The organism is Candidatus Zixiibacteriota bacterium, from assembly GCA_034003725.1.
Taxonomy (GTDB): Bacteria; Zixibacteria; MSB-5A5; order GN15; family FEB-12; genus WJMS01.
This window is the reverse complement of record JAVEYB010000010.1, coordinates 1-57,671: the sequence shown is the minus strand read 5'-3', so window position 1 is coordinate 57,671 and position 57,671 is coordinate 1. Positions and strand designations below refer to the sequence as shown.

Sequence of the window (57,671 nt, the reverse complement as noted above, 5' to 3'; positions counted from 1 at the left end):
GCGGCGGTCCGGGATACGACGTTCCATCTCGCGCAACACCTCCACCGACATGTCATGCCGTCCCGTCCGCTCGTAGTGAGTCGACAGGATTATCCAGCCATTCCAGTTATGGTCGGTCATCAGGGACCTGAATCGCGTCTCTGAACATTCTGTGCAAAATGCGATCCCGAGAAACGCGCCGGTAGTCAACACAAGTAAAACAAGATTGGCCAGTACCAGGCGAGCTCCCGGACGAATATGATGGACGCTCATTCGATTGAACCCGAGCAGAACTGGGCTAAGGAGGCTCAATGACATCACATCCCAATCGCGACCCATCGTGGTCGCCCCGGCAAACAGGAAGAAGAACGATAGCGCTCCGGTCGATGCCGCCGCCAGGAAGAACCCTTCGCGGTTCCATCGCCGTCTCGCGGAGGTGTGGACCCACAATGCCATCACCAAAAACGCTCCCGGAGCAATCAGCAGAATCTCGTTCACCACATCCAGAAAGTGCGCGGCTGAGAATACAGTGTAGCCCGGATACTCCGGCCGAGAGTGGAAAAAAGGCAGAATCATCACTTCAAACTCCACCCGATTCAGATAGAGCCACACAAACGTCGCAATGGCGGCAGCCGTCACCGCGAAGGCCAGCCCCGTGTATATCCGTCTCAGATGTGCAGACTCTGCTTTCGCGACCAATAAATAGACCAATGCAGGTGTGAAATAGACCGCCTCAACATGCATCGCCACGGCTATGGAGAATGCCAATAACGGCGCCCAGAGACGCCCCTTGTTTCGCACGTATCGGATACCCGTAGCCAGGAACATCGCAGTCGCCGCCCACACCGGCGCATAAAACTCGACATAGCCGAAAAACAGCAATGCACTGCCGCCGAAAAGAACCGTCGTCAACGCAAACAAGCGAAGCGTTGCTTCGCGAGTCAGGTCGCCAAGCAAGATCAGAACACCCAACACGAACACCCCGCCCGATGTGATCGAGAGAGATTGGAATGCGAGAAGGGCCGTTTCCCGCGTGAATCCACCGAACGAGGCCTGGAGTTGACGTATGAGCCAGATCGAGCCGGGCTCAGCCCACTTGTGAACGTACCCCTCGCCGCTCCCGAAAATGGCAAGACAGGTATAGCCGTCCCCCAAAAGATGGGTAGGAACACGACATGATGCAAAAACGATTAGAGCAACGACCGCCATCATCAATCGGCGCCAGGCGCCACCCGACCAAATCCAGGTGTCCGCAAGGCCCGCGACCACTGTACATCGTTTTGCAGAAAAGCCACCAAAAAGCAGGAAGGCAAGCGCACCCCCACCAAGTGCATACAGTGCGATCCACGATGGGGGGAGATACCCCAGGTGATTGAAACCCCACATGCGGCCGATATGGGCGAATGATAATACACCGTATACCGTGTAAGTCACGATGACTGCCGTACGCATTATCGCGGACGTTGCGAGGTCGTGTGCAGCGGTGACTGACTGCCGTGATAGTGGCATTGGATCTCCCCTCGGATTCTCCGAATAGACCTAGTTCCGGTCAATCAGAAACGAATAGTACTCCACCATCGCCTCATAATCCGACCGCCCTTTTCCATATTCCTCGAACAGCCGGAAGTTGGCACGCGCGGTCGATATGTCCCCCCGATTGACTGCGACCGTCGTCCTGATCAAATACGCGCCGGGTGAGTGCGGGGACATCATCAGCAGCGTGTCGGCCAGCGCCAGTGCGCTGTCGTAATCTTCCATCCTGATGTACGCCAGCGCCACACCTTCAGCGACATAGGACAACTGCGGGTTGAAATCACGAAGTTCTTTCAATACCGCCAGCCCCTCTTCCAGCTTGCCATAGGTGATATAGAGCTGGCCGAACTCGTTTCGAATACCCACATTGTACGGTTTGAGCGCCACCGCATCCCCATACAGGCGCTCTGCCGACGCGAGATCTCCAAGCTTCCCCTCAATGTTGCCAAGTATCTGCAGGAAATCAGCATTATACGGATTTGCTTCCGCCAGCCGCCGGGCCATCGGCAGCGCCTCCTGATACCGATGGGTATTGACCAGCCGATACGCTTCTTCGAGATCGTCATACTCGGGAAAGCGCTCCTTCATCTGCGCAATCGCTTCCGAAGCCTGCCGTGACCGACCCGACTCGCGGTAGTAGTCCGCAAGTATCGACCATCCGCTCCTGTCCTTGCGTTCATAAAAACCGAGGAGTGATTCGAATCGCTCGGATGCCGGACGGGCGTCCACGTTGGCCGCCACATACGACACCGAGCTGACCAGCGTCAGTGTCGTATATACGGCAAGCTGCCGCGAGTTGACTGCGGCGCTTGATACCGCAACTCGTCTCAGCAACCACAACACGCCCGGCAGCAACGCAAAGGAAAGCAGGTCCCAGTCCCTCCCGGCGCCGAACACCGGATCGACCAGAATCGGAAACGCCAGCGCTCCAACCGACGAAATCGCCAGAAACGTACTCACGCTGTCCTGTGTCTCCGCCTTTCCGGCGGACCATCGGAGCGCCAGAAGCATGAGTAGTCCGGGCCAAATAAGCAGCACGAGATTAGCGAGATCGATCGCATGCTTCAGGCTGAACAAGGCATAATCCGGAGACTGCGGACGACCCGTAAACGGCGGCAGAAACATCACCTCAAAAGCCAGTTTGTGCGTGTAGAGCCAGACGAATGCCGCCAGCCCCAGCACCGCCAAACCGCCCGCGATCATCCAATGTGTCCGGGTAAACCGCTTTGCGCCGGTTGACTTGTCTGTCTCGGCGAACGTCAGCCACAGAAGCGCCGGAATCAGCATCGCCGCCTGCAGGTGCATCGCTACGGTTGCTGCCAGTGCCATCCAGCACCAGAGCAGACCCATTCCCGACCGCGCAAACCGCACAGCGACCCAGAAGAACAGCGCACCGCACGCCCACAGTGGCGGATAAAACTCGGCATACCCAAAAGACAAGAGCATAGATCCGCTAAGAAGGAGTGTGACGGCAGAGAGCGCCTTGCCTGACACTCTGCCGCCGATGAGCGTTGATACCCTCAGCGAGCCAAAAACGGCGATACCCCCTGAAATCACCGATACGATCTGAAACGCCTGTTCAGCGGTCTGTCTGTCGAGCGATCCCAACATCCGCTGGACCGATCGCACAACCAGCATCGAGCCATACGAGGTCCACTTATACAAATCCCCCTCGCCCTGGCCGAACACGGCGATATTGGTGTAGCCATCACCGAGGAAATGGACTTCAGACCGGCAGAGCCAGAATACTACCATGGCCCCCAGCGCAATCAATGCGTGCGCTCCGGCCGACTCACATACCCTCTCGGACCATATGCTTTGCCTCTCGACCCGCCCCACCGCCAGTCCGACCAGCAGCGCGCTGAGCAGTACCAGCCCAACCGCGAAAGGACTGAGAAACATGAGGTGATTGATTCCCCACGCGCCGGGTATCCCCACCACCAGCGGCGCCACCAGCAGTATGACCGTGGCTGCGGCTGCAATTACGAAGGATTGTTTCCCCACAAGTTCAAGGATATGCCTTTCACCCGACCCTGTCAATCACCGGCCCCCGACACTTTTGATAGCTTTCCGTTGGTAAAAATTCCCCGCCCCCTCTAGTAGGCTGGCCCCGTTATCGACCCGAAGCCCGTTGCCCGAGCCGCCCGCCGGAAGGGGAAATCAAAAATGAGGGTCCCATAAAAAATGACAAAACAAACCCATTTCCCCGTAACGCACTGTGTGTCTGGCTTGTACGACGACTTTTTTCGGTTTCGAGGGTACATCACACCCGGCGTTTCCCGTACCATTCCGCACTATTCTGTATATCACGGACTTGTCGGGGAGGTCCGTCTTCGGACCTGCCGGCAGACGAGTCGCCCACCCGTCTCGGGTGGGAAAGACATGTCTGAACCCGGCACCCCACCCTTTGCCTGCCCTCCGGGGCCGATAGGTCCGCCTGTGGCGGGTCGGGGCGGGCTCACGACCAGGGGAGGTCCGTCTTCGGACCTGCCGGCAGACGAGTCGCCCACCCGTCTCGAGTGGGAAAGACATGTCTGAACCCGGTGCCCCACCTTTTGCCAGCCCACCGGGGCCGATAGGTCCGCCTGTGGCGGGTCGGGGCGGGCTCGCGAGCCGTGGCCGGGGGAATCCGCCACTGCCGACTGCCGCTGCCAAAAAAAAGGCGGGCCGGAAAACCGACCCGCCTGAAATACCAAATCCCTGCCGGCTTATCGCGGCGCCGCCGGACCGGGGTGATCCGGCAGACGAAGCGGCTGGTCCTTGAGCCGCTGCATGATATTCGCGATCGCCGCATCGAGCTGATCGTCATGCCCAGCGGCCCGACGAGTCGGCGTGTTGACCACCTCGATATCGGGCACGACCCCCTCGTTCTCGACCACCCACTCGCCGTCGAGATTGAACATGCCGAACTCGGGGATCGTCGTGTACCCGCCGTCGATCAGACCCTTGCCTCCGCGGATGCCGACCACGCCGCCCCAGGTGCGCGTGCCCATCAGCGGGCCGAGCTTGTACTCGCGGAACATGTACGGGAAGATGTCGCCGTCGGAACACGAAAATTCATTCTGCAGCGTCACCATATGGGCCAGTATGCCCGCACCCGGTGACCGGTCGAAGCCCATGTTGCGCGAGTTGCCCATCGCGACTACCGTGCGGCGCAACCGCTCGAGCACGAGATCGGAAACGAACCCGCCGCCGTTGTAGCGAACGTCGATAATGATGCCGGGCTTGCGCATCTGGTGATAAAACATCTTGGTGAACCGGACCAGACCGTCACCGCCCATGTCCGGGATGTGGATGTAGCCGATCGCGCCGTCCGACTTCGCGTCGACATACGCTTTGTTGGCCTGGACCCAGTCATGGTACCGAAGCCGCGTTTCGGAGCCGATCGCCTTGATCGTCACCTCGCGCGCCCCGTCCATCGTGGGACGGGCGTTCACCGTCAGCGTGACCAGCTTGCCGGCTTTTTCCTCGGTCAGCGAGTACGGGTTGACCGCCGCCGTCACCTCTTGACCGTCGATCGCCAACAGGTAGTCGCCCTCGCGGACGTCAATGCCCGGCTCGGTAAGCGGCGAGCGAAGCTCGTCGTCCCAGTTCTCGCCCGTCAGGAGGCGCGATATCTTTATGCGGTTGCTGCCCCGGTCGACTTCGAAATCGCAGCCGAACAGGCCGACATCGCTGGACCCCGTCCTCGGCATGTCGCCGCCGCCCGTGTACGTGTGCGAGCAGCACAGCTCGCCGATCATCTCGGCGAGCACGTAGGTCAAATCGAACCGGTTGGCGCAATGGTCGACCAGCGGCGAATACAGCTCCCGCATGCCGGCCCAGTCGACTCCGTGCATGTCCGGGTCGTAGAAGAAGTCTCGCATCATCCGCCATGTCTGGTCGAACATGTTGCGGTATTCCTGGCGACGGTCCACTTTGACCTGCATCTGCGACGTGTTGACCGACGCGTCCTCGAACGACGCTTTCGGGCCCGACGTTCCGATGATGAAATAGCCGTTGCCTTTGCGGACGATCATCTTCTCGCCGTTCGCCGACAACGCGTACCCGCCGACACCCTCGGCGAACACGTTGTCCTTCTTGTCCTTCATGTCGTACTTGTGCAGCGTCGTCTCGTCCTGAGTGACCTTGCCCTGAAGTCCGAACAGGGGGAAACTGGAGTAGAAGACCGCACCCGACACCGCCGCCAGCCCGCCGTAGTTGCCGGTCGGCAGATCGAACGCCACCTCGCGGTCGTAGATCCCGTCGAAATCGATCTTCACCGGCGGCTTCGCGTCATCCTTCTTCGACTCCGTGTCACCCTTCTTGTCGCCCTTGTCGGCCTTCTCGTCGCCGTCGCCTTTCGCCGTATCGATACTGACCTCATCGCTCTCCGGCGCAAACGGCGATTTCCCGTCGGCCTGCAGCAAAATGAGATACAGGTTGGTCATCGCCTGGTTGACGAACTGGAACTCGTAGTTGGATAGGATCGGATTGAACTCTCGGCGCGACATGAAATACAGGTACTTGCCGTCGGGATCAAACACCGGCGAAAAGTCATCCGTCAATCCCGGCGTAACCTGATGGACTTTCCGATCCTCGTACGAGTAGACGAAAATTGCGGTGATCTGGTTCTCGAGGTTCTTGCTGTAGGCGATGAAACGGCTGTCGGGGGAGAAGGAAAACCCGCGAATCTCGTTTCGCTCGCCGCGGTCGATCTCAGTCACCGCCTTCGATTCAACGTCAAGCGAATACACCGCCAGGTTTTTATCGGAGAAGACAATCTTCTTGCTGTCCGGCGACCACGTCGGAGAGTACCGCCAGCAGGAACCGTTTGTGGTGAGGCGAATCTTATCGCTGCCGTCGTGCGCGTACAGATACAATTCGTCCTCGCCGGTCTCATCGGAGATGGCAACTACCCACTTGCCGTCGGGTGACCACTGAATCTCTCGCTCGTTGGCATTTGAGGAGTTGGTTAGATTCCGGGTATTGCCGTGTTTGGCCGGGACCGTAAACAGATCGCCGCGGGCTCGGAATAACGCACGGTTCCCGTCGGGCGAAACATCAAATTCATTGATATCATCGGAGACCGTGACGAATTCCGGGCGCATCCAGGTTTGATCCGAGGTCAACTGAATCTCGATGCGGTGGATTTGCTCGGTGGGCAGATCCATAACGAACAGATAGCCGCCCTTCTCGAAGACGATGGCGTCGGGACCAAGTGACGGCCAGCGAACGTCATAGTCAGTGTAGCTGGTGACGGCCCGGGTTTCTTTGGTGTCGAGATCATAGCAATACAGATTGAGACGCCCGGTGCGGTCGGAGTTGAAGTAGATTCGATTCTGATACCACATCGGCATGTTGTCGGTGCCAATCCAATCGGTAATCTTTTCCGATTCATTGGTTTTCAGATCATATATCCAGACATCCTGGGCCATGCCGCCTTTATAGCGTTTCCACTGGCGGAAGTCGCGGAAAGTCGGACAGTAGGCCGCTTTTGATTCATCGGGAGACAATGACGTGAAGCCCGCAGTCGGCATCGGCAGCGGTTGTGGAAGCCCGCCGCTCAGGACTGCGCCGTAGATGCGGCCTTCCCAGCCGTCCATTGCGTGCTTGCGCGACCGGTACCACACCGTGGAGCCGTCGTTCGACCATCCCATCACGATGTTCTCGGGTCCGTGCCGTTCGGCAAGGTTGCGATGGCCGGGGTGCCAGGTCAGCCGAACCGGGTTTCCGCCGGCGATGTCAATCCAATACACCGCAGACTCTCCGTCATACTGACCGGTGAAAGCGATCCGGGAACCATCGGGAGAGAATTTCGGAAACAACTCGAGGCCTTCGTGTGATGTCAAGCGTACGGCCTGACCGCCGGCCCGCGGGGCCGTATATAAGTCCCCGGCGTACACGAACGTTACACGGTCCTGATGGACGTCGGGGAAGCGCAGCAAGCGGGCTTCGTCCGCCGCCGCAAACGAACACATGACGAGCACGGCAATCGGAATCAGGAATCTGGACATGCTACCTCCAAGCGATGAATATAGATGCTGGAAAAGACTAAAGAAATTGGCGCGACACTCTCGCGTCAAAGGGAAATTGCGAGCAGTCCGGTGCATTAAGCAAGATACGATCACGGACGGATCGGGGTTGCGAGCGAGTGCAAACAAAGTGGATTACGCCCGGATGTTTTTCTGCAGAGCATCTCGATAATCCTTCTAACTCAATACAGCACAATGCGAAAGATGGTTCGCACGGCACCAGTGTCCCGTTTGCGCCGTCCCAGCTTGTCGGGGCATTTTGGCGTGCGACAGCACCGCTGCCGGTATGTCACCGCCTATGCGACCGTGGCCGCATTGTTCGCCGGCCCCGTTAAGGGAGCGCTGTGTGGCGCCGATACCGGTAGAAGACGCCCGGTCACACGCTCGTAATGTCGCGTGCGACCAATCACACATCGGAAGACGGGAGCGTTTTACATGGATAGTGTTCTGACGAAAGGCGAAACCTTGCTGGCCGAGGGCCGGGTAGAGGAGGCGGCCGACTGTTTCCGCCGGTTACTCGATCGTGAGCCGACCAATTGCCGGGTTCTGAATAACCTCGGCGTCATTGCCTATCACCAGCGCGATGGACGCGGCGCGGCCGATTACTTCATGCGTTCGATTCAGGCGGATTCTTCTTTTACCGACCCTGTAGCCAATCTCTGCACGCTGCTTCGAGCCTCAGGCCACCTGCGCGAGGCGCTGCCGATTCTCGAGCCCCTCGCCGCGAAGTATCCCGATAACGAAGAGGTCGCCGACCTTCTGGCGGAGGCTCGGGGGACCGCCGCGACGTGCCTGAGCGGCGCGCGCCTTGCGATCATCAACCCCTGGGACAACAAGTTCACCGACCTCTACACGGCCTATTTTGCACGTTCAAACGAGGTGCGCCGAGTCAAACCGCAGACCGAAGCGGATCTCAAGGACATTCTGTCGTGGGCCGACATCATCTGGTCGCAGTGGTGCAATGAACCGCTGGTATATCTGTCGAGGCAGACCACGGACGCCGCCCTGGTCACGCACATCCACAGCTTTGAGATCCTAACGCCGCAACTGATGCAGGGGGTCAATTGGAAGCGTATCGACGGGGCAATCTTCGTTGCCGATCACATGCGCGCCAATGCCAACCGCCTCTGGAGTAACCAACTCGACGGCGTGCCGCAGGCAACGATCTACAATTCGGTGGATTTGCGGCAGTATCCCAAGTATGACGGTCATCCGGGCCATAACATCGGCTACGTCGGCTACCTCAACCACAAGAAGGGGGTCGGTCTGTTGCTGCAATGCGTCAAGGCGGCGGTGGACCTCGATCCGTCATATCGCCTGCATGTAGCCGGCACGTTCCAGGAAACACGGTTTGAAGTCTATATGACCCATCTTATCGAGCAGATGGGGTTGACCGACCACGTCGTAATGCACGGATGGGTCAAAGATGTGCCGTTATGGCTGAAGTCGATGAACTATGTCATCTCCACCAGCCCGTGGGAGGGTTGTCCGCTCAATATCATCGAAGCCATGGCATGCGGCATTAAGCCGCTCATTCATAACTGGCAGGGCGCGGCCACGTTGTTTCCGAAAGAACTGGTCTTCAATACGGTCGGCGACTTCGTCAAACTTCTGACGCCGAAAGAATACGATTCCGACTCCTATCGGCAGCACGTAGAACGGCATTTCAATGCCGACATCAACGTCCCTGCAATAGACCGGTATCTCCTCGAGCGTGTGGAATCCCGGCGCAGTCGCCCTGCCCACAAGGTCAGCAGGGCCCGCTCTGCGGAAGTCAGAGCGCCGATGCAGTCGGCTGCGGAGGCTACGATGCCTGAACCTTCCGGTACCATAGACTTCCATCAGCCACTGGCACGTACCGTAGAGGTATCGAGCAATCGCAAGTCGTTCACCGTTGACTTCTGCCGGGGCAAACGTGTGTTGCACGTTGGATGCGTCGACGCCGGTATCATGGAATCCCGCATCAAATCCGACAACTTCCTTCACTATCACATCAGCCAGGTTGCCGACCAGCTGATCGGCGTAGACATTGAGACGGCAGGGCTGGAGCGATTAAAGGAGGAAGGCTACGAAGTCTATCGGCTTGATCTCGAATCCGATGACGAATTGCTGCGCGATCTGGCACGACGAGTCGACGTTATCGTCATCCCGGAAGTAATCGAGCACCTGAATAACGTCGGCGATGCGCTCGACAATCTCCGCGCCAGCGGGTTCACGGGTGACATCCTCCTGAGTACTCCCAATGCGTTTTCGCTTCGCACCATACGCCTTCTGGGCAGCGGTGTAGAGCTCGTCCACCCTGACCATAATTACTACTATTCACCGACGACGCTGAAGACGCTATTGCGGAAGCATGGATTCGACATCCGGCGGCTTGTCATGTATTACTGGCCAACCGACGACGAAGTCGGTCGGGAACTGCAGAAAATGGTGACGACGTCCTGTCCGTACTATGCCGAAGGGATGATTGCCATCATTGGGATGTCGACAGAGGCGGCCGGACGCCGGGAGGCTCGCCGGTAAGGTGGCGCCTCGTGAAAGCAAAAGACTGGTGATCGCCCGCGGGCACAGCCGACAGCAGGTGAGCGGGCGTCCGTCGGCACGGTCTCCCCGTGACGGCGCCCGAGGTGCGCTGCAAACCCAGCGCCTCCGACGCCTCGAGCCGACATTTGAGGGTGTCATGCTCCATGACGGTGAGCGCATGCTCGAAGTCAACCGGGTCCTGGCCGATATGTTCGGCTACCAGCCTGAGGAGCTGGTCGGTCGCCATCTCAAACTTGTGCTTGGTCCTTCATGGGACGAGTCCGTACATCCACGAATCCAGGCACACGACGTAGGGCCCTACGAGGCGATCGGACTTCATCGCGACGGTCGACGCCTCTCCGTCGAGATCGTAGCCTCGGAGATAGCTGTCGACGGCAGACGGGTTCGGGTCGCGGCATTTCGGGACCTGACTGAGCGTCGCACTATAGAAGAACAGCTTCGCACGACCAATATCACTCTGCTGGCGGAACAGAGCCGTCTGCACCGCAAGAATGCGGCGCTGTCCGAGTTGCTCGAGCGGCTTCAGGAAGAGCGAGATCAGATGGCTGCCGAAATTCACGCCAACCTGGAGCGATTGGCCTTTCCCATCGTGCACCAGTTGATTGCCCGGCTCGATACGCCGGATCGTCGCCTGCTGCAGCAGTTGAGCGTTACGCTCAAGGAGATCACGGCGCCGTACATCTATCGATTGGAATCGGCGTACAGTTCCCTTTCACCCCGGGAAGTGGAAATCTGCAGCTATATCAAAGCCGGCCTTTCCTGCAAGGACATTGCGTCCACCCTGAATGTTTCGGTGAATACGGTCCTCAAACAACGGCAGCGTATCCGTCGGAAACTCGGCATCAACAGCGAGCCCATCAATCTGGCCACCTATCTCCGAACGATCTGATATGCCCCCGTACAGAGGGGGGGGAGCACAGCGGCCCGGCCCTGTCCCGATACCAAGTACGCTCAGTACTCGATTTGTCCTCGCTCAAGTACCGTCAACCATCCCGCCATTTTTCCGACAATTCCAGTGTTCAGCAGCATTGACAGCCTGGGCCTGACAGCGGAATGACTGACATGGACGGAGCGCTGCCGGACCTCCGGCAGCTGCTCCATCCCGAGGGGATGGTGCGAGGGAGAGCGGATCGGGGCCGGCCCGATTGGAAGGCCGGCTCCGATCAATCAAACTACGGAACAGGTGGACACAAGGCGGCTTTGGGACGGCGGATGTAAACGGGTTGATTACCGGCATGATTTGTGAATAGAGGTAGTATTATGAGTTGGAAGAATTTGAAGGTCGCACGGAAGCTGTATATCGGATTCGGCATCGTGCTCGGGCTTGCTGTGGCAGTCGGTTACGCGGGATGGAACGGGCTGAACACGGTGGCCGTGAAGGTGGCGGTCGCCAACCGCGCGGCGGATCTTATTGTTGTCTCCAAAGAACTGGGCAACAACCGCGTGGCGTTCCGAACGGACACGAATCAGGAACACTATGAGACCGCGATGGCCAAGACCGATGAAATGTTTGTCATGTTTGATGAAATCCGGACATTGTTGAATGATGACGCCGGCATCGCCATGGTGGAAAGAGCCCGCCAGTTCGGTACGCAGTACCGGGAGACGTGGACCGCCTGGGCATCGGTTACCGCCGAACAGGTGCGCGCCATGGACGACATCACGGCCGACGCCAACGAGGCCAGACTTCAATACGACGCGCTCAAGAGCCGTGCGGACCGACAGTGGGGAAGCGCCCTGTCGACCGGCGGATCATCCGTGAGCCGGGCCGCGCAGCTGAAGATGGCGGTCGATGAGATGCTTCGTCAGTACGTTGAACTTCGCGTCTCATACCGTAACTACCGCCTGACCGATGAACGCCGCTACGCCGAGGAGATGTGGGCATTCGTCGACGGTATCGTCGAGGTCGGAACGAAAGCGAAAGCTTCCCTTGCCGACGCCGAGGCAGCCGTACAGATCGACGGCATCATGAAGGCGACGCGCGGAATAGGCGAATCGATGAGGACAGTCGTCGACCGGCGTGAACAAGCCAATGCTCAGTATGATCAGTTGACCACTGACGCGAAATCGCTGGTGAGTGCGCTTGAGGAGATTTTCGAAGATCAGAGCCGGGCGATGCAGGATGCACAGTCCTCAGCCATCACCATGACCGGTATCTTCATCGTCGGCGCGATCCTGTTCGGGATGGGGATCGCCTTTTTCATAGCTCGCGGGATATCGCGACCCGTGTCCGATATGGCGCGCATTGCAGAGCAGATAGCGACGGGCGATGTCGAACATGAAATCCGGTATGCGGCTCGCGATGAGATCGGGACGCTTGCGGACTCGTTCCGCCGCCTGATTGAGTACATGCGGGGACTTGCGGTGGTCGCTGAACGGATCGCAGAGAACGATCTCACGTCCACGGTCGAGCCGAAGTCGGACAAAGATGTTCTCGGGTTGTCGTTCAAGACCATGATCCGGAATCTCACCGGCATTCTGCGGCAATTGAAGGACAACGCGTCCCAGCTCGTATCGGCCGCGACAGAGATCTCCTCATCTTCGGAGCAAATGGCACGCGGGGCGCAGGATCAATCGCAACAGGTCGCCCAGGTGTCGACTGCTGTCGAAGAGATGACGGCAACGATCGTGGAGTCATCGCGCAACGCCGGTGACGCCACCGACGCCTCGCGCGGTGCGGCGGAGACCGCTACCAAGGGAGGCCGCATTGTCGGAGACACCATTCAGGGAATGCAGAAGATCGCGGAAGTCGTCCGCGGGTCGGCCGAATCGATCGGGAAGCTCGCTCACTCCGCCGACCAGATCGGCGAGATCATCGGCGTGATCGACGACATTGCCGACCAGACCAACCTGCTGGCCCTCAACGCGGCGATTGAGGCCGCCCGGGCCGGTGAGCAGGGCCGAGGCTTTGCGGTCGTAGCCGATGAAGTTCGTAAGCTTGCGGAACGTACCGGCAAAGCGACGGGCGAGATCACCGAAATGATCAAGGGGATACAGACCGAAACGCAGGAAGCCGTGCAGTCCATGGAGTCCGGTATTCAGGAAGTGAACCGGGGACGTGAATTAGCCGATCAGGCAGGCACGAGTCTGAATGAAATCGTGGCGATGTCGCAGCGGGTGATGGACATGATCCAGCAGATCGCCACGGCATCGGAAGAGCAGTCTACGGCAGCCGAACAGATTTCGAAGAACATCGAGCAGGTTTCGTCTATCACCAAGGAGACCGCTACCGGCGCGGAGCAGTCGGCGGCGGCGGCCGAAGAGCTGAATAGGCAGGCCGAAGGATTGCAGGCCATGGTGGCCAGATTTACACTGAGTGAATCGGTTGAGTGAGGTGAGTGGCTTAACCGAGCGTGTAGCCCCCGTGCAGATCGAGACGCACTGAGCGTCGGTAGACTGCATCCGTACAGCGCGTGGATCGCCCCCCGTCGGTCCACGCGCTTTCTTGTGCGCTTCCATTGGTTGGGCGTTCGCGGAGCGAACGCGGTGAACCGGGTTGTTTGATATGCAAACGTGATGTTCGGCTGAGCATGAGCCTGTCGGGCCGCTATGACATCGGAGTTTATTGACAAGATTGCCCAAAGTAGGTATCTACTATCCGTCCGGACGACCCGGCACCGGTTCGCGCCCGGCGGCGGCGGAGGCACTTCGGAGTTCGTCGCCGGTTCCGGGCAGAGTTCTACTCGAACGAGGAGTGATGGATGGCTACCAAACGGGCTGGGGACATCATGATCCCGCTGGATCAGTACCCGCATATTCCCTATTGGTTTACGTTGCGCCAGGCGATTGCCGAAATCGAGTTGTCGACGATCGAATACGACGGTCGGAAGTCTTTGCCCCGCGCCCTGCTGGTGTTTGATGAGAAATACGAATTGGTGGGGGTTCTTCGACGACGTGATATTCTCGGCGGACTGGAGCCGCGCTTCGCGCAAAGGCGATCATCGACACCGGAAGGTCAGCGTCACTGGTTCGATATCGACGTTGATCCCAACCTCCTCGACCTGTCGAACGGCGCCTCGACCGAAATGATGCAGAAGCAGTCGGAACTGCAGGTGGAGGAATTCATGCAGCCGATCGGCGATACGGTCGATGTGAATGATCCTCTCGCAAAAGTCGTCTACAAGATGCTCAATACCGATGTTGCGCTGTTGCCGGTGCTGCGCGACCAGAAAGTCGTGGGTGTGGTGCGCTCCGTGGATGTGTTCCACGAGGTTGCCGGTCAACTGCTGTGAGACCAGGTCCCGACTGAGTCTTCGTTCGCTTCTCGCTGGGAGTAGAGATGGTCAGACCGTTCAAGAAGAAAGACCGGCCGGTGTCCGACCGCCCCGCTGGACTTCCGCCGATGCCCGAGGAAGTTCGGGTCGCCCGCGCCGTGAGGGCGGTCGATTGGAAGCGGGTCTCGCTCATCGTCCTTGGCCTGCTGTTTTTTGCCGTCATCTACCTGTCACCTCCATGGAGCGATGCGGTTGATCCCAAAGGCGAGCATTTCGTGCTCACCCGCGAAGGCAAGGCTGCGCTCGGGCTGTTCTTTCTCGCGGCCATCTGGTGGGTGTTTGAGGTCGTGCCTATTGGTGTGACATCGATTGCTATCGGCGTCGTCCAGGCCCTGTTTCTCATTCGCCCCGCCAAAACCGCATTCACTGACTTCATGGATCCGTCCGTGTGGTTCATTGTTGGTTCGGTGGTGATCGGTATGGCCTTCACCAGATCGGGGCTCACCAAACGAATGGCTTACAAGATGCTGCTGATTGTCGGCGAGAAGACGTCCATGATCTATCTCGGCAGCTTCCTGATGACCGCGGCGTTAACCTTGATCATGGCGCACACCGCCGTCGCCGCCGCCGTCTTTCCATTACTCATGGCAATCTACGCTCTGTACGAAAAGGACAGCAGACCCACGCGGTTCGGAAAGGGGCTGTTTATCGGCATGGCATTTGTCGCAGGGGCCGGCAGCATTATCACGCTGCTTGGCGCGGCCCGAGGCGCTGTTGCCATCGGGTTCTTCCGCGATATGACGGGTACCGAGATAGGTTTCTTCGAGTTGTCCTACTACATGGCGCCGGTCGGTATCGTCATGGTGCTGTTGTTGTGGCTGCTGATGATGGTGTTATTCAAGCCGGAGCAGAAGTCTATCCCGGGCCTTCGGCAGCGCGCCCGGCAGTTGAATGCGGGGCTCGGCCCGATGTCGCGAACCGAGATCGTGACGCTTGTAATCGTATTCTCAACGATCGCCACCATGTCGCTTCGTTCGTTCGTTCCCGGTCTGGATCAACTCGACAAAAGCGCCATCATCCTCTGCTCCACGATTTGCTTTTTCGTGTTTAATATTCTGACGATCAAGGATCTCGAAGAGATTCCCTGGAATATCGTGCTGTTGTTCGGGGGCGCAATGAGCATCGGGTTCTGTCTGTGGCAGACCGGCGCGGCGAGCTGGATGGCCGTCCTGTGGCTGGGGATTCTGGAACACGCCCACTGGTTCATATTCGTCATGGGAATATCGGTGTTCGTGTTATGTATCACTAACCTGATCATGAACGTTGCGGCTATCGCCATCACTCTCCCGGTGGCTCTCGTTATCGCCCCGTATCTGGGCGTATCTCCCGAGGTGGTTTTCTATTCGTCGCTGGTGGTTGCGGGTATGCCGTTTGTCCTGTTGGTCGGCGCCGCGCCAAACGCCATCGCCTATGAGAGCCGGCAATTTACCAGCGGGCAATTCCTGGCCGCCGGCATCCCCGCCAGTATCGTTCTGCTGCTGGTCCTGGCCGCGTTCGTGAGCTTCATATGGCCGATGATGGGTATGCCCGTGACCACGGGATGACCGGTTCGCGATCTCCATCGCAGTGAAAAACAAGCGGGCCGGTCATCATGACCGGCCCGCCTTTTTGCGTGTGTAGAGTAGCGTCGAGAAAGATACGCGAATCGGGATTCGTGTGTGTGCTCTGCTTGAGCAGCATCATCCTGCCCAAGCACGTTGTATATGCTGAGCATGACGTCAGACGCGGTCGGCAGCAGCTCAGTGCCCTTCAGCGCAGCCGTTGACCCACACGTCGACGGTATCGGCCGCGGGATCAGCAGCGTTGTGAATAATCTGAATGTTCGCGCTCTGCGCGAGTCCGACGGTGGCGAAACCTGCTACGATCGCAGCCCGCCCAGGATTCTTCTGAGCCACTTCCTACGGCGCATTTTAGTGCCCTTTGAGTTCAGAAGTACATGATTCTTTCGATTCGCGTGTTTGAGTGGATCGTCTGTCGGTGAACCTTCCGAGTCGGTACTCATATGCGCTTGAGTGCCCACCGACAGACGCCCACCCGGTCGCGCCGCCCGCCCAGCCCCCTGCGGGCGGACGGCGGTGACGGATGTTATTTCTCGTCCTCAATCACCGGAAGAATCACGGCGTCGATGACGTGAATCACGCCGTTAGAGGTCGCTATATCGGCCTTGACGACTCTTGCGTTGTCGATCATGACGGTGCTGTCGGTCGTCTTGATAGACACGCTCTGACCGTTCGCGGTCTCTGCTTTGTCAAGTTTGACGACGTCCTTGGACATCACCAGACCGGGCACGACATGATAAGTCAATATTGCAGTCAGGGTCTCTTTGTCCTGCAGCAGACCTTCCACGGTGCCTTCCGGCAGCATGGCGAACGCCTCGTCTGTCGGCGCGAAGACCGTGAAGGGACCTTCACCGCTCAGTGTTTCAACCAGCCCGGCGGCCTTAACCGCGGCCACGAGGGTATTGAAGTTGCCGGCGGCAACCGCCGTCTCGACGACGTTCATTTTCATTTCGGCCTTGGCCTGAGTAGCCGTGGCGCCGTGCTCGGCGCCGCAGTCGGCGTTGACGGCAGGGGTCACCACGCCCAGTGTCAGGGTTGCTGCAATGATGGTAAGTTTGCTCTTCACGTCTCTCTCCTTTGATTGTATTGCTGTACGATTTGCCAATGTGATCCGTTTCCTCAGCGGTCTCCTAGCCCCGCTGAACGCCCCAGCGGCGCTGGATGCCCTTGAGGGACAGTACCTGGTACAACGCCGACAGACCGACGAGGACATACACGATTGTGGCTACCAGACTCGTTCCGAATAGAGTCGCGACCAGGTTGAAATCGAACAAGCCGACCAAGCCCCAGTTGAGACCGCCAACCACGAGCAGGACAGCTACGATGATGTCGAGTGTTTTCATTTCATTCTCCTTGCTGATTTGGTGTTCAACTTTCGAAACATACAACGCCCCGGCGTACATCTTTTGTTCCATATTTGTAGCATTTATGACGAATAATTTGTTGCGATGGGCACCTCGCCACTAAATATTGAAGGGCCACAAAGGGGTTGTGGTTATTGTTAATATATTGGATAATAATAACTTATGAAATTTATTCGAATGTTAGAACATTTTTAGACAAAAGTTAGTTATAGTGGTCGGCAATGAGACAATATCTTTAGCTGGAGATAAAGTGACCCAGAAATACCCAATAAAAGTGGCCGCCGCACGAAGCGGGCTCTCAACCCATCTCATCCGCATTTGGGAGCGTCGCTATAGCGCGGTCAGTCCTAACCGAACCCCGTCCAATCGACGTCTGTACTCCGACGACGATATCCGTCGACTGATACTGCTGCGGCAGGCGACCTCGGCCGGCATGAGCATTGGGCAGATTGCGAATCTGGACAACGAAGAGCTTCGGGGCATCATAGACTCCAACCGCGGCGTGCTTGTGTCGGCGCCGGGCAACGGCAACCGTTCAACTCCGCGAGTCGGCGCCGCCTCCGCTGAATCGCATCTGGCGGCCTGCCTTGAGGCGGTTATGTCGCTGGAAATATCGGCCCTCGAATCGGCGCTGCTGAGCGCCTCGATGGATCTCGGGCAGATGGCGCTGTTTGAGGATGTCATTACCCCGATGTTCGAGCGTGTCGGCGACATGTGGCGGGACGGCGGGATGAAGGTCTCGCACGAGCATATGGCATCGGCGGCCGTGCGCACTTTTCTCGGGACGATGTTGTCGAGTGCGCGTGTTGCCGACTCTGCGCCGGTCGTTGTCGTGACGACACCATCACGCCATGCACACGAAGCCGGCGCTCTGATGGCGGCGATTACCGCCGTATCCCAGGGATGGCGGTCCATCTACCTTGGACCGGATACGCCGACTGAAGATGTCGCCGGCGCCGCGACCCAGTCCAGGGCGAAAGCGATCGCAGTGAGTATCGTGTATCCGCCCGACGATCCCCACATGGACCAGGATCTGCTCAGGCTGCGGGCGATGGTCGGCCGTGAAACCGCGATCATCGTCGGTGGCCGCTCTCATCCGGCCTATCGGGAGACGCTGGACGAAATCGGAGCGATCACTCTGGAGAGTTTGCGTGATTTGGGCGACCACCTGGACCGAATCCGATCTACCGCAGTGTCCACAGCGGATCGGAAATAGCATTGCCGGGTGAATGCCTGTGCGTTCAACCGGAGCGATTGAAGTGCAACATTACAGCGGGCGAGTTGACCAGCGACGGGTGACCACGTTGGCGTCGGGAACGCCGGGACGGGGACCAGTCGTGTACTGGATGGACCGCGACCGGCGCGTCGCGGACAACTGGGCGTTGTTGTATGCCCAGGATATCGCGTTGGGCGCGCATACGCCGCTTGTGATTGTTACGTCGATCGACAATCGCGAACACGTGCGGACCGCCCGCCGGCTCGATTTCCTTCTCTCAGGGTTGAGAGAAGTCGAAGCGGAGTGCAGGGCTCTTGGGATCGCTTTCGTTGTCGCCATGGAACCCACTGCCGGGGAAATCGTGCGGTTCGCCAGGGACTCGTCTGCCTGTGCGCTTGTTACAGACTTTACGCCGCTTCGCGACGGTCGCGCCGACCGTTCCCGGGTCGCTGAACATATAGAGATCCCGATGTACGAGGTTGACGCGCACAATATCGTGCCGGCACGGTTCGCGAGTACGAAACAGGAGTGGGCTGCCTATACCTTCCGGCCGAAGGTAAACCGAGTTCTTGGAACCTTCCTGAGCGATATTCCCTCGCTCCAACCGCATCCCTTCGGCGACACCCTTCACCTGTCGGACAACAACTGGTCGTCAATCGCACAGAGACTCGCACCGGACCTGTCTGTGCCACCGGTCGACTGGGCTGTCGGCGGCACTGCTGCCGGCATGCGTGTCCTGAATCAGTTCGCATCATCTCGGCTCGCCGCATATCGCGACTGGCGCAACGATCCGACCAAAATCGTCCAGTCCGATCTGTCGCCGTGGCTCAATTTCGGTTTTGTCTCCGCGCAGCGGGTGGCTCTGGAGATTCAACGCAGAGACGACCAGATCAAGTCTCAGGAGGCGTTTTTCGAGGAGCTTATCGTCAGACGCGAACTCGCCGAGAATTTCTGCCTTTACAACAGCGCGTATGACTCGATCGACGGCGCTCCCGCCTGGGCGCTTGAATCACTGGCTCTGCACCAGGCTGATCCCCGCGAATACCTGTACTCGGAAGAAGAACTCGCGCGGGGAGAGACCCACGACGCGCTCTGGAATGCCGCCAAGTGGGAAATGGTATGCCTCGGGAAGATGCATGGGTACTTGCGTATGTACTGGGCGAAAAAGATCCTTGAGTGGAGCCCAACCCCGGCCGAGGCCTATCGAAGGGCCCTCTACCTCAACGACCGGTACGAACTGGACGGGATCGATCCCAACGGCTACGCCGGCGTTGCCTGGAGTATCGCCGGCGTCCACGATCGCCCGTGGTTTGAGCGCGAAATATTCGGCAAGATCCGCTACATGAGTTACAGCGGATGCCGTCGCAAGTTTGATGTCGATACCTATGTCGAGACGATGCAGGGCATGCGTGACGGGGTGATGCTGTGAGTGTGTACACGTTGATTCGGACGCAGCTCATTCGACGGCCACTGCGCGAGGTATTCGCATTCTTCGAGAACCCGCAGAACCTGGAGCGTATCACGCCCGATACGGTCGGTTTCAGGATATTGACCCCGCTGCCTGTAACCATGAAGACGGGCGCCGTTATCGATTATACGATCAGGGTGTTCGGCCTCCGCCGCTTCTGGACGACATTGATCACCGACTACGAACCACCTCACCGGTTTGTCGATGTGCAGCTCAAGGGACCGTACGCCTTCTGGCACCACACCCACGCCTTCGAGGAAACCGTCGAAGGAACCCTGATGCATGACACCGTACGGTATCTGGTTCCCTTTGGTGTGGTCGGGCGCCTTATACACGGTTTACTGGTGAGCCGTCAATTGCGGAAGATCTTTGACTATCGCGCTGCCGTAATCGCAGACCACTTCGAGCCGTACCGCGCCGTTGCGGGCGAGCGGCATCGCTGACCGCACAGCCGATACTCGGTGAGGGCGCCGCCTGAGAGTGGTTTTTGTCAGCGGCACACCAATCACGTATACCGCGCTCTCAACGGTGGTGTCATCAACTTGTCCGATTCGATAAACACGCCGGCGGTGCGGCTTGTCAAGGGATGAGACCGTCGCCTGCTCGACATACAGCCAGCAGGCGTCGGTACGGTTCGTCCACATACGAGTCATGTTGAATAAAAGGTCATGTGCTCAGGCGGACGTCGACACTGTCCGGAATTTTCCCTTGTGAACTCTCTCCGAGCCTGCGTACACTCAGGTAAACCGCCGGTCAGGCACGATCTCGGAGGCGACCCGTGAACATCAGCAAACATGTAAGTCTCAATCTCGATGTGCGTGGTCTCGAGCAGTCGGCCACGATAGCGATTAACGACCGCAGCCGGCGGCTGCAGAGCGAGGGGCACACCGTCTACAGACTCGGCCTGGGTCAGTCGCCCTTTCCGGTGCCGCTGCCGGTCGTCGAATCGCTCAAGCTGCATGCTCACCTGAAAGACTATCTGCCGGCGTACGGCCATCCCGAATTGCGCGAGGCCGTTGCGGAGTTCCATCGCCGCCACGACGGCGCTGACGCAAGCGCCGCCAATGTCCTCGTCGGCCCGGGATCGAAGGAGTTGATGTTTCTATTGCAGCTGGTCTACTACGGGGAACTGATAGTCCCGAGCCCGTGCTGGGTGTCGTATCTCCCCCAGGCCCGCATCCTCGGGAGAAAGACCTCGCTGGTCCATACCCGCTACGCGGAGATGTGGCGAGTCGATGCCGCTCATCTCGAGCGCGTCTGTCAGAAGGAGAAAGACACGTACCGTCCGCGCATTCTCATTCTCAACTATCCCAGCAATCCCGACGGGGGCTCGTATAGCGCCGATGAGCTTCGTGAAATCGCCGACGTGGCCCGACGCTATCAGTTAGTTTTGTTGTCCGACGAGATTTACGGGCAGTTGCATCACGACGGCACGCACGTTTCGGTCGCACGCTACTACCCCGAAGGCACAATCATAAGCTCGGGGCTGTCAAAGTGGTGTGGCGCCGGCGGATGGCGGCTGGGGACGTTTACGTTTCCGCCCGACCTGGACTGGCTGTTGGAATCGATGGCGGCGGTCGCAAGTGAAACCTACACGTCGGTCAGCGCCCCTATACAATGCGCGGCCATCCGGGCGTTTCGCGGCGGCACGCTGATCGAGCGCTACTTGTGGCACGCGCGCCGCATTCTGAAAGCGCTCGGACAGGAATGCGCGCGCAAACTAAACGAGAACGACATCCGCGTCCATTCACCAATCGGCGCGTTTTACCTGTTCCTTGATTTCTCACCATTGACGGCGAAACTCGAGGCCCGAGGTATTGTCGACGGCGCGACCCTCTGCGAGCGACTCCTCGCAGATACGGGAGTCGCGCTGCTGCCCGGAGAGTCATTCGCCCGCCCGGTCGAAGAACTCACCGCGCGACTTGCGTACGTCGATTTCGACGGCGCCCGGGCACTCACCGCGAGCGAGGCCATTCCGCCCGATCAGCCGCTTCCCGATGACTTCACCGGGCACTGGTGCTACAACGTGATCCACGCGGTGGACCTCGTCGTCGAGTGGGCAAACAGGTGAACCTGCGGTCCGACTCGGTTCATGGCCGTTTTTACGAGACCTCGCCCCCTGCAGCTTTCGATACAACGCCGATATGAGTTGGAGTGCGATAATGGCAAGGATAGTGGATAGATCCGCGGCCGCGCGTACCAGAGCCTTCACTGAGGGATAACCGCGGACCTTCCACAGTTGACCAAGAATCTCGAATGCAACACCAAGCACCGGTACCGCGACCGGGACCGCCAGCCACCACCACGACCATGGACAAGATCCCGCAGATCGACAGCACCCAAATGCTACAGCACCGACAACACACGCGAGACCAATTGCGACTGCGATGATATCAGCACGCTCCCCCCTGAACATCTGTACACGACCTCCTCAACAAGTCGGCAAACCAAACGAAGTTCACCGAGTCCAATCATACGATTGTACAGCGTCATGACATGTCGTGTCAGAAAAAAATAACTGACGTCCGCGGCCTCAGTAGCTGCCTTCGTGCAGGTGCACTTTCCCCCGGAAAATCCAGTAAATGCTTGCCGTATAAGCCACCACCATGGGCATTCCGAGCAGCGCGATGGTGAGCATGATTTTGAGCGTCTTTTCCGACGAGGCAGAATTATAGACAGTCAGGCTGTTCGCCGGATTCGGATTGGAGAATATCAAATCGGGATACATCCCGACTCCAAACAGGGCCAGCAAAGCTGCCACCGAAGCACAGGACGAGAGAAACGCGCGAAACTCCCGTTTGTGGTGAATCTCCCGCGGAACATTGGCGATTGCCAGCATATTCAGCAGCGGGAGCACAAACAGCACGGGGTGGTCGCGGAAATTGTCCGTCATATGCGGGACGTACAAGAGGGTCGCCATCGTCGTCGCCGCATAGCAGATGATAAAGAATATGATGGTGTTGTTTATCCAGCTGCGAATCCGATCCTGCAATTCCCCTTCGGTCTTCATCACCACGTAGATGGCGCCGTGCATCATGAACAGCGCAACCGTGGTCACACCGACCATCAAGGCGTACGGGTGTAGCAGGGCAAGAAACGTCCCGGCAAATTCACCGTGCTCGTCGATCGGTACACCCCAGGCGATGTTCCCGAGTGCGACGCCTATCAACAGCGAGGAGACGATACTGGATATGGAGAAACTCACATCCCACATCTGACGCCACCATCGCATTGGTTGCTTGCTACGGAAATCGATAGCAACCGCCCGGAATATCAATCCGACCAGCAACAGCATCATCGCAAGGTAGAAGCCGGAGAACGACGTTGCGTACACGTCGGGGAAAGCCGCAAACAAGGCTCCCCCGCCGGTTACCAGCCAGACCTCATTGCCGTCCCACACGGGCCCAATCGAATTGATCATGATTCGACGGTCGGTGTCGGCTTTGGTGAACAGGTGCAGTGCGCCCACTCCGAGATCGAAGCCGTCGAGTATGGCGTAGCCGGTGAAGAGGACCCCGATCAAGAGGAACCAGATCGTGTTAAGATCAAAGGTGAAGTTCATGCGCGGTGACCCTCCACCACGGGAGGTTCATCGGGTCCATGCTGAATCTTCTCGTTGAGCAGGTAAATGAACAGCAGAAAGAGCAGCAGATAGATGAAACCAAAAAGGAGCAGTGAAATCAGTACGTCGCCCGCATCGACCGACCGCGACAAGGCATCTTCCGTGCGGAGCAGCCCGTACACGATCCACGGTTGCCGTCCGACCTCGGCCGAAAACCACCCCAACTGGTTGGCTGCCTGGGGAAGGATGACGGAAAAGACCAAGATCCACAAAAACCATCGTTTGTCCGGCAACGTCCTGCGCACCCATAGAAAGAGTGACACAAGCGACAACGCGATCAACAGCATCCCGATGGCCACCATAGCGTGATAGCTTTGAAAGACCGGATTCACCGGTGGCCGGTCTTCTTTGTCGAATGCGCCCAGTCCGGTGACCGGAGCCTCGCTGTCGCCATGGACGAGGTAGCTGAGCATACCGGGTATCTGGAAACCGTATGTGCGTTCCGCCTCTTCATCTACCCAGCCGAACAAATACAGGCCCGCGGGAGCCTCGGCCGGGAAGTGACCTTCGAATGCCGCAAGCTTTGCGGGCTGCGTTTCGGCAACGGTCGCGGCGCTCGAATGCCCGGTGACCAATTGGAGGATTGAGGCAACCACGGCAATTACGATCGCGATTTTCATCGAGCCGACGGCGAATGCGCGATGTTTGCGACGAAGCAGATAGAAAGCGCTGACGCTCAGGATGAAAAATGCGGCGGCCTGCCAGCAGCCCATATAGGTGTGACTGATCCGGTCGAGAAACGAGGGATTGAATACGACCTGCCAGAAATCCACGATTTCCGCACGCGCGTCGGCCCCCACTCCGACAATATGATGTCCGGTCGGTGTCTGCTGCCAGGAGTTGGCGACGACAATCCATATGGCCGAAAAATGCGCCCCAAAACAGACCAGGATGGTCGAGATGAAATGCGTGGTCGGCTTGACTTTGTCCCAGCCAAACAACAGGATCGCCAGGAACCCGGATTCGAGGAAAAAGGCAAATACGCCTTCGGCAGCCAGCGCGCTGCCGAACACGTCGCCGACATACCGCGAATACGTGGCCCAGTTCGTACCAAACTGAAACTCCATGACGATCCCGGTAGCGACACCCAGCGCGAAAATGAGCCCGAATACCCTAACCCAGAATCGGGTCATGCGATGGTACAACTGGTCCTTGGTCTTCAGGTACAACCCTTCCGATATGACCAGGAACAGACCGAGGCCTATGCTGAGGGGAGGGAAGAGGTAATGGAATCCAATCGTAAAGCCAAATTGAATTCGAGACAGCAGCTCGTAGTCCATCGTCTCAGTCTCCGTGCCCCGGCCCAGTCGAGACGGGTCGGGTGTCGAGTCGATCGTGAGACCATAGTGTATCTAATCGAGCGTATCGTCAAGCACAAAAGCACCCTGAGACGGGAGCGCCGCTCGAGCGAATATCGAGATTGTCCGTGCCGTGACTTCCGTGTGCGCTTTCGGCACCCACGCGTCGCTGACACGTCGGCACCGAGCTCGGGTAGTACCGCAAGAGACGTCAGGGAAGGGTAAACGCAGAGGCGCCACATATGCGAGCATGAGTACTTGGGTACTTCGGACTCTCCAAAGGAATCCGGTCGCCAGAGACCGGCGGCAGTTGTACGCTGTGAACGGTGATTTCAGGCGGTCTTGATTTCTGACAGCGCGGCGGTGGAGAATGCCACATAATCGGGGCGTTCACCGGCGGTGCGGTGCACGAATCGCCGCACGACCTGTCCCTCGCTGATCAGAACCAGCCCCGGCATCTGGAAGCCGTCACCTTCGAGTTCGCCGACCCCATGCCCCCCGCGAATCATGGCCTGGAGCGCACGCCACCAGACAGATGGGCCGAGCACCTGCCCGAGAGAGCCGCGGGTGAAACCGAAGGCACGATACAGGCGGCGCGATCGATCACTGACATGATCGATACCGTACAGCCCGTAGGATCGAACTACTTCCGTGGCGCGCTCGTTGCTGCTCATATGAATCAGGACAATGCGGGTTCCGCCGGCTTGGATGCGCTCGCGGTCGCGCGCCAGGTCGGACAGCGCCTCCATACAGAAAGTGCAACCAAAATGCCTGAGGAACACCAGCAGCACGGGTGACTGGTGCGACAGGTCGTTCAGAGACAGGCAGCATGTCGTGCGGGCTTTCTGCAGTGCGGCATCTACTGACTCGAATTCGGGCGCGCCATCAGCGATCTCGGATTGCGCGTTTTGCAGAGCACCATACACGATCAATCCAAACGGCACCCACCAGACGACATCGCTCACAATCAGGGTCAGGGCAAACGCGGTGGTCGGCCCGGTATTCCCGATGGTCAAGAGCAATCCGACCGGGCCAAAAAGCTTGCCCAAAAGCCCCAGCAGCACAATCAGCCAGTGTCGGAATGGATTGGTGGCAGCGATGACATATCCCAGGCCGAAGACGCCTACTATCATGCCGATGCCTTGCCAGAGAAAGGGATATCTCGGCAGATCCATACCGGCTATCGAAAACATGCTCGACGGCCAGAAAACGGTCCAGATCGCCCATGCAATGTTATAGAGCGCGGCGGCGAGCAACACCAACCGCATCCAGCGTGGAGTCTTTCCGGCCATCGCGGCAGTCGAATTCACGAGTCAAATTCCTCTATTGTGATGAATGTTCTGCTATCCTGGTTCCGATTGTAAAACGGGCCTTCAATTGTCCTGTTCCCGCCCAAGTCTAGAAAATGCATGCTTCCGCGCGTGCTTCTCTGTTCAATCCCTGCACAGCGTGCCGGCCCCAGACAGCATTTGGCATGGACCTAAACCATTTCTGCCCGATTCCGATACCTGATGTACATACAGGGGCCGGCCTTGCATATGCCATCTATCCGAACCAGTACACCCTACCGGCCACCAAATCGGGCATCCGCGGGAGAGACACCGCCGACGAACGGATCACCCGCCAAGGGGAAGAGTAACTGGGCATGTTTACACCAGGGAAACATACATTGGAGACAATCGACAGCCGGCTGTCGGCATGGGATGACCCTGAGCGCTGCCGGTTGCTCATAAAGAGCTTTCCGGGGCTATTCCTCCTCACCGACACCAACTGCGATATCGTGATGAGCAATCAACCGATCGATGATCCCCCACTGTCGACTGCGATCGGCCACCGTCTCGAATCCATAGTCTCGCCGGCGCACCGCGACGCCATAGTCGACGCATCGCAAGCCGCGCTTGAACGCGGCGAGATATGTCAGTTAGATGTTCAGATCGGAACCTCCGCCCACGCTCCGTGGTATCGCACCGTTTTGTTTGCCGTGTCGGAGAACGGCGTGGTGGGAGGCGTCGCCGTGGCAGGAGTCGATATAACGTCCTTGAAGACGGCTGAGGAACAACGACGGGCGAGCGAGAACCGCTATCGGATGCTGGCGGAGTGCTCGTCCGATGTCATCGTACGATGCGGCGTGGAGAGCACGATTCACTACGCCTCACCGGTCTGTGCCTCGGTCATGGGCTATTCACAAGCGGAGATGGCCGGCCGGGGGCTTCTGGATTTCGTGCACTCCGAAGACCTCGCGATTGCCCAGGAAGTGTTTAACGGATTGCACGACGGCGACAAGGCCTGCCGATCCGAGTTCCGCCTTCGGCATCGCGACGGACATTCGGTCTTTATCGAGTTGACCGGCCGGCGAATCCAGCCGGGTGGATCGCGGCCACCCGAATATATCTGTTCCCTGCGCGACATTTCCCGGCGTCTTGCGACTGTTCTGGCACACCGGCAATCCGAAGAACGATACCGGTCCATGATCCAGTCGTCGCCGATGGGTATGCATCTGTACGAAGTTGACGATCAGGACCGTCTGATTCTGATCGATGCCAATCCGGCGGCCGATTCGATACTCGGCATCTGCCACCGCGAACTGGTCGGCAGGACGCTCGAAGAGGCTTTTCCTCCCCTGAAAGACACCGAGATTCCGGATCGATACCGGCGCGCTGCACTCCACGGCGAGCGATTCGACTCCGACCGGGTGGAGTACGCGGAGTCACAGGTCAGGGGAGTGTTTGACGTCCATGCATTTCAGTCCGGGCCGCGAAGGGTGACCGTCTTGTTTCTCGACGTAACGGACCGTTACCTGGCAGGAGAGGCAATCCGGGAAAGTGAGTGCAAGTTCCGCGAGATCGCGGAGCTGTTGCCAATCGGTGTTTACGAGTGTGACGCCTCGGGGCAATTAGTTTACGTCAACAAACGGCTTATGGACTACTTCGGGGTGACCGCCGAGGATTTGAACGTCGGCATGGGCATACTCGACATTTTTTCGGCCGAAGACCGCTCCCGCGCCGGAACGAACCTCCGCCGTCTGCTTGCGGGAGGCCGAATCGGGCGTAACGAGTATCTGGTTCAGCGGAAGGACGGAACCAAATTCCCCGCGCGATTCCATTCTACCCCGATTATTCGCAATGACACGGTATGCGGCGTGCGGGGAGTGCTGCAGGATATCACCCTGGATAAGCAGCGCGAGCAGGAATCCCTGAGGGCTCAGAAGCTCGAATCCGTTGGATTGCTCGCAGGGGGGATCGCTCACGATTTCAACAACCTGCTCACCGGCATTCTCGGCAATGTGGTGCTCGCCGCTCAGGATTTTCCCGACCATGACGAACGGGCGAAGCTGTTGAAGTGCGCAGAACAGGCCATTGAACGTGCTCGAACTCTTACCTCACAACTGCTCACGTTTTCGGCGGGAGGCGAACCTATCCGCCGACAGACGGATGTGCGATCACTTCTGAACAACGCGATTTCTCACGCCGCTCGCGGAACGGGTATCCATGTCGAGGTCGGCGCGCTGCCCGAGACGATTCCACGTATCGCCGTCGACCCCGTCCAGATAGGCCAGGTGATCCACAACCTCGTGCGCAACGCCCGCGATGCGATGCCCGACGGTGGCTCCGTCAAGGTCTCCGTTGGCACTGAGACAAACGCCTCCGGAACGCCGGTCGTCACCATCGCCATTCGCGACAGCGGGCCGGGAATCGACTCGGAGGTGCTTCCGCACATCTTCGATCCCTACTTCACCACGCGCGATGGGCAGCTCGGGCTCGGTCTGGCGGCCGCCTACTCGATAGTGAAAAAACACGATGGGTCCATATCGGTGACGTCGGACCCCGGAGCCGGCACGGTCTTCACGATCGAACTGCCCGCCGAATCGCCGGTTTCCCCAGGCGTGCGCGCCACTCCATCACGGACCGCAGACCAAATCGCTCGACGGGTCCTGGTAATGGATGACGAGGATATCATTCGAGATCTTGCGAGACGAATCCTGAGCAGGCACGGATGGCAGGTCGTGTGCGTATCCGACGGTCAGGCCGCAATCAACAGATTCATCGAAGCACGAGACGGCCAGGAGCCCTTCGACGTCGTCGTCCTCGATCTTACCGTTCCGGGCGGGATGGGGGGCAAAGACACTATCGTACGGCTGCGGGAACTGGATCCCGGCGTCAGGGCTATCGTGTGCAGCGGTTACTCAAACGACCCCGTTCTCGCCAGTTACGATCGCCACGGATTTGTGGGGATTGTTGCCAAACCATATCGTCCCGATGAGTTGGTGCGCGCCGTGCACAATGCGCTCGAGCTCGGTCCTGAAACACCTGCGACACGAAAAGTAGATTAGTCCTGCCAACATAGTTCTGCTTGTCAACTATTCGGTTTTCTGCAGTTGACACCACCGCCCAATCAGGCGAGTTTTCAAAAAGAGTCTCTGACCGCGATCGGGCTCGTGTGACTCCAAGTGACCACGGCTTGACTTAAGTCAAGTTTCCAGCCGCCCTGCGAACCGATCTTCTGCCCGGAGACCTGCGGCTCCAAAGCCGCAAAGGGCAACTTGAGTTGGAGGAGTGTATGAGGACAGCAACCGCCGCCGGAGTGGTTCTGGTGATAGTCTGTTCGTTGGCAGCCTCACCCGCAAAATCCAGCACCGACCTGACGGTATCGGGTCAGGTACGCGCTCGTGCAGAATTCGACGATAAGGCCTTCGGCGCCACGGTCCGGTCGCAGTCGTATACCGATCTTCGCAGCAGGCTCGGAGTCAGGGCTGTGGTCGACAGCAACACAATCGCATTTGTCCAGATCCAGGACAGCCGCCGTCTGGGAGGCCGCGATCCGTTCGGGAATAACACGTCCGGGACGCTCACAAACGGCGTAAACGTCGATGTGCACCAGGCGTATGTGCAGATCAATCACCTCTGGCGCGACGGTCCCGGACTGAAGGCCGGTCGATTCGAAGTGAATCTCGCCAATCAGCGACTGTTCGGTTCCGTCGGCTGGAGCAATGTCGGCCGTTCATGGGAGGGCGTGACCGTCTGGTATGAGCGGGCACATTCACGGGTCGAAGGCCTGGCGCTCAAGGCACGCGAAGACAACAGCAATGAGGGCAATACCGACTCTGATATTTACGGAGTAACGGCGTCCCTCCCCAAGCTGGGTATTACCGGTTTTGGCTTCTACGAATATGATGCGAAGCCGGCGGCGACTGTGCTGCCCGCGCCGCCCACTACAGCCACTAACCTGTTGGATCGGTTCTCCGCCGGATTCTACTTAAAGCGTACGGTCGGTCGGAGCGACGTGGAACTGACCGCAGTGTACCAGCTTGGCAGTCAGGCAGGTGTGTCGGCAGGTGAGCCGCCGACATACGATATCGCGGCTTTTATGATCGCCGGCGAGGTCGGGTATACCTTTGACGCCTCAACGGCGCCGCGCCTTGCGGCCGGGATTGACTATGCTTCCGGCGACGACGATCCCTCCGATGACAGGATAGAATCCTACAACAATCTGTATTACACGGCTCACGCTTTCCGCGGGTACATGGATTATTTCGTTTCCTCGGCCTCTCAGGGGCTGCTCGACGGCGTGCTGCGTGGCAGTCTGAACCCGACCGCCGGCTGGTCGGTCAAAGCAGACCTGCACTATTTCCGGACGGCCGTCGACTATGTGGACTTTCAAGACAGGATTACAAACGAGGTTGGGATGGAACTCGATTTGACCGTATCCACCTCGCGCGTGGCGGGTGTCACCATCACCGGCGGCGGGTCGGCGTTTTTCCCGGGAGAGTCGTTCGCCGGAATTGCCGACCCCGAAACGGGCCTGTGGGGCTATTTGATGGTGTCCGCTGATTTTTAAGACAAGGCAGAATGTCGTTATCATAAGGAGTGTGCATATGCGTTTGGTTATCGTACTCGGTCTCGCCCTGTCAATCGGTACTGGTCTGGGACTATCGGTATCGGCGCAGACATCGGCCGATGTCGCCGGAAAGTGCATGACCTGCCACAAGGAAAAGTCCCCCGGCCTGTACAAGCAGTGGTTTATGAGCAAGCACGGCGAGCACAAGGTGACCTGTATCGACTGCCACGGCGCCGATAAGGGCGACGCTGATGCCTTCACGCACTACGACGCGTTGATAGCCACACTGGTTACGCCCAAAGACTGCGCGACCTGTCATGAGAAAGAAGCCGCCGAAGTGCAGGCGTCGTATCACGCAACGGCGGGTCAGATCCTCGAGTCCAACGACGCCTATCTGGCTCATGTCACTGCCGGATCGCCGGCCGCAATCATGGGTTGCGAGAGCTGCCACGGCGGCAAAGTGAGAATCGATCCCAATTCACCGAACAAGCTCGACCAAAAAAGCTGGCCGAATTCCGGCATCGGACGGATCAATCCGGACGGGTCTCTGGGCTCGTGCAATGCATGCCACACCCGCCACAGTTTCTCGAAAGCGCAGGCGCGCCAGCCGGAGGCCTGTTCGAAGTGTCACCTCGGTCCCGACCATCCGCAGAAGGAGGTCTACGAGGAATCCAAACACGGCAACGCCTATTATACCAACATAGAGCACATGAATCTCGCATCAGACTCCTGGGTAGTTGGCGTCGATTATTTCGAGGCTCCCACCTGCGCCACCTGCCATATGTCGGCGACGGTAGATCAAAAAGCAACACACGACGTCGGCAGGCGCATCAGTTGGACGTTGCGGCCGGAGATTTCGGTCAAAAAAGACAACTGGCAGACGAAGCGCGCCAACATGAAAAACGTGTGCACCTCGTGTCACGGACAGGCCTTCGCCGACGGACACTACTACCAGTTCGATGCGCTGGTGGAACTGTACAACGAGAAGTTTGCCCGCCCGGCCGGGGAGATCATGAAGCTGGTGTACGCCAACAACGTCCTGGAGAACAAAGCCAGTTTCTCGAATGATATCGAGTGGACGTACTGGGAATTGTGGCATCACGAGGGGCGCCGGGCGCGGCATGGCGCAGCCATGATGGGACCGGACTACACCTGGTGGCACGGTATGTACGAAGTCGTCATGCACTTCTACTTCAAGTTGATTCCGCAGGCCCGGGAGTTCAACAATCCGGCGATCAACGCCTACATCGACAAACTTCTGACCGAAGACCCCATGCACGCGTGGATGAACAAAGAAACGGCAGGTCTGAAGAAGTCAATTCGCGACGGCCAGATGCAGCAGATGTACGAGACCTTCTTTGAGAAACGGTAGGCTGATTCGTGCTCCAGAAGTATATGAGATTCGTCCGGGGCGTCGCAGTCAACCGGATCGGACTGGTGGGGGTCGTGCTGACGACCTCCTCCTTCATAACGTTCGTGATCCTGGAACTCGCCCGCCTTGCCGGACTGCTCACCAACGCATATGTCGGCCTGGTGACCTACCTGCTGTTTCCCGCTTTATTCGTGGTCGGCCTGATCCTGATACCGATCGGCTGGCGGCAGCGCAAGCGCGAAACCGGTCGCACGACCACGGAGTTGCTGTCCCAGCAGTTTGAGCCTGATGATACGAGGGCGGGGCTGTTCGGGTCGCGCATCGTGATGACCATTGGCCTGTTTACGCTGGCCAACGTCATCTTTCTCGGAGCGGCCAGCAGTCGCATGCTGGGATTCATGGACGAGCCCGAGTTCTGCGGCACCGCCTGCCACAGTGTGATGAATCCGGAGTGGGTGACCTATCAGGACTCGCCGCACGCCCGGGTCAAGTGCGTCGAGTGTCATGTCGGCGAGGGGGTCGGCGCCCTGGTCGACAGCAAGCTCAACGGCACCTGGCAGATGATATCGGTGACCTTCGATCTGCTGCAGCGCCCGATTCCCACCCCCGTGCACCAGCTTCGTCCTGCCCGGGAGACCTGCGAGAAGTGCCACTGGCCCGATAAGTTTTACGGAAGCCGTCTGGCGACCTTCGTCAGTTACGGCGACGACAGCCTGTCAACACCGAAGTACACGACGCTCAATCTCAAGGTTGACGCGGGTCGAAGCGGGACGAAGAGCGGCATTCATTGGCACGTCGCCGCTGAAAACGAGGTCCGCTATGTGTCGGTCGACGACGAGCGTGAGCAGATGGTGTGGGTGGAAGCCCGGCAGGCCGACGGCACGTACAAGCGGTTCACGAACCGATCGCTGGTATCAGCAGCCGACACCGATACGCTGACCGATCCCCGGACAGTTGATTGTATCGACTGCCACAACCGGGCTACCCACATCTACGAGCGCCCGGACCGGGCGCTTGACAAACGTATCCGACTCGGTCAGCTGGAGCGGAATCTTCCCTTTCTTCGCCGCGAGGCCATGTCGGCACTGACAAACACGTATGCCGACTCGCTGGCGGCATACGAGGGAATCGCTAATCACCTGTACGGTTTCTACTCGAGGAAACATCCCCAGGCGGCGGCCCGACAGTCGGCTGCGATCGACAGCGCCATCGACGTGTTGCGATCGGTCTACTACCGCAATGTTCACCACGGCATGAACATCACCTGGGGAGACTACCGAAGTCACATCGGGCATCAGGGCAACAACGACGGCTGCTTCCGCTGCCACAATCCAAATCTGACCGCCGAGGACGGCTCTTCTATCAGCAGCGATTGCACCATGTGCCATTCCATCCTCGCCCAGGACGAGTCGAGACCGTTCGCGTATCTCAACCCGCCCGATACGGCCGACACCGAATACAAACTGCATCAGTATTTGCAGGACGAGTTTCTTCGGTTTATGGAAACTCAGGCTGAGTAGGAGCTTGTAATCAATGACGTAATTGCTTATTCATGCGGCATGGACGCCGCCGGCCGACTCAAATCCTGCCCTCTCTTCGTCGAACTCGACGAGCAGGAAATCGCCGCGCTGACTTCGATCGTCAGCTATCGGACTCTCCCGAGAAACGCCGTGCTTTTTCTGGAGGGCGATCCGGCCACGGGCTTTTTCGTGTTGATCAGCGGAGGTGTGAGGATATACAAGGCGTCGCCCGACGGCAAGGAGTACACTCTGCACCACGTGCGACCCGGCCAAATGTTTGCCGAGGCGGCGATTTTTCGAGGGCGGGGCTTCCCGGCTAATTGCATCGCTACCGAAAACTCCGAGGTCGCCTACTTCCCGAAGGGAGGATTCGTTGACCTGCTCGCCCAGTCACCGGGCATCGCCCTGAAAATCATCGGCAGCCTGTCCAACTGGCTGCGTGAATTCACGAAGAAACTCGAAGAACTGTCGCTTCGGGAAGTGCCGGCTCGCGTGGCGTTTTATCTGCTGCGACGCGCTGAAACCGCACAAGCCGACACCATCAACCTCGACACCAGCAAGACCGAGCTGGCAGCCCAGCTCGGCACCATCCTCGAAACCCTCTCCCGAACCTTCCGACGCTTTCGCGATGCCGGCATTATCACTATGAACGGCAAGCAGATAACAATACTCGACCGGAACCGTCTGCAGGCTGTCGCAGAAGGCGAAAAATTCTGACGGCCTTGACCTAAGTCAAGGGATATCGTAGACCAGTTTCCGACACTTTAGGCAGGCAAAAGAAAGCTGCCGAGTGAAGGAGACTTGATGCCCGTCCGCGATATTGTCAGGATCGATGAAGACAAATGCGATGGCTGCGGCGACTGCGTCACGGCCTGTGCCGAGGGCGCAATCCAGATCATCGATGGCAAAGCGCGCCTTGTCAGCGAAGTCTACTGCGACGGACTTGGCGCCTGTATCGGTAACTGCCCGCAGGGGGCGATCACGATTGAGCGACGGGAAGCCGCCGAGTTCAGCGAGGCCGCCGTCGAGGCACATCTGACCGGCCGCGGCCGGCCACAACCGGAACCAATCTCGCTCGGGGCCACGCGCGGATGCCCCGGGACGATGGTGCGGACGTTTGCACCTCCCGCAGCGTCAACCCGGTCCTCCTCAGCCACGGCTTCCGGACCGTCGGCGCTGCGTCAGTGGCCGGTGCAGTTGATGCTGGTCCCGCCACATGCACCCTATCTCAAGGACGCCGACATTTTGATCTGCGCGGACTGCTGTCCGTTCGCCATCCCGGATTTTCACAGCCGCTTTCTGGCCGGACGAGCGCTGTTGGTCGGTTGTCCAAAGCTTGATGATCTGCAGTTCTACTTACAGAAACTGACCGACATTTTTGCGCTCGCGGCCCCGCGCCGCATCACGGTTGTCAGAATGGAAGTACCCTGCTGCAACGGGCTGGCACAGATCGCCAAAATGGCGCGGGACACGGCAGCTCCGAGCGTCCCTATCGATGTGTACACGGTCGGCGTTCGCGGCGACATCAGTACTCATCACGATCCTGCGTCCGGGCAAGGGGAGGGCATGTGACGCACATGACGGAGACCCGCATGGATTCGGCCGTTTTGCAGACCGCTCGACAAGGCAATCGACCAAAAGCGATTCGCAATCGCGAGAAGTCCATCCAGAAGATACGTTTCGCGAGTCAGACGTCGTTTGCCGCCCTGTGCGTCTGGATCGGCGTCGAAATGCATTTCTTCGTCAAGTACCTTGAATCAGACGGCCAGGCGGCTTTCGTCGCGAGACCTCCGGGTGTCGATGGTTTCCTGCCGATCAGTTCGTTGATGAATCTCTACTACTGGTTTCACTCCGGGGAGATTCACCCGTACCATCCCGCCGGGCTGTTTATTCTGCTGGCGATTGTCCTCATGTCGCTGGTGTTCGGCAAGTCGTTTTGTTCGTGGCTATGCCCTGTGGGACTGATTTCCGAGATGGTTGGCGATCTTGGAAGAAGGCTGTTCGGACGTACGCTTCGCATTCCGCGATGGCTCGATTATCCGCTCAGGAGCCTGAAGTATCTGCTGCTGGCGTTTTTCGCCTACTCGATTTTCTTCCTGATGAACGAAACGGCCCTGCGCCTGTTTCTGGACAGCCCGTACAATCTTGTGTCCGACATCAAGATGTATTACTTCTTCGCCGACATTTCGCGATTCGCGCTCATCGTCATCGGCGTGTTGCTTCTGGCGTCGGTCCTCATCCGCAATTTCTGGTGCAGGTACTTGTGCCCATATGGTGCGCTGCTCGGGTTGACCTCGCTGCTGAGCCCTCTCAAAATCACCCGTAACCCGATCTCCTGTATTGACTGTGCGAAGTGTGCGAAGGCCTGTCCTTCGAGCATCAAAGTCGACAAAGTCAAGACTGTCGTCTCCGATGAATGCACCGCCTGTATGAATTGCGTCGACGTTTGCCCGGTTGCTGACACCCTGTACCTGCAAACGGTGGTCTCGCGCAGGCGAATCAACAAGCGAACGGTGGCAATCGGCGTGGTCGGTATCTTCCTCGTCGTGACAGGAATCGGCATAGGTACCGGCAACTGGCAAAACGACGTGACCCATCAGGAATATCTCCAGCACCAGCAGTTCCTGCACAGTTACGGGCATCCGACTCGCACCGAAGACATCTCCCGGCTGCGAGAATCGGGCAATAGCGGTGACGCATTTCACAAACAGGCCGGGCCCTGATTCGCCGATCGACACGGCCGCATTGACCGGCCGAGAATAAATGTTGACAGCCGCCTGATTATGGATATTATGTGGCCATGTTTGCGACGCAACGTTTACCTGCGGTCACGGCCATTCTGACTCCTCCTCCACTTCAATCGACAGGCTCTGCCCGGCCTGTGCCGGGGTCATGGCGATTCTCCTGTGGTTCGGGAGATGGTCGGTAGGCCGTCGTACTGCCTGCCGAACCGTGCCGCATTCAGTCATTTCCCCTTTTTCTCTCGAGCATGGACGCCACCCGCTCTCACCGATGAGGAGATCTCATGTCATCACGCAGCACGCTGATTCTCGAAGATGGTACCATGATACCCGGAGAGGCCTTTGGCGCCGCTCAGGACACGGCCGGGGAAGTCGTGTTCAACACCGGGATGGTGGGCTATCCCGAGACGCTCACCGACCCGTCATATCGCGGGCAAATACTGGTCCTCACGTACCCGCTCATCGGCAATTACGGTGTTCCCCGGCCACAGACCGATTGCTACGGGCTGCCGGTCGGATTCGAGTCGAACTCAATCCAGGTTGCCGGGCTGGTAGTGTCCGAGTACTCGACACGGTACAGCCATCACGACGCCGTACGCAGCCTGTCCTCCTGGCTTGAGCAGGAAGGTGTTCCCGGGCTGTGCGGAGTTGATACCCGCGCCCTTACGCGTCACCTGCGCGACCGTGGCAGCATGCTCGGCAAGATCGTGATGTCGTCGGCCGGTTGTGAGTTCGTCGACCCCAACACCACGGATCTCGCAGCGCAGGTGAGCGTGAACGACGTCGTGCGGATCGAATGCGGCCGCGAAAATGCGCCATCAGTTGTTCTGGTCGACTGCGGCTGCAAGGCGAATATTGTCCGTAGCCTGCTGTCGCGCGGCCTGAATGTGGTGCGCGTACCGCACGACCACTACTTCCTTACCGTGGATTTCGACGGCCTGGTCATCTCCAACGGGCCCGGCGACCCCAGGATGTACTCGGAGACCACGCGAAACGTAGAGCGGGCGCTGGCAATCGGCAAACCCATTCTCGGCATTTGTCTCGGAAACCAGATACTCGCACGCGCTGTCGGCGCCGAGACATACAAACTGAAGTTCGGCCATCGGTCGCACAACCAACCCTGCATCGAGCAGCGCCCAAACACCGGCGGATCTTCCGGTTCACGGTCCCCCAACGCCGGCCGCTGCGTCATCACGTCGCAGAACCACGGGTATGCGGTGCGCCGCGAAGGCCTGCCGTCCGACTGGCGCGTGTGGTTTACCAACGCCAACGATGGTACGGTGGAAGGAATCCGTCATGTCAGCAGACCGTTCGCTTCCGTCCAGTTCCACCCCGAGGCAAAGCCGGGTCCGGTCGATACCGCCTGGATATTCGATGACTTCGCGCGCGAGGTTTCGCGATGAGCGAGTCCCACGGCGACGGTCGCTCACTGCCGAACTCCGTTCTTGTACTGGGTAGTTCGGCCCTCAAGATCGGCGAGGCCGGGGAGTTCGATTACTCGGGCAGCCAGGCGATCAAAGCCCTGAAAGAAGAAGGTGTTCGCACCATCCTCATCAATCCCAACGTCGCAACGATCCAGACATCGGAGGACTTCGCCGACGAGGTCTATTTTACGCCGGTTACGCCGGAATTCGTCGAAAAGGTCATCGCACAGGAACGACCCGACGCAGTTCTGCTCGGCTTTGGCGGTCAGACGGCGCTCAATTGCGGTGTCGAATTGTATCGTCGGGGCGTTTTCAGGCAATACGGTGTCGAAATCCTTGGCGCCCCGGTTGAATCGATAATCGATACGGAAGACAGAGAACGATTTGTCACTCGGCTGCAGGAGATCGATGTCACGACGGCTCGGAGCATTTCGACAACATCAGTTGACGAGGCGGCCGTGGCGGCGGAATCGATCGGGTATCCGGTGATGGCACGGGTCGCGTACGCTCTCGGCGGTCTGGGTTCAGGAATCTGTCGTAATGAAGATCAGGTGCGAGAACTGGCGCGACGTGCATTCGCACACACCGAACAGGTACTCATCGAGGAGTATCTGGAGGGGTGGAAGGAGATCGAGTACGAGGTTGTCCGCGACCGGTTCGACAACTGCATTACCGTTTGCAGCATGGAGAACCTCGACCCGATGGGCATTCACACGGGGGAGAGCATCGTGGTTGCGCCAAGCCAGACCCTGTCCGACGACGAATATCAGATGCTCCGGGAAATTGCCATTCGCGTCGTGCGGCACCTCGGTATCGTAGGCGAATGCAACATTCAGTACGCTTTGTCTCCGCTTGAACGAGCGTACCGGGTGATCGAAATCAACGCCCGCCTGTCGCGAAGTTCGGCGCTGGCATCCAAAGCCACCGGCTATCCGCTCGCGTTTGTGGCGGCAAAACTGGCCCTGGGACGGCCGCTGACAGAGATCCACAACTCGGTTACTCAGGTAACCAGCGCGTGTTTCGAACCGGCTCTTGACTATGTCGTGGTAAAAGCCCCGCGCTGGGATCTGAAAAAGTTCGCAGGTGTCTCCCAGCGGATCGGATCGGCGATGAAATCGGTCGGTGAGGTCATGGCAATCGGCCGCAAGTTCGAAGAAGCGCTGCAGAAGGCCCTGCGGATGCTCGAAACCGGGGCACGGGGAGTGGTACTGAACGAGGGTATGACGTTTGACGACGTGCGGAAATCGCTCGCCGAGCCCACCGACCGGCGCATTTTTGCAGTCGCTGAAGCAATGAAGTCAGGCTTGAGCGTCGATGAAATCCACGCCATAACGCACATCAATGTCTGGTTCCTCGATAAGGTCGCCGGACTTGTTGCGCTCGAACGAGAATTGCGGGCGGCCGGTCCTGGCGGTCTGAGTCGAGCGTTACTCCTGCGAGCGAAACAGCACGGCTTTTCCGATGCACAAATCGGAGCCGCCGTCGACAAAGACGAGTTATCGATCCGCGAATTGCGCCGGACATTCGGTATCCGGCCGTCGGTCAAACAGATCGATACGCTGGCTGCCGAGTACCCGGCACAAACCAACTACCTGTATCTGACCTACAACGGTACGGACGACGACGTCACGTTTGGTCAGGAGGGGAGCGTGATGATTCTCGGCCCCGGCGCTTACCGGATTGGCAGCTCAGTCGAGTTTGACTGGTGCTGCGTGAATGCCGCCCGCACCCTCCGGCAGCTCGGGTACAAAACGCTCATGGTCAATTACAACCCGGAGACGGTCAGTACCGATTACGACGAGTGCGATCGACTCTACTTCGACGAGCTCTCATTTGAGACGGTCTCGGAAATCTATGACCTCGAGCAGCCCATGGGCATGATACTGTCCGTCGGTGGGCAGATTCCCAACAGCCTTGCGATGCGTTGCCACCGGGCAGGAATGCGTGTGCTGGGCACGTCGCCGCGCGATATCGACCGCGCCGAAAACCGCCACACCTTTTCCCGCCTGCTCGAGGAGTTGAGCCTTCCGCAACCCGATTGGCGGGAACTCACGTCGCTCGACGACATTTATGGATTCGCACGCAACGTTGGATATCCGGTTATCATCCGGCCGTCGTATGTGCTGTCAGGGGCGGCGATGGCGGTCGCAGGCACGGACGACGAGTTGCGAACCTATTTGAGCAAAGCCGCCGAGGTTTCGCGCGATCAGCCGGTCGTCGTCAGCAAGTTCATCGAAGATGCAAAAGAAATCGACATCGATGCAGTCGCCCGCGACGGTGAGCTGGTCTGCTGGGCGGTGTCGGAGCACGTCGAAAATGCCGGCGTTCACTCCGGCGACGCCACCCTCGTGCTTCCTCCGCAGCGCACCTACCTTGAGACCATGCGACGAATTCGCCGTGTGACAACCCAGGTGGCGCGGTCGCTGTCGATCAACGGTCCGTTCAATATTCAGTTTCTCGCCAAGCTCAACCAGGTCATGGTGATCGAGTGCAACCTGCGGGCCTCGCGGTCGTTTCCCTTTGTCTCCAAAGTGCTTAAGAGGAATTTTATCGATACCGCGACCCGGGTTATAATGGGACGACCCGTCGAACCGGCCGACCAGTCATTTCTCGACCTCGATTATGTCGGGGTGAAGGCGCCGCATTTTTCCTTCAGTCGGCTCGACGGCGCCGATCCGACTTTGGGCGTCGAGATGGCGTCTACCGGCGAAGTCGCCTGCCTCGGCTGGGATTTCGATGAGGCGTTTCTTAAAGCCCTCGTCGCGGTCGGGTTCCGGTTCCCGATCCGGCGCGTCCTGCTGTCAACCGGGCCCCTCGAAAGCAAGGCGGCCTTCATGCGCGGCGCCCGCCAACTCGAAGAAATGGGTGTGACTTTTTTCGCTACCCAGGGCACCGCGGACTTCATGCGTGCGGCCGGACTGACTCCTGAGATACTCCGCTGGCCTCTCGAAGGCGGTTCCCCCAACGCTCTTGATTTCGTGCGAGAGCGGAGGGTCGATCTGGTTATTAACATCCCCAAAGACTACCGAAAGGAAGAGCTCACCAACGACTACATAATTCGCCGTGCGGCCGTCGACTTTGGCGTGCCGCTGATCACCAACCTCCAACTTGCCCAGCGGCTCGCCGAGGCTTTGTATCGGGTCCCGATCGATCAACTGGCGGTGCGAAGCTGGTCGACATACGGTCGCTGAAGCGTCTTCCTGCCGCTTTCGCAACCGGTGACCGGGCGATACCGGAGACAAATACTCCTCGATTTGGGCGAACTCCATTATCCCGCACTGCTCCGCTTAATGTTGCGGACGGCGATGACCGATGATACTTTAAAGAGGGATTCGGTCACACGGCAGCCGTGTTGCCCGATGGAAACCCTGGAGTTATCACACGGTTATACAGATGAATGTCGCCCGAATTCGCGGGCACAACGATTTCACGCCAAGTGGAGGAAGCACGTGCCGAAACAAGCTCTCAATCGGACTGAAAAAGTAACCAAGCATACGAATGCGAAACCGCCGGAAAAACCGAGAGTGGTATACGGTAAGGGCACGTTGACCGACTTCGACGTTCATCTGTTCCGCGAAGGCAATTACTATCGGATATACGAGAAGATGGGGGCTCGGCTGGCGACCGTCGATGGTCTGGCCGGGGTGCACTTCGCCGTGTGGGCGCCCAACGCAGAGCATGTATCGGTCGTCGGTGATTTCAACGGCTGGGATCCCCGACTGCATCCTCTCGGCGTCCGATGGGACGGTTCCGGCATCTGGGAGGGGTTTGTGCCGGGTATCGGCAAGGGCGAGATCTACAAGTATCATATCGTTTCAAAGCATGACGGCTACCGAGCGGACAAGGGGGACCCGTTCGCGCTGTACTGGGAAGTGTCTCCCCGAACGGCGTCGCGCGTGTGGGATCTTGATTACACCTGGAACGACGGTGAATGGATGGCCTCCCGCCACAAGTACAATGACCTCAGGGCCCCATTCTCCATTTACGAAGTGCATCTCGGATCGTGGCGGCGCAAGCCGGAAGACGGCAACCGCTTCCTCACGTATCGCGAGATCGCGCCGCAACTGGCCGACTATGTTTGCGATATGGGATTCACGCATGTCGAGTTTCTGCCGGTCATGGAACATCCGTTCTACGGTTCATGGGGCTATCAGACGGGAGGCTACTACGCGCCGACCAGTCGCTTCGGGACGCCTCAGGATTTCATGTATCTTGTCGACCTTCTCCATCAGCGAGGTATCGGCGTCATCCTCGACTGGGTTCCCTCACACTTTCCGTCCGACCTGCACGGGCTGAGTTATTTCGACGGCACTCACCTGTTCGAACATGCCGACCCCCGACAGGGATTTCACCCCGACTGGAAGAGCTTCATTTTCAATTTTGGACGGAACGAAATCAGAAACTTCCTGATCGGCAACGCCCTGTTTTGGCTGGAGAAATACCACGTCGACGGCCTGCGTGTTGATGCGGTCGCCTCGATGCTCTATCTCGACTATTCCCGCACGGAAGGCGAATGGATCGCCAATCGGTACGGCGGCCGCGAGAATATCGACGCTATCGAATTTCTCAAGCGCTTCAACGAGATGGTGTACAAGGAGTATCCCGACGTTCAGACGGTGGCCGAGGAATCGACCGCGTGGCCGATGGTCTCGCGGCCGATCCATCTCGGCGGACTCGGCTTCGGACAGAAATGGAATATGGGCTGGATGCACGATTCGCTCAAGTACTTCTCCCACGACCCGGTCCACCGGAGCTATCATCACAACCAGTTGACCTTCAGCATCTGGTACGCCTTCTACGAGAATTTCGTTCTGCCGTTGTCGCATGACGAAGTGGTCCACGGAAAAGGCTCTTTGATGAACAAGATGCCGGGCGATGAGTGGCAGCAGGCTGCCAACCTGCGCCTGTTGTACGGATATATGTTTACCCACCCCGGGAAGAAACTGCTGTTCATGGGAGGCGAATTCGGTCAGCGGTCGGAATGGTCGCACGACCACTCCCTGGACTGGCACGTCCTGCAGTACCCGGTGCATCGGGGGATTCAGGACTTCGTTCGCGATCTGAACCGGCTGTACCGGAGTGAGCCGGCGCTGTACCGGCGCGACTACGAATTGGAAGGCTTCCAGTGGGTCGACTGCAACGACTGGCAGCAGAGTGTGATTTCGTATCTGCGCCGGGGCGATTACGACGATGACACGCTTCTGATAGTCTGTAACATGACGCCGGTGCCGCGCCACGGCTACAACGTGGGGGTGCCGCGAGGCGGCTATTGGAAAGAGATACTCAACAGCGACGCCGAACACTACTGGGGGTCAGGGCAGGGGAATATGGGGGGTGTGTATGCCTCCTCGAACAAGCTGCACGGGCAGGAGTATTCGCTCTCTCTGGTGTTGCCGCCGCTGGGTGTTGTCGTGCTGAAACCGAACAGGGAGAGATAACGACGCCCGCGACCTCCGCACAGGTTCCGAGTGCGCACCACGGGCCGACGGCCGCAGAAAACGTGAAAGTACATCGTGGCAGTTCACCCGCGAAAGAGTGGCAGCCACGGCACATAACCGCATAGATTGAGAGCAGGATGCTATGAAAGATGCAATCGGGATGACTGCCGGAAAGATCTGGCAGGTGCTTGCCAAGAAGGATAAGGCGACCCTGTCGCAAATCCCCAAGCTGGTCAACGAAAAGGATTCGTTGGCCTACCAGGCGCTGGGATGGCTGGCCCGCGAAGGCAAGGTCTCCTACGACACCCAGGGCAATAAGACCTTTGTGAGTGCCGTCAAGGACTGATCGGGCTGAACGCGCATCGCGCCATCTCCAGAGCCCACCGACCCGGTCGCGACGACATCGGGATGATCCCGTATGTCACGGTGACGGCCCGCTCTGGACGGATATGACGGGATTGCCGGAGCTTTATGACTGACCAGCGCACCAGCGGGATTCTGCTTCACATTACATCGCTGCCATCGGCTTTTGGCATCGGCGATCTCGGCCCGGCGGCCTATGCGTTTGTCGACCTGCTGGCCGCGTCGGGACAGCGATACTGGCAGGTGCTGCCGCTTAACCCGACCGATCCCGCCTTCGGCAATTCGCCGTACAGCAGCGCCTCTGCTTTTGCCATGGAGCCCCTGCTCATCAGCCCCGATCGGTTGGTGGAGTGCGGCTATCTGCACGAGGAAGACATCGCGGGGTATCCATCGCTTGCCGGTACGCATATTGATTACTCGACCGTCGGCGCCGCCAAGCGCGCGATCCTCGAACTTGCCTGGATGCGGTTTCAACAGTCGGCTCATGACTCCCGCTTCCATGACTTCTGCCGCGAACACGCCGTCTGGCTCAACCCGTATGTTCTCTTCGTTGCCCTGAAACGTGAGTCCACGGGCCGCGTGTGGAACCAGTGGGAGAACGGCCTCCGAACTCGGGACTCAGAAGCCCTGAAAGCCGCGCGCGATCGCCACGCCGACGCACTGGAGAGGGAGAGGTTCTTTCAATTTCTCGTATTCCAGCAGTGGTTTGATCTGAAACGATACGCCAATGAACGAGGCGTGTTGCTGGTGGGCGATGTCCCCATTTACGTAAACTATGACAGTGTCGACGTCTGGTCCAACCCGTCGCTTTTCAAACTGGATGAGCAGTACCGCCCCCGCGTCGTGGCCGGTGTTCCCCCGGACTACTTCAGCAAAACAGGTCAGTTGTGGGGAAACCCGGTGTATGACTGGGCCGCGCTGCAGGCAAGTGGATTTGAGTGGTGGATGGGACGGCTCGGCCACACCCTTCACCTGTTCGATAAGGTGCGTATCGATCATTTCCGCGGCCTGGTGGCATACTGGGAAGTGCCGTTCGGCGAAAAGACGGCCGTCAACGGTGTGTGGCGGGCAGTGCCGTCCGAGGACTTTTTCAACGTCCTGCGCGGCCGCTTCCCCGGGCTGCCTATTATCGCCGAGGATCTCGGAGTTATCACCGAGGATGTGGTTGCGGTCCGCGAACGTTTCGGATTCCCGGGAATGAAGCTGGTGGTATTCGCGTTCGATGAAGACAACCCGGACCATCCCTACCTCCCTCACAACATCGAGTCGAACTCCGTCGCCTACACCGGTACGCACGACAACAATACGGCCCGCGGTTGGTATGAACGCGAGGCCGACGAGGCAACCCGTGAGCGACTGCAGGCGTATGTCGGCCACCGTGTGACGCCGGAGTCGGTCCACCGCGACCTCGCGCGGCTTGTCATGATGACGGTATCCCGCACGGCAATAATCCCGATGCAGGACGTGCTTGGTCTTGGGGCCGAGGCGCGCATGAACGTGCCGTCAACGCCCAGCGGCAACTGGACCTGGCGCCTTCATCCCGGTCAGGCAACGCCTGAGGCAGTTGAGTGGTTCGCGGATTGCACGCGACGCTTTGGACGGTACTGGTCTCGAAAGTAAAACCGAGCCGCTCGGACTGATTCCGGCGGGAGGCTCATTAATCGCCTGCGACTATTGCCCCAATAAAGAAGTGCCTGTCCGGTTAGGGGCTTCGACGGTCTCAGGGGGCAACAAGCCGTCAACGGGGGGCAAGGCCGGAACAGGCACCTTTATCACGTAACTCTGTACTAATATCCAATATCGGGCGCAGAATATCAAGTGCAATAGGGTATAACTATCCATGCAATAGGTATTCACGGTACCTATTACATCGCCCTGCGACCCTATGCCTTGGCGAGTATTCTTACAAATACGATCACGGAACTAATGTAACGGAATATTCAACAACGACTTAATAGTGATCTTAATAGGTCGATTCTATGAGCCTTCAAGCCGACGTAAGTACGCCACAAGGTTCACCTTCTGATTAGCGATCCCCAGTTTCCGGCGTATGTGATTCCGCTGCTTATTCACCGTCAGCAGGGAGATGTTCAGCGATTCGGCGATTTGTTTCGACGACAGCCCGCCTCTGATCATATTGCAGATTTGCAGTTCGCGCGGGGAGAGGCTCACCGGGTGGTGGTCCAGACGACTGATAAACGGAGCGGCAATATCGGTCAGGCACTCGCGAAGCAGTTTCACATGATGTTCAGAGCCGCTGTCAGACTTGCGCGCGAGCGACTCGACGATCGGCAATGCGATTCGATTGATATTCGCCTGAATCTGCGCCGCCATGGCCCGTTTGCCGTCCTCGATCTGACCCAGCACTTCCTGCAGCGTGATGTTCTTCTGCTGGAGCATTTCCTGCTCGATACGCAGTTCCTCGTTGGCAGCGGCGAGCTGTCCGGTGCGCTCCGCCACGCGTCGTTCCAACAAGTCGTACGATTCCTTCAGCTTCGCTTCCGCTTCTTTCGCATCCGATATGTTGCTCGTAATCGTGATGGCCGCTCTGACCGTGCCGTCGTTGTTGCGAAGCGGATGAATGTTCACGTCGAGCCAGCTTTCTCCATCTAACAGCGCTGTTCTCACCTGGCCGGAAAAGCCGGTCTGCGTATCGATGACTCTCCGGATCGTCTGCATTTGCACCTGCACCGTTTCTTGCGGGAAGAATTCCCGCAGGTGCCGCCCGACCATCGCCGACGGAGCCGAACCATGTTCCGCGGCGGCACGCTCGTTGGCGAACAAGCACACTCCTTCATAATCGAACAAGGCGATCGATGCCGGCGCGTTGTGCAGCAGCAGCCGGGTCATTTCTTCGCTCTGCCTCAGAGCATCGTCGGCCTGCCGGTGCCGAGTGATGTCTTCCGTCAGAATAACCACTCGTTCCACTTCTCCGGAGTCGTCGTGCAGTGCATAAAAGTGTTGTGACAGCCACAGCGGCCGAGGCTTGCGCGCCTCACGCGCGTCCAGTTCCGGGATATGCAGATAGCCGCCGTGTTCGTAGACATCGCGTACGCGATCCTGCCACGCGCCAAGATACGAATCACGCTCGTCGAATGTGAGCGACGTGCGCGACCGGTTCGTGTAGTCCAGCAGGTCCTCGGGCCAGATGTCCCAGATTTTGAGCCAGGTGTCGTTGTACAACAGCAGCCGGCCGTTGCGGTCACGCACGGAAATACCAATCGGCGCATGTTCGATGATCGCTCGTGTCAGCCCTTCGCTTTCCCGTAACTCATCTTCGATCCGTTTGCGTTCAGTAACGTCCTGATCGATTCCCTCAAAGTACTCCATCCGGCCGTGTTGATCGAAGGTCGCGTACATGTTTGACAGTACCCAGATCTCCCGCCCGTCGCGGCGGCGATGTTTGCTCTCAAACCCGATCACGGCCCCGTCTTCAAAGAGTCGCTTCATCAGCACGTTGCGCACTGCCGGATCACAGTAGGTCGTTCCGGCCTGGACGGCTTTCATCTCCTCTTCAGATTCGTACCCCAGCATTCGGACCATAGCGGGGTTCGCCGACAGAAGCGTCCCCTCGGGGGTAGACCGAAACACGCCTGCCGGGATGTTTTCAACCAGACGGCGATAGCGCTTCTCGGCCGACGTAAGGGCGTCTTCCGTGAGCTGTTCGTGGGTGATGTTACGCAAGGCGAGCAGTACGAAGGCGATCTCGCCTTCGACGCGGATCGGGGACATCCTGGACTCGATCCATATGGAGCCGGCAGGCACGGGAACATGTCGTTTGCTTACTATACACCTGCCGCTGCCGAATACCTCTAGATACTCCTTCTCCATTTCATCGACGAGCCACGGATAGACGTCACGAGTGCGCTTGCCGAGCATTTTCTCCGGCTCCAATCCCACCGACAAGCCCAGCGTTATGGCCATGGTATTGAAAAACACGACACGCAAGTCGCGGTCCAGGATGACCAGCGCATCGTCTGCCGCGTCCGCCATGCCGGTGAGCAAAACAGCAAGGTATCTCCGTACATCGGACCTGACTCGACCCGCAGGCATGTCATCATCCATTGGACTACTCCTCGAACGGCATTGTCGGTCGAATTGTCGATATAGACAATATAGGCGCCTGACTTCCCGGAGGTCAACACCGAGAACGTCCATGCGAGATGGCCAACCCGGATTAAACTCGATGCCGGAACTGCACGGCGATATGGTTGTTGAATATCAAAAGGCGCGCTTCACCTCTCGCATCGACATCTCCCGTCACGAATCCGCTCAGGGAAGGGAAGGAGAATCCCATGAAAGTCCTCCTGTTTGCACTCTGTCTTTCCGGTCTCATGCTTCCGGCAACGGCCCCTGCTCAATCAAACCAGACGACTGCTCCCGACGATACGGCGCAAGCCGACGTGATGATTTCCTCGCTGACCGCCACAGCCGTCGTCGCGTCGGGAGTCGTGGAACGGGAACCTGTCGGCGAGGCCGCCGAGTTTCCGGTCACCACGGAACGCATCTATCTGTGGACATTGGTAACGGGGGCGACCGACAGCACCGAGATCACCCATGTCTGGTTCATGGATACGTCGTTGGTTCAGACGATCAACCTGCCGGTCAAATCCAGTCCGTGGCGCACATGGAGCTACAAGACTCTTGCGCCGGAGATGGTCGGTAACTGGCGAGTGGAAGTCCGCGGACCGGCCGGCGAGCCGCTGGCCGAAAAGACGTTTACGGTAACGTCCCAAACGGCCGCCGACTCCACGACCGTTCAATAGCTTTTCAGGCTGGCCGTGCTTGCAGTTTGGGCCGCCGTTGCGCATCTTACCACAGGCAAGGTTCTCGGTCAGAGCGAAAGGAGCATGGATGGTTATGCGGTGGAATCGTACCGTCTCGGATCGCGGCGTGATGATGCGCCTTCGATTCTCGTCCTGGGCAGCCCGACTCGGCGTCCTCGCACTGGCGTTGACAGCGGTGGGCTGTGTCGTATTCGGCTGTTATGTCAATCCCGCGACCGGCAAGGAGCAGTTCAGCCTCTATAGCGAGTCGCAGGAGGTATCGATGGGGCGCGACGCCGATCCCCAGATAGTCGCCTCGATGGGCGCCTACCAGGATTCATCGGTGCAGGCGTATGTCGCCCGAGTCGGCCGCGAACTCGCCGCCGTCTCCGAAAGACCGGGGCTCCCGTGGACGTTTCGGGTAATCGACGATCCGGTCGTGAATGCCTTTGCCGTACCCGGCGGTTACATATATATAACCCGCGGAATCATGGCCCATCTTACCAGTGAAGCGCAGTTGGCCGGTGTGGTCGGCCACGAAATCGGCCACGTGACCGCCCGCCACTCCGTGACGCAGATGACCAAACAGCAATTGCTGCAAATCGGCGTCGGGGTCGGCGTCATGCTCGAACCAAAACTCCAGAAATACTCCGGCCTGATCGGGTCCGGAATGCAGTTGCTCTTTTTGAAGTTCAGCCGCGACGACGAAAAGCAGGCCGATGATCTCGGCTTGCGCTACATGATCCGCGACGGCAACGACCCGCGTGAGATGGACGACATATTCGCCATGCTGCAGCGAGTCAGCGGCGGTTCGGGCGGCGGCCGCATTCCCGAGTGGATGTCGACCCACCCGGACCCCGAGAACCGGGTCGGACGCATCCAGCGCGCGCTGGATACCATGTCGATCAATTACAGCGCCACCACTGTCGGCCGGGATCAGTACCTTCGGACAATCGACGGCCTCATGTATGGACAAAATCCGAGGGAGGGCTTCTTCGAGGGCACGGCCTTCTACCATCCCGACATGGCGTTCCAGTTCCTGTTTCCCGAGGGCTGGCAGACCTACAACGACAAGCAGGGTGTGATTGCCGCCAGTCCCGAGCAGGATGCGTTGGTTCAGATCACGCTTGCCTCCGGTAGCTCACCGCAGGCCGCCGCCAACGGGTTTTTCTCCCAACAGGGTATTTCCGCCGGCGCGGTGCAGTCGACCACGATCAACGGGTTATCGGCCGTAGGCGGTGATTTTCAGGCCGCGACCGACCAGGGGACGCTGGCCGGAAACGCCACGTTTATCGCACACAGCGGCCTCGTGTTCCAGATTCTCGGATATACCGCGCTGGAAGGCTGGTCGAACTACAGCTCAACCGTTCGGTCATCCATTCGGAGTTTCGCCCGATTGTCGGACCAGAGCAAGCTTTCGATGCAACCGATGCGGCTCAAGATTGAAGCCGCGCCGCAGGCGATGACGCTGAATGAGTTCCACCGCCGTTATCCGTCGGTCGTCTCACTGGACGAGGTCGCACTGATTAATCAATTGGAACCGACCACCCGGCTTGCCTCCGGTCAGCTGGTGAAGCGGGTAGTGCGCTGAGTCGGCCCGATTGACCGACCGCTGGACCTCAGCAGCAGCGATCACACTGCGTGAGCGTCTGACGTTCATCGAAGCTCAATAGCGCTTTAGGAGGTCAGTACCGGTATGCGTTTCGGGCTGTGGTGTCTGGTTGTGTGTGCGCTTGTGACACACTCAGCGGCGCACGCCTCGAGTTCCGGCCCCCGACCGCCCGGGTCTGCGCTGCTGCAGACCGACGCCGATTCCCCCGTGCCGTCATTCCATCTGGACACAATCCGAATCGGTTTCGACTGGCTGGACGCGATGAAACGCTCGCTGGTCCGGACAATTCCGCCCGCACCGTCTCTGCTGACCCGCCTGGGTGATTTTCGTCCCCTCGACATCGACAGCGCCGCGCGGGCCCCGATCGACGATTCGCTTTCCCGGGCGCTCCGGTTGCACTCCCGATGGCGACAGTACTGGCGTGATTATTGTGCGGAGATTCGGTTGGTGCCCGATGGTCGCGAGTACTACGAGCAGTTTCGCCGCACCAGTCCTGCCTATGTCAGGGGATCAGTCGCCTTCAATGCGCTGCGATGAGGTCCTCTTCACCGATACCGGATCTTCAGCAGCAGAATGACAATGGCGATGACCAACGTGATGGCATTCGCTGCGATTACCGGCAGGGAAGCCAGGAATATGCCGTATACCAGCCAAAGGAAGACGCCCAATACGAAGACCACATACATTGCCAGCGAAATATCCCCGGTAGAACGGGTCCGCCAGGCTTTGACGAGCTGCGGAAGAAACGATACCGTGGTCAGCGTCCCGGCAAGGAAGCCGATGATTGTCATGGTGTCCATTGGCCAGAGATGATAGCGGCATGGGCTCGGGTTTCACAAGCGGTTTTTCTGGGCTGAAAAGGGAGCGTCGTTGAATACGACCGGGCGCCGCCCCGGGTGGTCCCCGCCGGCGGCGCACGATCCCGTGGGCGCTATTGCCCTGCGTCGTCAGAGTCCGGCGCGGGGGCGGGAGCTATCCCTTCGTTCAACGCGAACACCAGCGTCGGAATATGCAGGTCACTATGTTGACCGGCTATGTCGAGGAACTCGGCGTACGCTTCTTTCGGTCTTCGTATCCGGTTCAAGTGTACGTGCTGGTCCACAGAGAGAAATCCGGACTCCCGGGCGAATTGTCCGCTCACGGAGCCGAACTCGTTCGATTTCTGGATATCCGCCGGGACAGTGGAAAGCGACCACGACGAGGGGTGGTGAATACGGATCAGTTTTCTGTGATCCGCTGCAAACAGTACCGCAACATCGTTCACACGCTGCGCCGGATCATCCACCAACCGGGCGCCGGAAATCGGCGCAAATAGGCCGGCCGTCTGGAAGACAACCTCGTCGGGCGTGACGGTCACGAGGTTATCGATAGTGTATCGGAACGTCAGGCGGAGTGGTTCAGTCGGTTCATGCAAACCGTCGACATCGAATGACTCCAATCGCACACTTCCATCACTGTACGTTAACATCCGCGAAGCCGCCTCCTGCATCTCGGGCGGTGTGAGGGTAGAAAGGCTGTCTCGCATAAGAAACGCGTCGGCTCCGGTCAGCACCCGCTCTTCATCAACGGTGATAAGACCCGTCTCATCGATCGTCAGGTCGTACTGTTCTGTGACTCCGCCGGGCACCAGGCTGCTGTCCGGCAAGTCAATCATCGTGACGCCGCCCTTTTTGATTGCCAGTGCTTTTTGATCAAGGAACCACGGTGGGACTAAACCCGGCGGCAGACCTTCTATATATGGGAACAGAACATAGTAGTCGCCGTCTATACGGCATCCCGTCGCGGGGTAGTAGAACTGCTCGATCGAGACATACTCCGGATCGCAATAGCCGCTGAGCGCTGAGTGAGCAAGGAGAAAGTCGGAGGGAATGCCCAGCTCGGAGAGCATGACACAGGTCAACGCGTTGACGTCAAACACGTCCCCTTTGCGGTCTTTGAGTATCTTGCCGGGATTCCCCCGACGATTCTTGCCGTCGATGTCGACGCTGTCGCGTACGAACGCAAGGACGCGGTTTACTTTGTCGAGCGGCAGTTCGACCGGTCCGACCGCAAGCTGAATCTGCTGCCGGATGTCCATCGTGACCTCGTCCATGTCCTTCATCGCGCCATCGTAGATTCGGTCACCGAGTTCGGTCCAGTTGCCGGCGGCCTCGTACTTGGCTCCGGCCATCTCGAGCTTGGTCACCTGAAACTCGAGGTAATCCGCAACGTCACGAAAGTACGGCGCATATCGCTCGGATTTTACCGCCGGGACGTTTCGTCGCACCGCCTTCAACAGGGCCTTCTTCGTCTGCGGGTCAAACGTGATGTCCAGCTCCGGCACCCGGTTGTCGCCGTTCTTCTTCACCTGATAGGTCCACCATTCAGGACATGCATACGTGAAACTGACCTGCTCCGCGGGTACCCCGAGTTGCAGCAGCACATCATGCCTCAATGGCGGCGGAACGAGTCCCACATCGAATTCGATCGCGTACCCCGTTTCGATTATCGAACCCCGTTGCACGTCCGGAAAAATGAAGCGGTGACTCTTTCTGCCGAATTCGTCATCCTCCGGGCGAAGGTCGGCGAGCCCGTATTCTCGGCGGCTGCCGTCTGGATTGGTGATGCGAAGGAACAGATCCTTCGGTTGTGCCCACAGTGAAAACGTCGTCAACCAGTCCACCCTGGGATTGAACACGATATAGCGCGTTCGCGTGATCTCCTGGTAGAGCCAGGTCGATGGCACGGGGAAAAATAGCGATGCTGCGCTTTGCTCTTTCCCTCCGGCATGTTCAACGATCTGATCGTACGACAAAAAGACGCCGTCGTACTCGCCGTACCTCGCTTCGTACGCGGCAAGATCCACGGGAGCGACCGTCGGCGCCGACTCCTCGAGACCGGTCAGACTATAGAGCTTTTTTGACTTCGTACAGGCGCCCAACGCGAGTATTATCGCCAGCGCCGTGACACAGAGACGCAGTTTCATCTGTGCGTTTCCTCCACCAGGTTGAAAAGATGCCGCTTACTATCGAGACACGATCTGCAAAATTCGAGATAGGCGGTTTTGGCAGAACCTGCGACCGTCGTCGCCCGCAGTCGATATTCGTACCCCAGCCGAAACTCCTCTTCATCGGTCGGTTCAAGGTGCGCTTCAAGGCTGGCGATATCAGGCACGTCCAGCCGAAGAGAGTCGGCGGCGGCCGTGTACCCGGGCGCCTCAAGGTCAAGGGTCAACACATAACGGCGCGGTATGCCTGTCACAAGCGGCCAGGCGTCACTCTTACGCTCCAATACCGCGCGATCCACCGTAATGAATGGATTCGACGGGAGATACGCATTCGACGAAGTGCGGATGATGAACGATGAGAGATCAGCCTGGGCCGACATGACCACGGCGTGGTCGTCGGTCGTTGACAGCAGGAAATGGTCGAGAACGATCCGATACAGAAACAACGGGATGCGCGCCGAAAGAAATGACCGAAACTCGTAATCCGTCATCGTGGCCTGTGCGTTGAGCACCTCAGAACGATATCCACCCCTGACGACGATTTCAGCGTGAACGGTCGATAGCGAGTCGATGCGTCCGGTCAGATGCACCTCGAGGTCAGGCAATGTATCTCTGGGCCAAACCGTCACGACCCGAGGGCGAGCCGTGTCGAGCACGAGCGCGTAACACCCGACATAATCCGGCGGCAGGGTGCCGAACGCATAGCTCTCCGGTGTTGGATCAAAGAAAAGCAGACCGCCGTCGGAGTCAATCGCACAGATTACGTGATTGAACAGGTAAGGATGCAGGTCGCCAAATGCGCGCGTCTTGTTTGTACTGACGATACAGGGATATACTCGGAGGCCGTGCCGACGGGCGAGTGCGGTTACGAGGAATGCCCTGTCTTTGCAGTCGCCGTAACGATTCGCCAGAACATCCTCCGGTGCATGCGGCAGAATCGTGTGTGGCGGGCCAACATCGGAGACATACCGTATGGATCCGCGTACGAAGTCGTGAATCCGCTCAACCGCCGCTCGCTCATCCGGTGCGCCTTGCACCGCCGCATACAGGTCCGGCTCGAGATCGGCCGCGAGGTCCACGGGATAGTCAAATTGTGAAAGGTACCACGACGTGAACGCCTCGGGCGTCGCCGGCGTCAACAGTGAATCATCCCGCCTGAGAACCATCAGACCGAGGGCGTGGAGATCGTCATACTCCGTTCCCGCCAACGGCGGCCGCCAGGGCAGCGAGTCGGCCGTAAGCCGAATCCGCTTCTGGTCGACCGTCTCCAGGCTGAACGACACGCTGTCGGCAGGGAAATACCACTCAAACGCGACATCCACGTTCGAGGGGTGATCGATCTCCAACTCATAGCGCTCGTAGAATCCATAATTCGGGATTTGCAGCAGATCAAGTTCGGCGAAGGCGCTGTAACGGACCTTGTATTCCACCGTCACCACATCGCCTGTCGTAACCGACCGGGGAATCGTTATGGCCCACAGCCTCGTATCAGAAAAGAAGACATCCTGACGTTTGGGATAGACTGCGGACACGAAATCCGCATGAATTTTCTTCCCATTGACGCGTACGGTTACCTTATCGACACGTGCCCCGTAACGATCCTTCACGAATAGCTGCTGGTTGCGGGCGCCGCGCTCGGTGAGGCAGCGGACTTCGAGTTTGACCGCTGCCTCCGCCGGGTCGGTTGCGCGATCCGATATCTTGATTTTGCGAAATTCACGTATCGCGAGATTGGCGGAGTCCTTGCTGCCGGCGGCGCCGGCACATGTGAGACCGATCACCAGTGTGAGCAGCGCCCGAAGCAGTGATGTGCGAGCAGATATCTCCAAAACATTCCCCGCTGCAATATGGGGTCGTGATCCTCAGCCCGCAAGACAAAAGATACGTCCTGCCGACCAATCTGCAGAATCGCAACGGTCAGTAGACGTCTGCGTCGATCCGATCGGACCAACCCGGTTGTGTGCCCCAACATAATACGACAAATAGACATGCGCCTCCCTGCAGGAAAAAGTTGGAGTGGGAAGCGCATATTCGGCCACCTCCGGCACAACGATGTCGTACTCGTCTTCGGTGTCGTTATCTTCGTCGACGAAGGAAATGTCTTCGCTTCCCGTGTTGAATTCGGCCGAGAACAACTTCCGCATGCCGATATCGCCGCCGAACCGAATGTTGGTGGTGCTCGGAAGAAACCACTGAAGTCCGGCGCCGTAATTCATCTTGCTATGGTCAAGATAGGAATCAAGATTATCTCCGTCGGCGCTCACGTAGCCGAGGTCGTCGGCCGACGGGGAGGTAACGGTCGTCCCAAACCATACGTGGGGGCGAAGCATTGCTTTTTCAGCGGCGAGCGCCCCGACGCAGAGCGAGAGGCCCGCCAGCACGACTGCAAGCACCGTTCTCATCGCTATCCACCCTGCCTTTCCGTTTTTATTCCCGGCCAGTCGCCAGAATGACAGGCCGACCGTGACTCCAGCAGCGTTTATCTCTACTGACTGCAGACGGACAACTATGCCGACACGCGCAAGATGATCATGATCAACTGAGACCCTGCGTATACTTTGTCAAGCGATCCGGGTGCGAGAGCATCGGGATCGCTTTCCGCCTTCCATTTGTCCAACCTCGGCGGACTCCTCTCAGAAACCCGGGAAGATCACAGCTGATTGGGATGCGACGATATATACGATGACAGAATTCTTGCCGCTAACAGCGCCTACGGCGACAACGGAAATGAGCCGAACGGATTCTCTGCTGTCGATGTGAACGACCAAATGGCGGAATTGGGTGTCCGCGATCAGCTTCGTTGCTTCCGCGACAATGTCGGTCGCACGATTGACCTGTACACCGGAGAGGTCGACGATGAGGTCTGGCACGCCCTGAAAACCATGATCGTCTTCCGAACCGTACGATACCGCTCCGCCACGAGCGTTCGACGCTCCTGTGCTGATACTCGCGCCGTGACCGGTCTCTCGGACGGATCCGCGATTACAATTGAAATTGTGACTGCGAAGCATGGCAGGCGACTCCGCCTGCCATGTTTTGTGTTCCTGGTGACAGTCTCACGTGAGACTGTATACATCCGTACTCAGGTATTTCAGCCCGGAATCGCACATCAGCGTCACGACTGTGGCCTCAGGGCCAAGCCGTTCGCCGATTCGGATGGCCGCGACGACATTTGCCCCCGATGACGTTCCCGCGAACAATCCTTCCTCGCGCGCCAGTCGTCGCACCATCGCTTTTGCATCCGCCGTGCTCACAGCGGCGATTTCATCCACAAGGCTCGGCTCCCAGAGCGGGGGAGTGTAGCCGATCCCCACTCCTTCGATTTTATGCGGGCCGGGCTGTCCCCCCGCCAGCACAGCCGACTCGGCCGGCTCGACGGCCACCACGTTCACGAGCGGACTGTGGCTTTTCAGCACCGCAGCTATTCCCCGCGACGATGCACCCGTACCGACACTGTGCACGAACGCATCGATTCGGCCGTCCGTCTGATTCCATATCTCCTCGCCCAACGGATAATAACCAGCGATACTGTCTACATTATGCAACTGGTCTGTCCAATATGTGCACGGCTCCGAAGCGATCTGTCGCGCACACTCGATCATGTCCAGGATCAGTTTCTTCGTGGTCAATCCGCCCTCACTCGGGACAAGTGTCAACTCCGCGCCGAATGCGGCCATCTGTGTCAGCTTGTCCCTGCTGAAGGCGTCCGAAGTCACTATCCGGAGTCGATACCCTCTTGCCACACATATCAGGGCGAGTGATATCCCGGTGCTGCCGCCTGTATACTCGACCACGGTGTAACCGGGTTTCAAGCGGCCGTCCTCTTCGGCCCGCGCGATCATCGCCTGCGCCGCCCGATCTTTCATACTGCCGGTCGGATTCTCCCACTCCAGCTTCACGAGAATTTTAGCACACCCCGATGGTATAACACGCCGGAGTTGCACAATTGACGTGTTTCCGATTGCCTGCAGGATTTCGGGAGTCACGCTCATATCCTGTTCGTCCTCTCTGCGCATCGTAGAATCGATCTTCGCTCCTGACGGGAGCATTGCTGAACGAAAGTGAAGCACTCCCGCCGACAGGAATCAATCACAAACTTTCGCCCGACAGATCCCATAGTCCGCGGCGCTCATGACTGCCAAAGCTCGCCCCGTCTCGCCGGAGTCGCCAACACGCTTGTCGAGATCTTCGCTGTAGCCGGTATACCGTCGCCCCGACTCAGACAAAATGACATAGACGGTAAACAGAATTCCCTCTCCCCGGAGGAATGGACTGCTATTTGGTGGCGGGGGCAGGATTTGAACCTGCGATCCGCCGCGGCGGAGTTATGAGCCCGACGAGCTACTCCGCCAGTGGCGGACTCCACCCTGCGGCAGACCGTCGAGAAACTCTCGTCCAACACCGCTTTTGAGCCAGCGCTCGCGTTTCATCGCCGCGGACCGAGTTGCATACACCTCTGTGTAAACGACCCGCCAGCCAGTATCGACTTTGGTGGTTTTGCAGAGCCCGGAGTTGTGTTGGCCAACACGCTTGTCGAGATCTTCGCTGTAGCCGGTGTACCGTCGCCCCGACTCAGACAAAATGACATAGACGGTAAACAGAATTCCCTCTCCCCAGAGGAATGGACTGCTATTTGGTGGCGGGGGCAGGATTTGAACCTGCGATCCGCCGCGGCGGAGTTATGAGCCCGACGAGCTACTCCGCCAGTGGCGGACTCCACCCTGCGGCAGACCGTCGAGAAAC

General features: G+C 58.6%; 39 protein-coding genes (1 of these 39 running past the window's edge). 24 read left to right on the top strand and 15 right to left on the bottom strand.

The genetic code is table 11. From position 1 onward, the window contains the following. The 3 genes from RBT76_11705 to RBT76_11695 all read right to left on the bottom strand — a co-directional run. A protein-coding gene (locus RBT76_11705) for a hypothetical protein (protein MDX9858448.1) crosses the window boundary here: on the bottom strand, window positions 1–1,488 show its 5' portion. It extends 555 nt beyond the left edge of the window; 1,488 of the gene's 2,043 nt are visible here — the first part of the coding sequence; the start codon lies at window positions 1,486–1,488; its stop codon lies off the left edge, out of view. Between the two features lie 30 nt (window positions 1,489–1,518). Then, window positions 1,519–3,516 (bottom strand): tetratricopeptide repeat protein, encoded by a 1,998-nt coding sequence (locus RBT76_11700; GenBank protein ID MDX9858447.1) that lies wholly within the window; start codon window positions 3,514–3,516, stop codon window positions 1,519–1,521. Window positions 3,517–4,220: 704 nt separating this feature from the next. Beyond that, window positions 4,221–7,508 (bottom strand): PDZ domain-containing protein, encoded by a 3,288-nt coding sequence (locus RBT76_11695; GenBank protein ID MDX9858446.1) that lies wholly within the window; start codon window positions 7,506–7,508, stop codon window positions 4,221–4,223. 453 nt (window positions 7,509–7,961) lie between these two features. On the opposite strand from RBT76_11695, the gene RBT76_11690 reads away from it, so the two are divergent. The 5 genes from RBT76_11690 to RBT76_11670 all read left to right on the top strand — a co-directional run bounded on the left by RBT76_11690 (window position 7,962) and on the right by RBT76_11670 (window position 15,888). Next, window positions 7,962–10,049 (top strand): glycosyltransferase, encoded by a 2,088-nt coding sequence (locus tag RBT76_11690; GenBank protein ID MDX9858445.1) that lies wholly within the window; start codon window positions 7,962–7,964, stop codon window positions 10,047–10,049. A 1-nt stretch (window position 10,050) separates the two neighbouring features. Next, window positions 10,051–10,959 (top strand): PAS domain S-box protein, encoded by a 909-nt coding sequence (locus tag RBT76_11685; GenBank protein MDX9858444.1) that lies wholly within the window; start codon window positions 10,051–10,053, stop codon window positions 10,957–10,959. A 371-nt stretch (window positions 10,960–11,330) separates the two neighbouring features. After that, entirely contained in the window at window positions 11,331–13,403 is a 2,073-nt protein-coding gene (locus RBT76_11680; protein MDX9858443.1) for a HAMP domain-containing methyl-accepting chemotaxis protein, read from the top strand. Window positions 13,404–13,771: 368 nt separating this feature from the next. Then, window positions 13,772–14,302, top strand: coding sequence for a CBS domain-containing protein (locus tag RBT76_11675; protein MDX9858442.1), 531 nt, complete (start codon window positions 13,772–13,774; stop codon window positions 14,300–14,302). 110 nt (window positions 14,303–14,412) lie between these two features. Then, window positions 14,413–15,888, top strand: coding sequence for an SLC13 family permease (locus RBT76_11670; protein ID MDX9858441.1), 1,476 nt, complete (start codon window positions 14,413–14,415; stop codon window positions 15,886–15,888). Window positions 15,889–16,429: 541 nt separating this feature from the next. Here RBT76_11670 and RBT76_11665 read toward each other — a convergent pair. Together RBT76_11665 and RBT76_11660 are read right to left on the bottom strand one after the other, a co-directional pair. Beyond that, the gene (locus RBT76_11665; GenBank protein MDX9858440.1) at window positions 16,430–16,969 is read right to left on the bottom strand and encodes a fasciclin domain-containing protein; all 540 of its coding nucleotides are present in this window, start codon (window positions 16,967–16,969) and stop codon (window positions 16,430–16,432) included. A gap of 64 nt (window positions 16,970–17,033) precedes the next feature. Then, complete coding sequence (locus tag RBT76_11660) at window positions 17,034–17,246, bottom strand: DUF378 domain-containing protein (GenBank protein MDX9858439.1); 213 nt, start codon at window positions 17,244–17,246, stop codon at window positions 17,034–17,036. Window positions 17,247–17,517: 271 nt separating this feature from the next. Between RBT76_11660 and RBT76_11655 the strand changes: the two genes are divergently transcribed. From RBT76_11655 to RBT76_11640, 4 genes are all read left to right on the top strand, one after another. Beyond that, entirely contained in the window at window positions 17,518–18,483 is a 966-nt protein-coding gene (locus RBT76_11655; protein ID MDX9858438.1) for a MerR family transcriptional regulator, read from the top strand. Between the two features lie 19 nt (window positions 18,484–18,502). After that, entirely contained in the window at window positions 18,503–19,912 is a 1,410-nt protein-coding gene (gene phrB, locus RBT76_11650) for a deoxyribodipyrimidine photo-lyase (protein MDX9858437.1), read from the top strand. Further along, window positions 19,909–20,394, top strand: a complete 486-nt coding sequence (locus RBT76_11645) for an SRPBCC family protein (GenBank protein ID MDX9858436.1) — start codon at window positions 19,909–19,911, stop codon at window positions 20,392–20,394. The genes phrB and RBT76_11645 overlap by 4 nt, the downstream gene beginning before the upstream one ends. A gap of 335 nt (window positions 20,395–20,729) precedes the next feature. Continuing rightward, entirely contained in the window at window positions 20,730–22,022 is a 1,293-nt protein-coding gene (locus tag RBT76_11640; protein ID MDX9858435.1) for an aminotransferase class I/II-fold pyridoxal phosphate-dependent enzyme, read from the top strand. A gap of 462 nt (window positions 22,023–22,484) precedes the next feature. Here RBT76_11640 and cydB read toward each other — a convergent pair whose 3' ends face one another. From cydB to RBT76_11625, 3 genes are all read right to left on the bottom strand, one after another. Next, on the bottom strand, window positions 22,485–23,513 hold the full coding sequence (gene cydB, locus RBT76_11635) for a cytochrome d ubiquinol oxidase subunit II (GenBank protein ID MDX9858434.1): 1,029 nt from the start codon (window positions 23,511–23,513) through the stop codon (window positions 22,485–22,487). Continuing rightward, on the bottom strand, window positions 23,510–24,853 hold the full coding sequence (locus RBT76_11630; GenBank protein ID MDX9858433.1) for a cytochrome ubiquinol oxidase subunit I: 1,344 nt from the start codon (window positions 24,851–24,853) through the stop codon (window positions 23,510–23,512). The genes cydB and RBT76_11630 overlap by 4 nt, the downstream gene beginning before the upstream one ends. 350 nt (window positions 24,854–25,203) lie before the next feature. Further along, window positions 25,204–26,181: a peroxiredoxin-like family protein gene (locus RBT76_11625; protein ID MDX9858432.1), complete on the bottom strand. Its 978-nt coding sequence runs from the start codon at window positions 26,179–26,181 to the stop codon at window positions 25,204–25,206. Between the two features lie 335 nt (window positions 26,182–26,516). On the opposite strand from RBT76_11625, the gene RBT76_11620 reads away from it, so the two are divergent. The 12 genes from RBT76_11620 (at window position 26,517) to malQ (ending at window position 45,184) form a co-directional block, all read left to right on the top strand. Then, the gene (locus RBT76_11620) at window positions 26,517–29,201 is read left to right on the top strand and encodes a PAS domain S-box protein (protein MDX9858431.1); all 2,685 of its coding nucleotides are present in this window, start codon (window positions 26,517–26,519) and stop codon (window positions 29,199–29,201) included. A 227-nt stretch (window positions 29,202–29,428) separates the two neighbouring features. Beyond that, on the top strand, window positions 29,429–30,706 hold the full coding sequence (locus tag RBT76_11615) for an alginate export family protein (GenBank protein MDX9858430.1): 1,278 nt from the start codon (window positions 29,429–29,431) through the stop codon (window positions 30,704–30,706). 37 nt (window positions 30,707–30,743) lie between these two features. Continuing rightward, entirely contained in the window at window positions 30,744–32,078 is a 1,335-nt protein-coding gene (locus tag RBT76_11610) for a multiheme c-type cytochrome (protein ID MDX9858429.1), read from the top strand. 8 nt (window positions 32,079–32,086) lie between these two features. Further along, the gene (locus tag RBT76_11605) at window positions 32,087–33,598 is read left to right on the top strand and encodes a NapC/NirT family cytochrome c (GenBank protein MDX9858428.1); all 1,512 of its coding nucleotides are present in this window, start codon (window positions 32,087–32,089) and stop codon (window positions 33,596–33,598) included. A gap of 39 nt (window positions 33,599–33,637) precedes the next feature. Further along, window positions 33,638–34,315 (top strand): Crp/Fnr family transcriptional regulator, encoded by a 678-nt coding sequence (locus RBT76_11600; GenBank protein MDX9858427.1) that lies wholly within the window; start codon window positions 33,638–33,640, stop codon window positions 34,313–34,315. A gap of 87 nt (window positions 34,316–34,402) precedes the next feature. Further along, a complete protein-coding gene (locus tag RBT76_11595) occupies window positions 34,403–35,170 on the top strand; it encodes a 4Fe-4S binding protein (protein ID MDX9858426.1) in 768 nt (255 codons plus the stop codon). A gap of 5 nt (window positions 35,171–35,175) precedes the next feature. Then, on the top strand, window positions 35,176–36,321 hold the full coding sequence (locus RBT76_11590; protein MDX9858425.1) for a 4Fe-4S binding protein: 1,146 nt from the start codon (window positions 35,176–35,178) through the stop codon (window positions 36,319–36,321). A 302-nt stretch (window positions 36,322–36,623) separates the two neighbouring features. Then, window positions 36,624–37,742, top strand: coding sequence for a glutamine-hydrolyzing carbamoyl-phosphate synthase small subunit (gene carA / locus RBT76_11585; protein MDX9858424.1), 1,119 nt, complete (start codon window positions 36,624–36,626; stop codon window positions 37,740–37,742). Next, window positions 37,739–40,954: a carbamoyl-phosphate synthase (glutamine-hydrolyzing) large subunit gene (gene carB / locus RBT76_11580; protein ID MDX9858423.1), complete on the top strand. Its 3,216-nt coding sequence runs from the start codon at window positions 37,739–37,741 to the stop codon at window positions 40,952–40,954. The genes carA and carB overlap by 4 nt, the downstream gene beginning before the upstream one ends. 333 nt (window positions 40,955–41,287) lie before the next feature. Next, entirely contained in the window at window positions 41,288–43,201 is a 1,914-nt protein-coding gene (gene glgB, locus RBT76_11575; protein MDX9858422.1) for a 1,4-alpha-glucan branching protein GlgB, read from the top strand. Between the two features lie 142 nt (window positions 43,202–43,343). Then, complete coding sequence (locus RBT76_11570; GenBank protein MDX9858421.1) at window positions 43,344–43,547, top strand: winged helix-turn-helix domain-containing protein; 204 nt, start codon at window positions 43,344–43,346, stop codon at window positions 43,545–43,547. A gap of 125 nt (window positions 43,548–43,672) precedes the next feature. Continuing rightward, a complete protein-coding gene (gene malQ / locus RBT76_11565; protein MDX9858420.1) occupies window positions 43,673–45,184 on the top strand; it encodes a 4-alpha-glucanotransferase in 1,512 nt (503 codons plus the stop codon). A 357-nt stretch (window positions 45,185–45,541) separates the two neighbouring features. On the opposite strand, the gene RBT76_11560 is transcribed toward malQ, so the two are convergent. Further along, window positions 45,542–47,629 (bottom strand): PAS domain S-box protein, encoded by a 2,088-nt coding sequence (locus tag RBT76_11560; GenBank protein MDX9858419.1) that lies wholly within the window; start codon window positions 47,627–47,629, stop codon window positions 45,542–45,544. A gap of 230 nt (window positions 47,630–47,859) precedes the next feature. Here RBT76_11560 and RBT76_11555 point away from each other — a divergent pair, with 230 nt between their 5' ends. From RBT76_11555 to RBT76_11545, 3 genes are all read left to right on the top strand, one after another. After that, window positions 47,860–48,330: a DUF2914 domain-containing protein gene (locus RBT76_11555; GenBank protein MDX9858418.1), complete on the top strand. Its 471-nt coding sequence runs from the start codon at window positions 47,860–47,862 to the stop codon at window positions 48,328–48,330. A 94-nt stretch (window positions 48,331–48,424) separates the two neighbouring features. Beyond that, window positions 48,425–49,921 carry a M48 family metalloprotease gene (locus tag RBT76_11550; protein ID MDX9858417.1) on the top strand — a complete coding sequence of 499 codons (1,497 nt, stop codon included), beginning with the start codon at window positions 48,425–48,427 and terminating at the stop codon, window positions 49,919–49,921. 105 nt (window positions 49,922–50,026) lie between these two features. Next, window positions 50,027–50,479, top strand: coding sequence for a hypothetical protein (locus RBT76_11545; protein MDX9858416.1), 453 nt, complete (start codon window positions 50,027–50,029; stop codon window positions 50,477–50,479). A gap of 8 nt (window positions 50,480–50,487) precedes the next feature. Here RBT76_11545 and RBT76_11540 read toward each other — a convergent pair whose 3' ends face one another. The 6 genes from RBT76_11540 to RBT76_11515 all read right to left on the bottom strand — a co-directional run bounded on the left by RBT76_11540 (window position 50,488) and on the right by RBT76_11515 (window position 56,944). Beyond that, window positions 50,488–50,742: a SemiSWEET transporter gene (locus tag RBT76_11540; protein MDX9858415.1), complete on the bottom strand. Its 255-nt coding sequence runs from the start codon at window positions 50,740–50,742 to the stop codon at window positions 50,488–50,490. A 131-nt stretch (window positions 50,743–50,873) separates the two neighbouring features. Next, a complete protein-coding gene (locus RBT76_11535) occupies window positions 50,874–52,907 on the bottom strand; it encodes a hypothetical protein (protein MDX9858414.1) in 2,034 nt (677 codons plus the stop codon). After that, window positions 52,904–54,757 (bottom strand): transglutaminase-like domain-containing protein, encoded by a 1,854-nt coding sequence (locus tag RBT76_11530; protein MDX9858413.1) that lies wholly within the window; start codon window positions 54,755–54,757, stop codon window positions 52,904–52,906. The genes RBT76_11535 and RBT76_11530 overlap by 4 nt, the downstream gene beginning before the upstream one ends. Before the next feature lie 33 nt (window positions 54,758–54,790). Next, entirely contained in the window at window positions 54,791–55,330 is a 540-nt protein-coding gene (locus RBT76_11525) for a hypothetical protein (GenBank protein ID MDX9858412.1), read from the bottom strand. Window positions 55,331–55,561: 231 nt separating this feature from the next. Further along, complete coding sequence (locus tag RBT76_11520) at window positions 55,562–55,939, bottom strand: hypothetical protein (protein MDX9858411.1); 378 nt, start codon at window positions 55,937–55,939, stop codon at window positions 55,562–55,564. 45 nt (window positions 55,940–55,984) lie between these two features. Continuing rightward, a complete protein-coding gene (locus RBT76_11515; protein ID MDX9858410.1) occupies window positions 55,985–56,944 on the bottom strand; it encodes a cysteine synthase family protein in 960 nt (319 codons plus the stop codon). Window positions 56,945–57,671 lie beyond the last annotated feature (727 nt).

Coding starts and splice junctions, on each gene's coding strand:
- RBT76_11695 (MDX9858446.1), bottom strand. CDS start 7,508: ATGTCCAGATTCCTGATTCCGATTGCCGTGCTCGTCATGTGTTCGTTT.
- RBT76_11690 (MDX9858445.1), top strand. CDS start 7,962: ATGGATAGTGTTCTGACGAAAGGCGAAACCTTGCTGGCCGAGGGCCGG.
- RBT76_11680 (MDX9858443.1), top strand. CDS start 11,331: ATGAGTTGGAAGAATTTGAAGGTCGCACGGAAGCTGTATATCGGATTC.
- RBT76_11675 (MDX9858442.1), top strand. CDS start 13,772: ATGGCTACCAAACGGGCTGGGGACATCATGATCCCGCTGGATCAGTAC.
- RBT76_11670 (MDX9858441.1), top strand. CDS start 14,413: ATGCCCGAGGAAGTTCGGGTCGCCCGCGCCGTGAGGGCGGTCGATTGG.
- RBT76_11660 (MDX9858439.1), bottom strand. CDS start 17,246: ATGAAAACACTCGACATCATCGTAGCTGTCCTGCTCGTGGTTGGCGGT.
- cydB (MDX9858434.1), bottom strand. CDS start 23,513: ATGAACTTCACCTTTGATCTTAACACGATCTGGTTCCTCTTGATCGGG.
- RBT76_11630 (MDX9858433.1), bottom strand. CDS start 24,853: ATGGACTACGAGCTGCTGTCTCGAATTCAATTTGGCTTTACGATTGGA.
- RBT76_11620 (MDX9858431.1), top strand. CDS start 26,517: ATGTTTACACCAGGGAAACATACATTGGAGACAATCGACAGCCGGCTG.
- RBT76_11615 (MDX9858430.1), top strand. CDS start 29,429: ATGAGGACAGCAACCGCCGCCGGAGTGGTTCTGGTGATAGTCTGTTCG.
- RBT76_11610 (MDX9858429.1), top strand. CDS start 30,744: ATGCGTTTGGTTATCGTACTCGGTCTCGCCCTGTCAATCGGTACTGGT.
- RBT76_11600 (MDX9858427.1), top strand. CDS start 33,638: ATGGACGCCGCCGGCCGACTCAAATCCTGCCCTCTCTTCGTCGAACTC.
- RBT76_11595 (MDX9858426.1), top strand. CDS start 34,403: ATGCCCGTCCGCGATATTGTCAGGATCGATGAAGACAAATGCGATGGC.
- RBT76_11590 (MDX9858425.1), top strand. CDS start 35,176: ATGACGGAGACCCGCATGGATTCGGCCGTTTTGCAGACCGCTCGACAA.
- carA (MDX9858424.1), top strand. CDS start 36,624: ATGTCATCACGCAGCACGCTGATTCTCGAAGATGGTACCATGATACCC.
- carB (MDX9858423.1), top strand. CDS start 37,739: ATGAGCGAGTCCCACGGCGACGGTCGCTCACTGCCGAACTCCGTTCTT.
- RBT76_11570 (MDX9858421.1), top strand. CDS start 43,344: ATGAAAGATGCAATCGGGATGACTGCCGGAAAGATCTGGCAGGTGCTT.
- malQ (MDX9858420.1), top strand. CDS start 43,673: ATGACTGACCAGCGCACCAGCGGGATTCTGCTTCACATTACATCGCTG.
- RBT76_11560 (MDX9858419.1), bottom strand. CDS start 47,629: ATGGATGATGACATGCCTGCGGGTCGAGTCAGGTCCGATGTACGGAGA.
- RBT76_11555 (MDX9858418.1), top strand. CDS start 47,860: ATGAAAGTCCTCCTGTTTGCACTCTGTCTTTCCGGTCTCATGCTTCCG.
- RBT76_11550 (MDX9858417.1), top strand. CDS start 48,425: ATGCGGTGGAATCGTACCGTCTCGGATCGCGGCGTGATGATGCGCCTT.
- RBT76_11545 (MDX9858416.1), top strand. CDS start 50,027: ATGCGTTTCGGGCTGTGGTGTCTGGTTGTGTGTGCGCTTGTGACACAC.
- RBT76_11540 (MDX9858415.1), bottom strand. CDS start 50,742: ATGGACACCATGACAATCATCGGCTTCCTTGCCGGGACGCTGACCACG.
- RBT76_11535 (MDX9858414.1), bottom strand. CDS start 52,907: ATGAAACTGCGTCTCTGTGTCACGGCGCTGGCGATAATACTCGCGTTG.
- RBT76_11525 (MDX9858412.1), bottom strand. CDS start 55,330: ATGAGAACGGTGCTTGCAGTCGTGCTGGCGGGCCTCTCGCTCTGCGTC.
- RBT76_11520 (MDX9858411.1), bottom strand. CDS start 55,939: ATGCTTCGCAGTCACAATTTCAATTGTAATCGCGGATCCGTCCGAGAG.
- RBT76_11515 (MDX9858410.1), bottom strand. CDS start 56,944: ATGCGCAGAGAGGACGAACAGGATATGAGCGTGACTCCCGAAATCCTG.